This is a genomic window from Pseudomonas lurida (assembly GCF_002563895.1).
Classification (GTDB): Bacteria; Pseudomonadota; Gammaproteobacteria; order Pseudomonadales; family Pseudomonadaceae; genus Aquipseudomonas; species Aquipseudomonas lurida.
The window spans coordinates 5,825,127-5,881,293 of sequence record NZ_PDJB01000001.1; the positions used below are offsets into that span (position 1 = coordinate 5,825,127).

General features: G+C 61.5%; 54 protein-coding genes and 1 riboswitch (2 of these 55 only partly in view). Of the genes, 23 read left to right on the forward strand and 31 right to left on the reverse strand.

What is annotated here, in order from left to right; translation table 11 throughout:
• A protein-coding gene (gene epd / locus ATH90_RS26610; protein WP_069078459.1) for an erythrose-4-phosphate dehydrogenase crosses the window boundary here: on the reverse strand, positions 1–683 show its 5' portion. It extends 373 nt beyond the left edge of the window; the window shows 683 of its 1,056 coding nt (coding positions 1–683); its start codon is at positions 681–683; the stop codon falls past the left edge of the window.
• A 138-nt stretch (positions 684–821) separates the two neighbouring features.
• Entirely contained in the window at positions 822–2,819 is a 1,998-nt protein-coding gene (tkt, locus tag ATH90_RS26615; protein ID WP_025857659.1) for a transketolase, read from the reverse strand.
• 272 nt (positions 2,820–3,091) lie between these two features.
• On the opposite strand from tkt, the gene ATH90_RS26620 reads away from it, so the two are divergent.
• From ATH90_RS26620 to ATH90_RS26640, 5 genes are all read left to right on the forward strand, one after another.
• Positions 3,092–4,087 carry an ArsR/SmtB family transcription factor gene (locus tag ATH90_RS26620; RefSeq protein WP_098467498.1) on the forward strand — a complete coding sequence of 332 codons (996 nt, stop codon included), beginning with the start codon at positions 3,092–3,094 and terminating at the stop codon, positions 4,085–4,087.
• Between the two features lie 19 nt (positions 4,088–4,106).
• Positions 4,107–5,297, forward strand: coding sequence for a methionine adenosyltransferase (gene metK, locus ATH90_RS26625; RefSeq protein WP_034109862.1), 1,191 nt, complete (start codon positions 4,107–4,109; stop codon positions 5,295–5,297).
• A gap of 222 nt (positions 5,298–5,519) precedes the next feature.
• Complete coding sequence (locus ATH90_RS26630; RefSeq protein WP_069078462.1) at positions 5,520–5,870, forward strand: hypothetical protein; 351 nt, start codon at positions 5,520–5,522, stop codon at positions 5,868–5,870.
• A 95-nt stretch (positions 5,871–5,965) separates the two neighbouring features.
• On the forward strand, positions 5,966–7,630 hold the full coding sequence (ligB, locus tag ATH90_RS26635) for an NAD-dependent DNA ligase LigB (protein WP_098467499.1): 1,665 nt from the start codon (positions 5,966–5,968) through the stop codon (positions 7,628–7,630).
• Positions 7,631–7,672: 42 nt separating this feature from the next.
• Positions 7,673–8,068, forward strand: coding sequence for a DUF1090 domain-containing protein (locus ATH90_RS26640; protein WP_034109867.1), 396 nt, complete (start codon positions 7,673–7,675; stop codon positions 8,066–8,068).
• A gap of 6 nt (positions 8,069–8,074) precedes the next feature.
• Here ATH90_RS26640 and ATH90_RS26645 read toward each other — a convergent pair whose 3' ends face one another.
• Positions 8,075–8,524 (reverse strand): c-type cytochrome, encoded by a 450-nt coding sequence (locus tag ATH90_RS26645; protein WP_034109869.1) that lies wholly within the window; start codon positions 8,522–8,524, stop codon positions 8,075–8,077.
• 129 nt (positions 8,525–8,653) lie between these two features.
• Between ATH90_RS26645 and mltA the strand changes: the two genes are divergently transcribed.
• Positions 8,654–9,838 carry a murein transglycosylase A gene (mltA, locus tag ATH90_RS26650; protein ID WP_034109871.1) on the forward strand — a complete coding sequence of 395 codons (1,185 nt, stop codon included), beginning with the start codon at positions 8,654–8,656 and terminating at the stop codon, positions 9,836–9,838.
• 127 nt (positions 9,839–9,965) lie between these two features.
• On the opposite strand, the gene ATH90_RS26655 is transcribed toward mltA, so the two are convergent.
• Positions 9,966–10,352: an MAPEG family protein gene (locus ATH90_RS26655; protein WP_010207167.1), complete on the reverse strand. Its 387-nt coding sequence runs from the start codon at positions 10,350–10,352 to the stop codon at positions 9,966–9,968.
• Between the two features lie 204 nt (positions 10,353–10,556).
• On the opposite strand from ATH90_RS26655, the gene ATH90_RS26660 reads away from it, so the two are divergent.
• Complete coding sequence (locus tag ATH90_RS26660) at positions 10,557–11,816, forward strand: cation:proton antiporter (RefSeq protein ID WP_034109873.1); 1,260 nt, start codon at positions 10,557–10,559, stop codon at positions 11,814–11,816.
• On the opposite strand, the gene ATH90_RS26665 is transcribed toward ATH90_RS26660, so the two are convergent.
• The 3 genes from ATH90_RS26665 to ATH90_RS26675 form a co-directional block, all read right to left on the reverse strand.
• Entirely contained in the window at positions 11,810–12,697 is an 888-nt protein-coding gene (locus ATH90_RS26665) for a formate/nitrite transporter family protein (protein ID WP_069078775.1), read from the reverse strand. The two genes, ATH90_RS26660 and ATH90_RS26665, sit on opposite strands and share 7 nt — an antisense overlap.
• 71 nt (positions 12,698–12,768) lie before the next feature.
• Complete coding sequence (locus ATH90_RS26670; protein ID WP_098467500.1) at positions 12,769–14,700, reverse strand: patatin-like phospholipase family protein; 1,932 nt, start codon at positions 14,698–14,700, stop codon at positions 12,769–12,771.
• 99 nt (positions 14,701–14,799) lie between these two features.
• Positions 14,800–15,204, reverse strand: coding sequence for an acyl-CoA thioesterase (locus ATH90_RS26675; protein WP_010207175.1), 405 nt, complete (start codon positions 15,202–15,204; stop codon positions 14,800–14,802).
• A 191-nt stretch (positions 15,205–15,395) separates the two neighbouring features.
• Positions 15,396–15,502, forward strand: a riboswitch (S-adenosyl-L-homocysteine riboswitch).
• A 21-nt stretch (positions 15,503–15,523) separates the two neighbouring features.
• Between ATH90_RS26675 and ahcY the strand changes: the two genes are divergently transcribed.
• The 5 genes from ahcY to ATH90_RS26700 all read left to right on the forward strand — a co-directional run bounded on the left by ahcY (position 15,524) and on the right by ATH90_RS26700 (position 22,074).
• A complete protein-coding gene (ahcY, locus tag ATH90_RS26680; RefSeq protein WP_034109878.1) occupies positions 15,524–16,933 on the forward strand; it encodes an adenosylhomocysteinase in 1,410 nt (469 codons plus the stop codon).
• Positions 16,934–17,104: 171 nt separating this feature from the next.
• Positions 17,105–17,950, forward strand: coding sequence for a methylenetetrahydrofolate reductase [NAD(P)H] (gene metF / locus ATH90_RS26685; RefSeq protein WP_034109880.1), 846 nt, complete (start codon positions 17,105–17,107; stop codon positions 17,948–17,950).
• A gap of 78 nt (positions 17,951–18,028) precedes the next feature.
• Positions 18,029–19,111 carry a hypothetical protein gene (locus ATH90_RS26690; protein WP_034109881.1) on the forward strand — a complete coding sequence of 361 codons (1,083 nt, stop codon included), beginning with the start codon at positions 18,029–18,031 and terminating at the stop codon, positions 19,109–19,111.
• A 63-nt stretch (positions 19,112–19,174) separates the two neighbouring features.
• The gene (locus tag ATH90_RS26695) at positions 19,175–19,966 is read left to right on the forward strand and encodes a substrate-binding periplasmic protein (RefSeq protein WP_034109882.1); all 792 of its coding nucleotides are present in this window, start codon (positions 19,175–19,177) and stop codon (positions 19,964–19,966) included.
• A 221-nt stretch (positions 19,967–20,187) separates the two neighbouring features.
• Positions 20,188–22,074, forward strand: a complete 1,887-nt coding sequence (locus ATH90_RS26700; RefSeq protein WP_034109883.1) for an RNA helicase RhlE2 — start codon at positions 20,188–20,190, stop codon at positions 22,072–22,074.
• A gap of 224 nt (positions 22,075–22,298) precedes the next feature.
• Here the strand turns inward: ATH90_RS26700 and ATH90_RS26705 are convergent, their stop codons facing one another.
• Both ATH90_RS26705 and ATH90_RS26710 read right to left on the reverse strand, forming a co-directional pair.
• Positions 22,299–22,877, reverse strand: coding sequence for a YceI family protein (locus tag ATH90_RS26705; RefSeq protein WP_034109884.1), 579 nt, complete (start codon positions 22,875–22,877; stop codon positions 22,299–22,301).
• A 32-nt stretch (positions 22,878–22,909) separates the two neighbouring features.
• Complete coding sequence (locus ATH90_RS26710) at positions 22,910–23,461, reverse strand: cytochrome b (protein ID WP_034109885.1); 552 nt, start codon at positions 23,459–23,461, stop codon at positions 22,910–22,912.
• Positions 23,462–23,734: 273 nt separating this feature from the next.
• Between ATH90_RS26710 and ATH90_RS26715 the strand changes: the two genes are divergently transcribed.
• Together ATH90_RS26715 and ATH90_RS26720 are read left to right on the forward strand one after the other, a co-directional pair.
• Positions 23,735–25,141 (forward strand): adenosylmethionine--8-amino-7-oxononanoate transaminase, encoded by a 1,407-nt coding sequence (locus ATH90_RS26715; protein WP_034109886.1) that lies wholly within the window; start codon positions 23,735–23,737, stop codon positions 25,139–25,141.
• A gap of 56 nt (positions 25,142–25,197) precedes the next feature.
• On the forward strand, positions 25,198–25,917 hold the full coding sequence (locus ATH90_RS26720) for a 16S rRNA (uracil(1498)-N(3))-methyltransferase (protein WP_098467501.1): 720 nt from the start codon (positions 25,198–25,200) through the stop codon (positions 25,915–25,917).
• Between the two features lie 295 nt (positions 25,918–26,212).
• Here ATH90_RS26720 and ATH90_RS26725 read toward each other — a convergent pair whose 3' ends face one another.
• From ATH90_RS26725 to ATH90_RS26735, 3 genes are read right to left on the reverse strand one after another with little or no spacing between them, the layout of a single operon-like run.
• Positions 26,213–27,115: a transporter substrate-binding domain-containing protein gene (locus ATH90_RS26725; RefSeq protein WP_034109889.1), complete on the reverse strand. Its 903-nt coding sequence runs from the start codon at positions 27,113–27,115 to the stop codon at positions 26,213–26,215.
• Positions 27,116–27,139: 24 nt separating this feature from the next.
• Complete coding sequence (locus ATH90_RS26730) at positions 27,140–27,490, reverse strand: RidA family protein (RefSeq protein WP_098467502.1); 351 nt, start codon at positions 27,488–27,490, stop codon at positions 27,140–27,142.
• A gap of 9 nt (positions 27,491–27,499) precedes the next feature.
• Positions 27,500–28,741, reverse strand: coding sequence for a D-amino acid dehydrogenase (locus ATH90_RS26735; RefSeq protein WP_098467503.1), 1,242 nt, complete (start codon positions 28,739–28,741; stop codon positions 27,500–27,502).
• Positions 28,742–28,848: 107 nt separating this feature from the next.
• Here ATH90_RS26735 and ATH90_RS26740 point away from each other — a divergent pair, with 107 nt between their 5' ends.
• Complete coding sequence (locus tag ATH90_RS26740; RefSeq protein WP_098467504.1) at positions 28,849–29,751, forward strand: LysR family transcriptional regulator; 903 nt, start codon at positions 28,849–28,851, stop codon at positions 29,749–29,751.
• 52 nt (positions 29,752–29,803) lie between these two features.
• On the opposite strand, the gene trhA is transcribed toward ATH90_RS26740, so the two are convergent.
• Positions 29,804–30,421, reverse strand: coding sequence for a PAQR family membrane homeostasis protein TrhA (trhA, locus tag ATH90_RS26745; RefSeq protein ID WP_034109897.1), 618 nt, complete (start codon positions 30,419–30,421; stop codon positions 29,804–29,806).
• Between the two features lie 154 nt (positions 30,422–30,575).
• On the opposite strand from trhA, the gene ATH90_RS26750 reads away from it, so the two are divergent.
• The 3 genes from ATH90_RS26750 to ATH90_RS26760 are packed head-to-tail and all read left to right on the forward strand — an operon-like array spanning position 30,576 to position 32,636.
• Positions 30,576–31,142, forward strand: a complete 567-nt coding sequence (locus tag ATH90_RS26750) for a chromate transporter (RefSeq protein ID WP_034109899.1) — start codon at positions 30,576–30,578, stop codon at positions 31,140–31,142.
• Positions 31,142–31,684, forward strand: coding sequence for a chromate transporter (locus tag ATH90_RS26755; protein WP_069078470.1), 543 nt, complete (start codon positions 31,142–31,144; stop codon positions 31,682–31,684). The genes ATH90_RS26750 and ATH90_RS26755 overlap by 1 nt, the downstream gene beginning before the upstream one ends.
• 37 nt (positions 31,685–31,721) lie before the next feature.
• A complete protein-coding gene (locus ATH90_RS26760) occupies positions 31,722–32,636 on the forward strand; it encodes a LysR family transcriptional regulator (RefSeq protein ID WP_098467505.1) in 915 nt (304 codons plus the stop codon).
• Positions 32,637–33,300: 664 nt separating this feature from the next.
• Here ATH90_RS26760 and ATH90_RS29305 read toward each other — a convergent pair.
• The 12 genes from ATH90_RS29305 to ATH90_RS29795 all read right to left on the reverse strand — a co-directional run bounded on the left by ATH90_RS29305 (position 33,301) and on the right by ATH90_RS29795 (position 42,920).
• Positions 33,301–33,678 carry a hypothetical protein gene (locus ATH90_RS29305; protein WP_141537522.1) on the reverse strand — a complete coding sequence of 126 codons (378 nt, stop codon included), beginning with the start codon at positions 33,676–33,678 and terminating at the stop codon, positions 33,301–33,303.
• Positions 33,679–34,143: 465 nt separating this feature from the next.
• The gene (madM, locus tag ATH90_RS26765) at positions 34,144–34,908 is read right to left on the reverse strand and encodes a malonate transporter subunit MadM (RefSeq protein WP_034109906.1); all 765 of its coding nucleotides are present in this window, start codon (positions 34,906–34,908) and stop codon (positions 34,144–34,146) included.
• A gap of 1 nt (position 34,909) precedes the next feature.
• Positions 34,910–35,314: a malonate transporter subunit MadL gene (madL, locus tag ATH90_RS26770; RefSeq protein ID WP_034109908.1), complete on the reverse strand. Its 405-nt coding sequence runs from the start codon at positions 35,312–35,314 to the stop codon at positions 34,910–34,912.
• Positions 35,315–35,381: 67 nt separating this feature from the next.
• Positions 35,382–36,281, reverse strand: a complete 900-nt coding sequence (gene mdcH / locus ATH90_RS26775) for a malonate decarboxylase subunit epsilon (protein ID WP_098467506.1) — start codon at positions 36,279–36,281, stop codon at positions 35,382–35,384.
• Positions 36,278–36,874, reverse strand: a complete 597-nt coding sequence (locus ATH90_RS26780; protein ID WP_098467507.1) for a malonate decarboxylase holo-ACP synthase — start codon at positions 36,872–36,874, stop codon at positions 36,278–36,280. Before ATH90_RS26780 ends, mdcH begins: the two co-directional genes overlap by 4 nt.
• A complete protein-coding gene (gene mdcE / locus ATH90_RS26785; protein WP_034109915.1) occupies positions 36,868–37,638 on the reverse strand; it encodes a biotin-independent malonate decarboxylase subunit gamma in 771 nt (256 codons plus the stop codon). The genes ATH90_RS26780 and mdcE overlap by 7 nt, the downstream gene beginning before the upstream one ends.
• Entirely contained in the window at positions 37,635–38,477 is an 843-nt protein-coding gene (locus tag ATH90_RS26790; RefSeq protein WP_098467508.1) for a biotin-independent malonate decarboxylase subunit beta, read from the reverse strand. Before ATH90_RS26790 ends, mdcE begins: the two co-directional genes overlap by 4 nt.
• Positions 38,470–38,769 carry a malonate decarboxylase subunit delta gene (locus ATH90_RS26795; RefSeq protein WP_069078472.1) on the reverse strand — a complete coding sequence of 100 codons (300 nt, stop codon included), beginning with the start codon at positions 38,767–38,769 and terminating at the stop codon, positions 38,470–38,472. Before ATH90_RS26795 ends, ATH90_RS26790 begins: the two co-directional genes overlap by 8 nt.
• A complete protein-coding gene (locus ATH90_RS26800) occupies positions 38,769–39,602 on the reverse strand; it encodes a triphosphoribosyl-dephospho-CoA synthase (protein WP_069078473.1) in 834 nt (277 codons plus the stop codon). The genes ATH90_RS26795 and ATH90_RS26800 overlap by 1 nt, the downstream gene beginning before the upstream one ends.
• Complete coding sequence (gene mdcA / locus ATH90_RS26805; RefSeq protein WP_098467509.1) at positions 39,603–41,273, reverse strand: malonate decarboxylase subunit alpha; 1,671 nt, start codon at positions 41,271–41,273, stop codon at positions 39,603–39,605.
• Between the two features lie 298 nt (positions 41,274–41,571).
• On the reverse strand, positions 41,572–41,811 hold the full coding sequence (locus ATH90_RS26810) for a DUF6124 family protein (protein WP_025857698.1): 240 nt from the start codon (positions 41,809–41,811) through the stop codon (positions 41,572–41,574).
• Between the two features lie 329 nt (positions 41,812–42,140).
• Positions 42,141–42,920 (reverse strand): polymorphic toxin type 44 domain-containing protein, encoded by a 780-nt coding sequence (locus ATH90_RS29795; protein WP_342352880.1) that lies wholly within the window; start codon positions 42,918–42,920, stop codon positions 42,141–42,143.
• A 295-nt stretch (positions 42,921–43,215) separates the two neighbouring features.
• On the opposite strand from ATH90_RS29795, the gene ATH90_RS26825 reads away from it, so the two are divergent.
• Positions 43,216–43,494, forward strand: a complete 279-nt coding sequence (locus ATH90_RS26825; protein ID WP_034109928.1) for a type II toxin-antitoxin system RelE/ParE family toxin — start codon at positions 43,216–43,218, stop codon at positions 43,492–43,494.
• Positions 43,495–43,508: 14 nt separating this feature from the next.
• Positions 43,509–43,796: a HigA family addiction module antitoxin gene (locus ATH90_RS26830; protein WP_098467510.1), complete on the forward strand. Its 288-nt coding sequence runs from the start codon at positions 43,509–43,511 to the stop codon at positions 43,794–43,796.
• A 120-nt stretch (positions 43,797–43,916) separates the two neighbouring features.
• Here the strand turns inward: ATH90_RS26830 and ATH90_RS26835 are convergent, their stop codons facing one another.
• The 6 genes from ATH90_RS26835 to pilG all read right to left on the reverse strand — a co-directional run bounded on the left by ATH90_RS26835 (position 43,917) and on the right by pilG (position 53,766).
• The gene (locus tag ATH90_RS26835) at positions 43,917–44,372 is read right to left on the reverse strand and encodes a chemotaxis protein CheW (RefSeq protein WP_010207210.1); all 456 of its coding nucleotides are present in this window, start codon (positions 44,370–44,372) and stop codon (positions 43,917–43,919) included.
• Complete coding sequence (locus ATH90_RS26840; RefSeq protein ID WP_098467511.1) at positions 44,365–50,184, reverse strand: Hpt domain-containing protein; 5,820 nt, start codon at positions 50,182–50,184, stop codon at positions 44,365–44,367. The genes ATH90_RS26835 and ATH90_RS26840 overlap by 8 nt, the downstream gene beginning before the upstream one ends.
• Before the next feature lie 177 nt (positions 50,185–50,361).
• Complete coding sequence (locus ATH90_RS26845; protein WP_098467512.1) at positions 50,362–52,413, reverse strand: methyl-accepting chemotaxis protein; 2,052 nt, start codon at positions 52,411–52,413, stop codon at positions 50,362–50,364.
• Positions 52,410–52,934, reverse strand: coding sequence for a chemotaxis protein CheW (locus tag ATH90_RS26850; RefSeq protein WP_034109936.1), 525 nt, complete (start codon positions 52,932–52,934; stop codon positions 52,410–52,412). The genes ATH90_RS26845 and ATH90_RS26850 overlap by 4 nt, the downstream gene beginning before the upstream one ends.
• Positions 52,935–52,946: 12 nt before the next feature.
• Positions 52,947–53,312, reverse strand: coding sequence for a twitching motility response regulator PilH (gene pilH / locus ATH90_RS26855; RefSeq protein ID WP_014720320.1), 366 nt, complete (start codon positions 53,310–53,312; stop codon positions 52,947–52,949).
• 46 nt (positions 53,313–53,358) lie between these two features.
• Positions 53,359–53,766, reverse strand: a complete 408-nt coding sequence (gene pilG / locus ATH90_RS26860) for a twitching motility response regulator PilG (RefSeq protein ID WP_034109939.1) — start codon at positions 53,764–53,766, stop codon at positions 53,359–53,361.
• A gap of 239 nt (positions 53,767–54,005) precedes the next feature.
• Between pilG and gshB the strand changes: the two genes are divergently transcribed.
• The 3 genes from gshB to ATH90_RS26875 form a co-directional block, all read left to right on the forward strand.
• Positions 54,006–54,977: a glutathione synthase gene (gshB, locus tag ATH90_RS26865; protein ID WP_034109940.1), complete on the forward strand. Its 972-nt coding sequence runs from the start codon at positions 54,006–54,008 to the stop codon at positions 54,975–54,977.
• Positions 54,978–55,084: 107 nt separating this feature from the next.
• A complete protein-coding gene (locus tag ATH90_RS26870; protein ID WP_069078776.1) occupies positions 55,085–55,990 on the forward strand; it encodes an energy transducer TonB in 906 nt (301 codons plus the stop codon).
• 112 nt (positions 55,991–56,102) lie between these two features.
• Positions 56,103–56,167, forward strand: the 5' portion of a protein-coding gene (locus ATH90_RS26875; RefSeq protein ID WP_034110680.1) for a YqgE/AlgH family protein. Its footprint extends 505 nt past the window's final position; only the first 65 of its 570 coding nucleotides appear in the window; the start codon lies at positions 56,103–56,105; its stop codon lies off the right edge, out of view.

The window sequence follows — 56,167 nt, forward strand, 5'->3', positions numbered from 1 at the left end:
CGCTCGATACCGCGCGCCAGGCCGGTGGACACCGGAATCACTGACTGGAACGCCGAGCGCGTACGGCGCAGGTCTTCGTGGTGGTAGGCGTCGATCACCGGCTGGTCGTTCATCGCCGAGTGAATGGTGGTGATCGACACGTAGTCCAGGCCGATCGCCTGATCCAGCAGGCGCAACAACGGCACGCTGCAGTTGGTGGTGCAGGACGCGTTGGACACCAGCAGCTCATTGCCGGTCAGGCAATCCTGGTTGATACCGTAGACGATGGTGGCGTCCACGTCCGCCTCGCTGGCCATCGGCTGGGAAAACAGCACACGCGGTGCGCCGGCGTCGAGGAAACGCTGGCCATCGGCCCGGGTGTGGTAGACACCGGAACATTCCAGCACCAGGTCGACGCCCAGTGCGTTCCAGTCGATGCCTTCGGGGGTGGCACTGCGCAAGACCTGCACGCAGTTGCCATTGATATGCAGACAATCGCCTTCGACCCGTACTTCGCCGGGGAAGCGGCCGTGGGTGGAGTCGAAGCGTGTCAGGTATTCGATGCTGGCCATGTCGGCCAGATCGTTGATTGCAACAATTTCAAACCCCGCCGCCGCCCCTCGCTCGAACAGAGCACGCAAGACGCAACGACCAATGCGGCCGTAGCCGTTGAGTGCAACTTTGTAGGGACGCGGTTGGGGCATGGGGTTCTCGATCAAGGTAAGTTCGGTGTTGAATGCAGTATCGCCATCGCGGGCAAGCCCGCTCCTACATTAGACCCAGAGCCAAATGTGGGAGCGGGCTTGCCCGCGGTGGCGCCAGTACAGACAACGCAGACTGACTTAGTCTTCCAGCAGCTCTTCAGCCTGGCCCAGGATGTTTTCCAGGGTGAAGCCGAACTCTTCGAACAACGCTGGCGCTGGCGCCGACTCACCGTAGGTGGTCATGCCGATCACGCGGCCTTCCAGGCCCACGTACTTGTACCAGTAGTCGGCGTGAGCCGCTTCGATAGCGATACGCGCGCTGACCTGCAACGGCAGCACCGATTGCTTGTAGCCGGCGTCCTGGGCTTCGAACACGCTGGTGCACGGCATGGACACAACACGTACGTTGCGGCCTTGCGCGGTCAGCTTGTCGTACGCCTGCACGGTCAGGCCCACTTCGGAACCGGTGGAGATCAGGATCAGCTCCGGCTCGCCGATGCAGTCCTTGAGCACGTAGCCGCCACGGCTGATGTCGGCGATCTGCGCGTCGGTACGCACTTGGTGCTGCAGGTTCTGACGCGAGAAGATCAGCGCCGAAGGGCCGTCCTTGCGCTCGATGGCGTGCTTCCAGGCCACGGCGGATTCCACCGCGTCGGCTGGGCGCCAGCAATCCAGGTTCGGCGTGGTGCGCAGGCTGGTCAGTTGCTCGACCGGTTGGTGCGTCGGGCCGTCTTCGCCCAGGCCGATGGAGTCGTGGGTGTACACGTGGATGACGCGCTTCTTCATCAACGCAGCCATGCGTACGGCGTTGCGGGCGTATTCCATGAACATCAGGAAGGTCGCGCCGTAAGGCACCAGGCCGCCGTGCAGGGACACGCCGTTCATGATGGCGCTCATGCCGAACTCACGCACGCCGTAGTACATGTAGTTGCCGCTGGCGTCTTCAGCCGACACACCTTTGCAGCCTTTCCACAGGGTCAGGTTGGAACCGGCTAGGTCAGCCGAACCACCGAGGATCTCAGGCAGCAGCGGCCCGAAGGCGTTCAGGGTGTTCTGGCTCGCTTTACGGCTGGCAATGGTCTCGCCCTTGGCCGCGACTTCGGCGATGTAGGCCGAGGCCTTTTCCGAGAAGTCGGCAGGCAGGTCGCCAGCCAGGCGGCGTACCAGCTCATTGGCCAGTTCAGGGAATTCGGCGGAGTAGGCAGCAAAACGCTGGTCCCACTCGGCTTCGGTCGCCAGGCCTTTTTCCTTGGCATCCCATTCGGCGTAGATGTCGGCAGGGATTTCGAACGGGCCGTGGGTCCACTTCAGGGCTTCACGGGTCAGGGCGATTTCCGCGTCACCCAGTGGGGCGCCGTGGCAGTCTTCCTTGCCCTGTTTGTTCGGCGAACCGAAACCGATGGTGGTCTTGCAGCAGATCAGGGTCGGCTGCGCGCTCTTGCGGGCGGTATCGATGGCGGTCTTGATCTCTTCCGGATCGTGGCCGTCGACGTTGCGGATCACCTGCCAGTTGTAGGCTTCGAAACGCTTCGGGGTGTCATCGGTGAACCAGCCTTCGACTTCGCCGTCGATGGAAATACCGTTGTCATCGTAGAAGGCGATCAGCTTGCCCAGGCCCAGGGTACCGGCCAGGGAAGCGACTTCGTGGGAAATGCCTTCCATCATGCAGCCATCACCCAGGAACACGTAGGTGTGGTGATCGACGATGTCGTGGCCAGGGCGGTTGAACTGCGCGCCCAGGACTTTTTCAGCCAGCGCGAAGCCAACGGCATTGGCCAGGCCTTGGCCCAGGGGACCGGTGGTGGTCTCGACGCCTGGGGTGTAGCCAAATTCCGGGTGGCCCGGGGTGCGGCTGTGCAGCTGGCGGAAGCTCTTGAGGTCATCGATGGTGACGTCGTAGCCGGTCAGGTGCAGCAGCGAGTAGATCAGCATCGAGCCGTGCCCGTTGGACAGCACGAAGCGGTCACGGTCGGCGAACGACGGGTTGCTCGGGTTGTGTTTCAGGTAGTCACGCCAAAGTACCTCGGCGATATCCGCCATGCCCATCGGGGCACCGGGATGGCCGCTGTTGGCTTTTTGCACGGCATCCATGCTGAGGGCACGAATGGCGTTGGCACGCTCACGACGGCTGGGCATCGCTGTTCTCCTGAGGATTTTGAATAGTGATTGATTAAAAGAAACGCAAAAAAGGACCGGCATTTTCCCTCAGCCACCGCCTGCGGGCAATGACAGATAGTCACTTGTGGGCGTTTTTCCTGTGCTTTGCCCGGCAATCGCCTGCAGAAACCTTTAACCGGTTCGTCTAAAGGTCATGGCGGCGGCTTATAACCGCCACTTATCGATCAATATCAAAACTTTTTGATATTGGCCTTGCGGGTATTTCCACCCATCACTAGACTGCTGGCCTTATGAACCTACCCGTGCCCTCACTGCGCCCCGACGACGGCGATGAACTGGCAGCCTTGTGCAAGGCCGCTGGCGACTCGTTGCGTCTGAACGTATTGCGCGCACTGGCCAACGATTCGTTTGGCGTACTCGAACTGGCGCAGATCTTCGCCATCGGCCAGTCCGGCATGAGCCACCACTTGAAGGTCCTGGCCCAGGCCGACCTGGTAGCGACCCGCCGTGAAGGCAATGCGATTTTCTACCGCCGTGCCCTGCCCCACACCGAATTGCTTGGCGGCAAGCTGCACGCAGCCCTGCTCGAAGAAGTGGATAACCTGAGCCTTCCGGGCGACGTACAGTCGCGCATCGGCCAGGTGCATGGACAGCGCGCCGCCGCGAGCCAGGACTTTTTCGCACGGGTTGCAGAGAAGTTTCGCGCCCAACAGGACTTGATCGCAGGCTTGCCTCAGTACCGCGACAGTGTGCTGGCGCTGCTGGACAAGTTGAGCTTCAGTCATGAGGCCACGGCACTGGAAGTCGGCCCGGGCGATGGCGGTTTCCTGCCGGACCTGGCGCGACGGTTCCAGCAGGTCACGGCGCTGGACAACAGCCCGGCGATGCTCGAACTGGCGCGCCAGCTCTGCGAGCGTGAAGCATTGGGCAACGTTCGCCTGCAGTTGGCGGACGCGCTGAACCACAACAGCCTGCAGGCCGACTGCGTGGTGTTGAATATGGTGCTGCACCATTTCGCCGCCCCCGCCGACGCCCTCAAGCAAATGGCCGGGCTGCTGCACCCCGGCGGTAGCCTGCTGGTCACGGATTTATGCAGCCACAACCAGAATTGGGCCAGGGAGGCCTGCGGTGATCTCTGGTTGGGTTTTGAACAGGACGATCTGGCCCGTTGGGCCACCGCTGCGGGACTCGTTCCCGGGGAAAGCCTCTATGTAGGTTTACGTAATGGTTTCCAGATCCAGGTCCGCCATTTTCAGCGGCCGACTGGCGACACTCACCATCGGTAAATATCAGGAAAACATCGAGATGAGCGAATACTCCCTTTTCACCTCCGAGTCCGTGTCTGAAGGGCATCCGGACAAAATCGCCGACCAGATTTCTGATGCGGTGCTGGACGCCATCATTGCTGAAGACAAGTTCGCCCGTGTGGCGTGCGAGACTCTGGTGAAAACCGGTGTAGCGATCATCGCTGGCGAAGTGACCACCACCGCCTGGGTCGACCTGGAGCAGATCGTCCGTGACGTGATCACCGACATCGGCTACACCAGCTCCGACGTCGGCTTTGACGGCGCGACCTGTGGCGTGATGAACATCATCGGCAAGCAGTCTCCCGACATCAACCAGGGTGTCGACCGTGCCAAGCCTGAAGATCAAGGCGCCGGCGACCAGGGCCTGATGTTCGGCTACGCCAGCAACGAAACCGACGTGCTGATGCCGGCACCGATCACGTTCTCGCACCAACTGGTGCAGCGTCAGGCCGAAGCCCGCAAGAACGGCCTGCTGCCGTGGCTGCGCCCCGACGCCAAGTCCCAGGTGACCTGCCGCTACGAAGGCGGCAAAGTCGTTGGTATCGACGCTGTCGTGCTGTCGACCCAGCACAACCCGGACGTGTCCTACGCCGACCTGCGCGAAGGCGTGATGGAGCTGATCGTCAAGCACGTGCTGCCTGCCGAACTGCTGAGCAAGGACACCCAGTTCCACATCAACCCGACTGGCCAGTTCATCATCGGCGGCCCGGTGGGCGACTGTGGCCTGACCGGTCGCAAGATCATCGTCGACAGCTACGGCGGCATGGCCCGCCACGGCGGTGGCGCGTTCTCGGGCAAGGACCCATCCAAGGTGGACCGCTCGGCCGCGTACGCCGGTCGCTACGTGGCCAAGAACATCGTCGCCGCCGGCCTGGCGGAGCGTTGCGAGATCCAAGTGTCCTACGCCATCGGTGTCGCCCAGCCTACGTCGATCTCGCTGAATACCTTCGGCACCGGCAAGATCAGCGATGACAAGATCGTGAAGCTGGTGCGTGAGATCTTCGACCTGCGTCCTTACGCGATCACCACCATGCTCGACCTGCTGCACCCGATGTATCAGGAAACCGCGGCCTACGGTCACTTCGGTCGCACCCCTGCGCAGAAGACGGTCGGCGACGACACCTTCACCACCTTCACCTGGGAAAAAACCGACCGCGCCAACGACCTGCGCACTGCCGCCGGCCTGTAATCGCTGTTGGTGCTCAAAAGCCCCGCCGGGTTCGCCCGGCGGGGCTTTTTATTGCCGCGCGAATCACGCGACGACCTTCACATTTTTTGGATCCAAACCTTGCAGGCCCAATGATGGCCCTCTAGAATCCGCGCCCTCTCGGGCCCTTCACCTTATTTGGATATTGCCCTGCGCCAGCCCGGGATTCACACGCGTGCAGGCAATCGAACATTGAGGTTTTTCATGCGCATTTCCACGCTCGCCCCTGCCGCCCTTCTGCTCAGCCTGTTCGCCCTGCCGGCAAACGCCGCCGACCTGAGCGCACTGAGTGGCGCCCTGAGCGCCCAATTGGGTGGCGGCAACGCCGGCGACTGCCAGAAGCAAGCCAACGACCTGCAAGCCAAGATCGATGCTGCCGAGGCCCAGAAGGACACCATGAAGGTGAAGGCTTTCAAAGCGGCGCAGGACCAGATCAACAAAGGTTGCAACAAACTTTCTGAAGCTCAGGCCAAAGCCGACGCCAAGCAACAAACCCAAGAAGCCAAGGCCGATAAGCCTGATGCAGTGAAAGCCCTGGGCGGTCTGTTCAAGTAAGTAGAAATACCCGGTAAAAAGCCCCGCACTGTCGGGGCTTTTTTGTGGCCGTCTGGATCATTTAGGCTGGGCGTCCTTTCCGAGCAAGGATGCTCATGATGCGTTTACTGTATGCCCTGTTACTCATCGCCTTGCCCTATGGGGTATGGGCCGAAGGTTGCCCGGATGAAGCCCGCTCACAGGTCGGCATCCTGGCCGAACAGATCAACCAGTGGGATGACGGTTACCACCGGCTCGGCCAATCGCCTGTCAGCGATGAACTCTACGACCAGGCACGCCAGCGCTTGACCCATTGGCGCCAGTGTTTCCCCGAATCTACCGTGGCGTCCGACACCCCCTTGGCGAGTTCACGCGGGACCCTGCCTCACCCCGTGGCCCATACCGGCCTGGAAAAACTCCTGGATGAACAGGCCGTTGGCACCTGGCTGGGCACACGCCAGGATGTCTGGATTCAACCCAAGGTGGATGGTGTCGCGGTGAGCCTGGTGTATCGCCACGGGCGCCTGAGCCAGGTCATCAGCCGAGGCGATGGGGCCGTGGGCCACGACTGGTCTGCCTCTGCGCGCAAGATTCCCGGCATCGTCCAGCAACTGCCCGCCCCCCTCGACCTCGTGCTGCAAGGCGAACTCTATTGGCGTCTGGACGACCACGTGCAATCCGTAAGCGGGGGGGTCAATGCGCGCAGCAAGGTGGCCGGGCTGATGAACCGCAAGCAATTGAACGACACCGATGCCGCTGGCATTGGCCTGTTCGTCTGGGCCTGGCCGGAAGGGCCGGCCGGGTTTAGCGAGCGCCTGGCCACATTGGCACGCTGGGGCTTCAGTGATAGCCGTCGCTACAGCCAGCCCATCCAGAACATCACCGAAGCCACGCACTGGCGCGCCTATTGGTACAACCACCCACTGCCATTCGCCAGCGATGGCGTGGTGTTGCACCAGGCGCAGCGCGCCCCCGCCGGGCGTTGGCAGGTCAGTGCACCCTACTGGGCGGTGGCGTGGAAGTACCCGCTCGGCAAGGCCTTGGCGCTGGTACGCGACGTGCAATTCAACATCGGCCGCACCGGGCGCATCACGCCCATGCTCGAGCTGGAACCGGTGCGCCTGGATGACCGCCAGATCAGCCGGGTGAGTGCCGGTTCATTGAAGCGTTGGCAATCGCTGGATATCCGCCCTGGCGACCAGGTATCCATCAGCCTGGCGGGCCAAGTGATTCCCCGGTTGGACGAGGTCATCCTGCGCAGCACCACCCGGGCGGACCTGCCAGTGCCCAACCCTGGAAAATTCCACGCATTGAGCTGCTGGCAACTTGACCCAGGCTGTGAGGAGCAGTTGCTGGCACGTCTTACCTGGCTGAGCGGCAACCAGGGCCTTGCCTTGCCACACATAGGCCGCGAGACCTGGAACGTATTGATCCAGGCCGGTCTAATCGCAGGCTTTCTCGATTGGTTAACCCTGGATGCGGCAGAGCTTGCTAACATTGATGGCTTCGGTGATCGCAGCCGTGCGCGAGTGCTAGAGAGCTTTCACAGCGCGCGACAACGGCCCTTTGCACAATGGCTCAAGGCCTTGGGTGTACCGCCTGCGGCACGTAACAACCTGGAAGGCGACTGGCAGACGCTGGTCGCCAGAGACACCCAGGCCTGGCTGGCCATCGATGGCATCGGCCCGGGCCGCGCAGCGCAACTGAGCGCTTTTTTTCGCGACCCGCACGTACAGGCCATGGCTGAAACATTACGCGTGGCGGGGATAGACGGGTTTTGAACCTGCTGCCCGCGCCATCAGACTGCGACTTTGGAGCCCCACATGAAATTCCTAGCCCCCCTTGCCTTGCTGACCATCGCAAGCTTCATGACCACACCGCTGCTGGCCGCTGAAGACGCGCCTCAGCTCACCGGCTGCGCGGCCAAGCGCCAAGCCATCAGCACCCAGATCGAACAGGCCAAGGCGCATGGCAACAGTGCGCAACAAGCCGGCCTGGAAAAAGCCCTGGGCGAAGTCACTGCCAATTGCACCGACGCGGCCCTGAAGAAGGAGCGTGAAAACAAGGTGCTCGACGCCAAGCATGAAGTCAGCCGCCGCCAGGCCGACCTCGACAAAGCCATGAAAAAAGGCGACGCGGACAAGATCAACAAGCGTAAGGACAAGCTCGCCGAGTCCCGCAAGGAACTGCAGGACGCCGTGGAAGAACTCGACCAGTAAAACCGGTCAGTGGTCCCGGAACTGTTTATGGCAGGCGCTGCAGGCATCTTCGACTTTTTGCACCGCCGGCCCCAGGTTGCTGGCCTTGTAGGGCTGCACCTGGCTGGCGATCACCAATTCACCGGTGGCCGCTTCAAGGTTGCGGGCCAGTTGCTGGAATTGCGCCTGTTTCTGCCAGACATCGTCCTTGGCGCTGGTGTGATCTTCTTCACGCACGCTCGGGAAATGCTTCCACGGTTCATGGGACAACGCATCCAGCTTGACGGCCCCTTCGGCGAATTTTGCGCCGTCGAACGGAATGCGCCCGCGCAGCATGCCGCCCAGGTCCTCACCGGTCTTGAGCATCTGCTTGAAGATTGCCTTGCGCTGGCCCAACGGCGAATTAGGATCAACGCCGCCACAGGCAGACAGCGTCAGGCAGGCCAGCAGTACAACGGTCAGTCGTTTAAAAGTCATGGTGGCTTCGAGGTCACGGGAAACGGCGGCCAGTATCCTCGCCCTGCTCGCAAAGACCAATAGCCCTATTATTAATAAGGGTTGCCCACCCGCGTTGCGACGCGGGCAATCGCTTCAGGAAGTATGTGTATGAATTTCAACTTGAAACCCTGGAGCCGCCGCCTGGCGTGGGCTCTGCCGATGATCGCGCTGTTGGCCGGCTGCGACGCGGGCAAGGAAACAGCCAAAGATGAAACATCCAAACCTCATGCCGTCGCCACCTATGTGAGTGCACCTTGGGAAGCCTTGCCGGCGGTGTCCGACAGCGACCTGCTGGCCGGTTTTGAGTCCTGGCGCAGCGCCTGCCAGCGCCTCAAGGCAGACCCGGTCTGGGGCCCGACCTGTGCGGCCGCCGCCACGGTGCCGAGCAATGCACTCGCAGTGCGTGGGTTTCTCAAGGAACGCCTGGATGTGTTCGGCCTGCGCTCGGCCGACAACACCCCGAACGGCTTGATCACTGGCTACTACGAACCGGTCTACCCCGGCAGCCTGACCAAGACCGCCACCGCCAATGTGCCGGTGTACGGTGTGCCGGACGACCTGATCATCGTCAACCTGGAAAGCATCTACCCCGAACTCAAGGGCAAGCGCCTGCGCGGTCGCCTGGAAGGTCGCGTGCTCAAGCCCTACGACGATGCCAGCGCCATCAACGGCCAGGGCTCCACGGCCAAACCGATTGCCTGGTTGACTAACCCGATGGACCTGCAATTCCTGCAGATCCAGGGCTCGGGCCGCATTCAACTGGCCGGTGGACGCCAACTGCGCGTGGGTTATGGCGACCAGAACGGTTACCCCTACCGCCCGATCGGGCGCTGGCTGGTAGAGCAAGGCGAATTGAAGAAAGAAGACGTGACCATGGGCGCCATCAGCGCCTGGGCCAAGGCGCATCCGCAGCGTATTCCGGAACTGCTGGCGAGCAACCCCAGCTATGTGTTCTTCAGCGCCCGGCCTGACAGCAACGAAGGCCCACGCGGCTCCTTGAACGTACCGTTGACCGCAGGCTACAGCGTAGCGGTGGACCGCAAGGTGATTCCCCTGGGCAGCCTGTTATGGCTCTCGACCACCAAGCCGGATGGTTCGCCGATCGCCCGGCCGGTGGCCGCACAGGACACCGGCGGTGCAATCACCGGTGAAGTGCGTGCGGACCTGTTCTGGGGCACCGGCGATGCAGCGGGTGAATTGGCTGGCAACATGAAGCAGCAGGGGCAGATCTGGATGCTGTGGCCCAAGGGCGCAGCATTGCCGCAGGTGCCGGATGCACCGGCCGGGACTTAATACACGCTGAGGATCCATAGGTGGGAGCGGGCTTGCTCGCGAACGCGGTGTATCAGTCACAGATGTGCTGACGGATACACCCCATTCGCGAGCAAGCCCGCTCCCACAAGGGGATTTGCCTTAAACGTCAGATCGAGACGAAGAAGAAGCTCGCAATCAGCGCCATCCCCACAAACCACACCAGCGAACGCAACATCGCCCAATCTGCCAGGTAGCAGATGATGTACAGCAGGCGGCTGGTAATAAAGAGCACGGCCAGCACATTGATGGTCACCAATTCGGCCGTACCGGCCAGGTGCGCGATAATCACGGCTGCCGCAAATGCTGGCGTGACCTCAAAGCTATTGAGCTGCGCACTGTGAGCGCGCTTGGCAAACCCTTCGAGGGTGTCCAGGAACGCACGAGGGTCGTGGTTCTGCCGCGGCCCGAACTTGCCACCGCTGAACTTGGCCACCCCCGTGCACAGGTAGGGCAGGAAAATTGCGATCAACACACACCAGAAGGCCACCGTCATCACTGATTCCTTTTTTAGTTTGCTTTTTAGTTTGAAACGGAAATTAGAGTTTTAGCACTAAACATGAAAAGCCGCACCCATCGCTATGAGCCGCCAGACCCACAAAGGTTCTATCGGTGATTTGGCCTGAGCCCTGCAACATCGCGCCGCTGTTGCGGTCCATCCCCCGTTAATGCTCCCCCACCCAACTTCCAAGGACCCCGGATGCTTGAACTTGTCGCCGCCTTCATTTGCCTTACCACTCTGCTCACCTATGTGAACTTCCGTTTTATCGGCCTGCCACCCACCATCGGAGTGATGGTCACGGCCTTGGTGTTTTCGCTGATCCTGCAAGGCTTGAGCGTTCTCGGCTACCCGGGCCTGGAAGAACGCATCCAGCAACTGATCGGCCAGATCGACTTCGGCGACTTGCTGATGAACTGGATGCTCTCGTTCCTGCTGTTCGCCGGTGCTTTGCACGTGAACCTGAACGATCTGCGCAGCTACCGCTGGCCCATCGGCTTGCTGGCGACCTTCGGCGTATTGATCGCGACCCTCGTGATCGGCAGCTTGGCGTATTACATCTTTGCCCTGTTTGGCTGGCAGGTGAGCTTCCTGTACTGCCTGCTGTTCGGCGCGTTGATTTCCCCCACCGACCCGATTGCGGTACTGGGCGTGCTGCGTACCGCCAACGCCTCCAAGCCACTCAAGACCACGATTGTCGGCGAGTCGCTGTTCAACGACGGTACGGCAGTGGTGGTGTTCACCGTTCTGCTGGGTATCGCACAGTTGGGCGATACGCCCACCGTGGGCGCGACTGCCATGCTGTTTGCCCATGAGGCGATTGGTGGCGTGGTGTTCGGAGGCCTGATCGGCTACCTGGTCTACCTGATGATCAAGAGCATCGAGCAGCACCAGATCGAAGTGATGCTGACGCTCGCCCTGGTCATCGGCGGTTCGGCAATGGCCACCGAACTGCACGTCTCCGCACCGATTGCGATGGTGGTCGCCGGCCTGATCATCGGCAACCTGGGACGCAAGTTGGCGATGAACGACATGACCCGTCGCTACCTGGACGGTTTCTGGGAACTGCTCGACGACATGCTCAACGCGCTGCTGTTTGCGCTGATCGGCATGGAACTGCTGCTGTTGCCGTTCAACTGGCTACACGCGTTCGCCGCCAGCCTGCTGGCCGTAGCGATCCTGCTGTCGCGCCTGCTGACCGTAGCACCCGCCATCCTGTTGCTGCGGCGCTGGCGCAGCGTGCCACGCGGCACCATCCGCATCCTCACCTGGGGTGGCTTGCGCGGCGGGGTTTCCGTGGCACTGGCATTGGCCCTGCCGCTGGGACCGGAGCGCGACCTGTTGCTGAGCATCACCTACATCGTGGTGCTGTCGTCGATCCTGTTGCAGGGTCTGAGCATTGGCAAGCTGGTCAAGCGCGTGACCCGGGACGAGCCCCAGGCCGCGCCTGAGGCTCACTGATCCTTGTTGATCTGCTGCGGATGCCTAGGGTCCGCAGCTTTCTTGCCCGGCAAGCTGCTTTCGCTACGAATCTGCGCATGGCTGATCAGCGCAAAGATAAAGCTGCCGCCAATGATGTTGCCCGCCAGGGTCGGCCCGGCGAACACCAACCAAAAGTCCTTCCACGGCAACTCGCCCGCAAATACCAGGTACGACACCTCGGCCGAACCGACGACGATATGGGTGAAATCGCCCAAGGCCATCAAGTAGGTGATCAGGATGATGATCCACATCTTGGCGCTTTCCATGGAGGGAATCATCCACACCATGGTGGCGATCATCCAGCCAGAGACAATGCCCTTGGCAAACATCTGGCCGGCATCGTTCTCCATAATCTTGCGGCCGATTTCGAGGAAGGCCAGGTCGGTCTTGGTATCGAAGATCGGCAGGTGCAACATGACATACGCCACCAGCAGGGTGCCGCACAGGTTGCCTACCAGCACCACCGTCCATAGCCGCAACAGTCGCCCGGCGTTGCCGAGCGTCGGCTTGCTCATCACTGGCAGCACGGCCGTCAGGGTGTTTTCGGTGAACAATTGCTGTCGGGCAAGGATCACCGCAAGGAAGCCTGCGCAGTAACCGAAGCTGGCGATCACTTTGAAGGCTTCGCCATCCGGCAGGCGGGAGTTGAGCAACCCCATCGCCATGAGCGAAAGGCCCATGGTCAGCCCGGCCGCCAGTGCCGACCACCATAAGGCGGCGACGCTGCGTTCCAGTTCCTGATCGCCCTGGGTGCGAATGATTTCGTGCAGCACTGCCGCGCGAGGCGGCTGGTTCTTGTCGACGTCCTGCTGCTCTTCCTGCGAGAGATTGGGAGTTTTGCCTGCTTCGTCGGTGGCCATGATCATCCAGAGTCCAAGGGGTGCCTGTAGCTACGACACGCTGCCACAGTGGCTGTTCAGTGGCCATGCAACTAAACCTGCAGCCGCCAGGCCCGGGCCATGTCCACAGTGGTGGAACGGTGTGGCTTGTCCCAGGGTTTGTTACGCGCCTGGTAGTGCTCGGCGAGGGTGTCGAGTACCCGGTTGAACTCGCTGGGTGTCCTCGCCCACGCCAGGTCTTGCGCTGCCCGGTGCAACAATTCGACGTTGGACTCGGGCTGGCCTGGCCTGAACAGCGAGGGGTAGATCACCTCCCGGGTGAAGTTTTCCGCCTTCATCGCAATATCACGCACGTGCATCTCGGCGACAGCGCTGCCGATGACGCTGGACATCGGCAAGGCATCGCGTGCGACCTGCCTGGCGGCCACTTGCAGCAATTGCTGGAAGTTGCGCTGGCTTTCGACATTGAGGCGCCGCCCCAGCCAATCGATGTGCTCAGGCCGACGGGCCAGGGCATCCAGGTTACGCAACGCCGATGAAATTTTCGGCGTGAACACCAGCGTGTCCTGCGACGTATTCGCCTCGATAATTGCGCGATCAAGGGTGTGCAACGCCTGTCTCGCGCTCTCTCGAAACATCAGCACATCCGCGGCGGCCGGGTCTTTTTGCAGCGTCGGTTGCACGCTGGCGAGCATTTCATCGTCCATGGCCAGCACCGCCTCATCCAGGGAGTGGAACGCGTGATGCTCAAGTGCCAGGGTGCGGCGTTCCAGATGCGCCTCTACCGCCTGGCGTGCTTTTGCCTGCAAGTGTTGCTTCTGCTCATCCTGCATCGTGAAGTTGACCGTGCCGGTGAGCAGGCCTCGAAAGTCACCTTTCTCGGTCTTGAGGGGCAACGTCACCGTCTGTTCGGCAAACGCTTCAAGCCTCTTATCTTGAAAGGCCCCCGCGGCCGAATGCGCAACGCCCGTGATGCGATTGGCCACACTACTGAAAAAACTACCGCTGCGAGCCGACGGATCAGTGGCGTTCGACTCGAACGTGACAATCAACGATTCGGACTTGTTCAGGGGGCTATCGGCAAATGCCCTCTGCACCACGCCTGGCACTGGGGTATTGAGCAACAAGCCACCGTCCTTGAAAACGGTGGTTTCAGTTGATGCCTGGAAGCCATGACCCTGCTCCACAGGGCTCTTGAACACCACCGGCAATGAACCCGAAATATGCGCCGCCCGGGCGATGTCCATATCCGGGGTCAAACTGGCGTTGAACACCACCAATTGCGGGCGACCATCAAACAGGCCGGTCCCGGTGATACTGAGTTGCTTGATCGCAGGAATATGCCGTTGCAACACCTCAAGATCGCCGAACGTCGGTGCGCCACCGGCGCTCAGCCTGTCAGCAATGTTCATGACTTCGGCCGGACGGGTTTCTCGTGGGGTTTGCGCGATGTGCGCAAGAATCGACTGACGTGACTCGTTGCGGATCATTTCTTCAAGGGGGAAGGCTTCGGTCTGCAGGCGCGGCAGCAACGTCATCAACAACTGGGAAATGTTGCCGACGGGGCTGGGCAAGTAGCTGATGAGTTTGCCAAGTGTCGTACTGGCATCCTGCAGCCAAGCCGTCACGGCGTCTTTGCTGTTCAGCAGGCTTGGCAAGTCTATGTTGTCCGACAACGTGTCGAACGCCGCCGCCCCCATGCCACTGGCAAGCAGCGCCGCCGAAATGGCTCCGGCGGATGAACCGCAAGCCTGTTGGATACCCTCCAGCTTTCGGGCGTCCTCCAGGGCCTGCACCACCCCCGAAAAGGCAATGCCCTTGGCCCCGCCGCCACTCAGCACCAGGCTCGTGACGGGTGGCGCCGATAAAATCACCTCCACCCGTCCCTGATGATCGCGCAGAAGCGTCACATTGCGCTTGCCCACCCCCTCTACCAGAGGCGTCTTCTCGCTGTGATGGGTGGCAGAGTGAGCCTTGTCACTCAATGGGGGTTGAATCTGGGCGATCGAGTTGAACACTTTCATACGCGGGCTCTCCAGAGGGTGTAACCCCTGAGTGAGGAGAGAGCCGGGCAACGATCCATGCGGAATGATTTGGTAAAGCAAATCACACCGCAGGCTTACTTACTCAGGAAGACTGTCATCCTTGAATTGGTCCTTAACGTACCTGATCTCCGTGCGGCCATGAGGCGCCGGCAGGCCATCCTCGCCGAGGTTGACGAAGACCATTTTTTCGACAGTGAGGATGCTCTTGCGGGTGATCTTGTTGCGCACTTCACAGGTCAGGGTGATAGAGGTGCGGCCGAACTCGGTGGCGGTGATGCCCAGTTCGATGATATCGCCCTGGCGCGAGGCGCTGACAAAGTTGATTTCGGAGATGTACTTGGTCACTACACGCTGGTTGCCCAATTGCACAATGGCGTAGATGGCCGCTTCTTCGTCGATCCAGCGCAGCAGGCTGCCGCCGAACAGGGTGCCGTTGGGGTTGAGGTCTTCGGGTTTTACCCATTTGCGGGTGTGGAAGTTCATGGGGCGGGGCTCCGAGGTGTTTGAGCAGTAGATTTGGCCCCTCCAGCTTCAAGTTTCAAGCGACAAGGTGCAAGTTAAAAGCCGAACCGCGCTCACTTGCCGCTTTCGGCTTGCCACTTGCCGCTCAAAGAAAGCTATAATCGCCACCGCTTCAAAACGGTCATCTTCAGTTGATACCGTTCTCCCGCCACCTGTCCGAGGGGCGCTGCAGCAGGTTCAACCTGTCAGGCTCGGATGGGGCGTTGTCCGGCCTGGTCCATCTGGCCTGATACTAAACGCACAACGGCGCCCATTCGCACACTACGAATGGAGGCTCTTCATGAGCGCTGTAATTACGCCTGCAGATTTCAACGACTACAAAGTCGCCGACATATCCCTCGCCGCCTGGGGCCGTCGCGAAACCTTTATCGCCGAATCCGAAATGCCTGCCCTGATGGGTCTGCGCCGCAAGTACGCCGCAGAGCAACCGCTCAAGGGCGCGAAGATTCTCGGCTGCATCCACATGACCATCCAGACTGCCGTGCTGATCGAAACCCTGGTTGCCCTGGGTGCCGAAGTACGTTGGTCGTCCTGCAACATTTTCTCGACTCAAGACCAGGCCGCTGCGGCCATCGCTGCTGCCGGCATCGCGGTATTCGCCTGGAAAGGCGAGACCGAGGAAGAGTACGAGTGGTGCCTGGAGCAAACCATCCTGAAAGATGGCAAGCCATGGGACGCCAACATGATCCTTGACGACGGCGGCGACCTGACCGAGCTGCTGCACAAGAAATACCCGCAGATCCTCGACCGCGTCCACGGCGTGACCGAAGAAACCACCACGGGCGTGCATCGCCTGCTGGACATGCTGGCCAAGGGCGAGCTGAAAATCCCGGCCATCAACGTCAACGACTCGGTGACCAAGAGCAAGAACGACAACAAGTACGGCTGCCGTCACAGCCTGAACGATGCGATCAAGCGCGGCACCGACCACCTGCTGTCGGGCAAGCAAGCCCTGGTGATCGGCTACGGTGACGTGGGCAAGGGTTCGTCCCAGTCCCTGCGCCAGGAAGGCATGATCGTCAAGGTTTCCGAAGTCGACCCGATCTGCGCCATGCAAGCTTGCATGGATGGTTTCGAAGTGGTTTCGCCGTTCATCGACGGCCAGAACGACGGCACCGAAGCGAGCATCGACAAAGCCCTGCTGGGCAAGATCGACCTGATCGTGACCACCACCGGTAACGTGAATGTTTGCGACGCGAACATGCTCAAAGCCCTGAAGAAGCGCGCCGTGGTGTGCAACATCGGTCACTTCGACAACGAAATCGACACCGCTTTCATGCGCAAGAACTGGGCATGGGAAGAAGTGAAGCCACAGGTACACAAGGTTCACCGTACCGGTGCTGGTGATTTCGACCCGCAGAACGATGACTACCTGATCCTGCTGGCTGAAGGCCGCCTGGTTAACCTGGGCAACGCCACCGGCCACCCAAGCCGCATCATGGACGGCTCGTTCGCCAACCAGGTACTGGCCCAGATCTTCCTGTTCGGCCAGAAGTACGCCGACCTGTCGCCAGCCCAGAAAGCCGAGCGCCTGACCGTGGAAGTACTGCCGAAGAAACTCGACGAAGAAGTGGCCCTGGAAATGGTCCGCGGTTTCGGCGGCGTAGTGACTCAACTGACCAAGACCCAGGCCGACTACATCGGCGTGACCGTCGAAGGCCCGTTCAAGCCGCACGCTTACCGTTACTGATCGGCCTGGCAGCCCACCCCCAGGGGTGGGCTATTGCACCGAGTCGCCTGCTTCGCTGGCAAGCCAGCGCCTATAAGTACCATGTAGGAGTTGGCCTGCCAGCGAACGCGGTGCAACAGGCATACGAACAACCCGGCCCCATCCGGTTTTCGAGTTTCCAAGGGTATTACCATGTCCCAAGACCGTCGCTACAGCTTCGAGTTCTTCCCGACCAAGACCGATGCTGGGCATGAAAAACTGATGGCGACTGCCAAGCAGTTGGCCAGCTACAACCCCGACTTCTTTTCCTGCACCTACGGCGCGGGCGGTTCGACCCGTGACCGCACGATCAACACCGTGTTGCAGCTGGAAAGCGAAGTCAAAGTTCCCGCCGCCCCGCACTTGTCGTGCGTGGGCGACAGCAAGGCCGACCTGCGCAGCCTGCTGACCCAATACAAGGCCGCCGGCATCAAGCGCATTGTCGCCCTGCGCGGTGACCTGCCCTCCGGCATGGGCATGGCCAGCGGTGAGCTGCGCTACGCCAATGACCTGGTGAGTTTCATCCGCGAAGAGAGCGGCGACCACTTCCATATCGAAGTGGCGGCTTATCCGGAGATGCACCCCCAGGCCCGCAATTTCGAAGACGATCTGCAGAATTTCGTGCGCAAGGCCAACGCCGGTGCCGACAGCGCGATCACCCAGTACTTCTTCAACGCCGACAGCTACTTTTACTTCGTCGAGCGTGTACAGGCCATGGGCGTGCACATCCCGATCGTGCCGGGCATCATGCCGATCACCAACTACAGCAAGCTGGCGCGCTTCTCCGACGCCTGCGGTGCAGAGATCCCACGTTGGGTGCGCAAACAACTGGAAGCCTATGGCGACGACGTCAAAAGCATCCAGGCATTTGGCGAACAGGTCATCAGCACAATGTGTGAAGATTTGTTGCAGGGTGGCGCGCCAGGGTTGCACTTCTATACCCTGAACCAGGCTGAACCCAGCCTTGCCATTTGGAACAACCTCAAGCTGCCACGCTGACGCTTGTCCGGCTGTGCCAAGGCCCTCGTCTCGACGAGGGCCTTCGTCGTTTTACATGCCTACGGAACCCAGCAGTCCATGAATACAGTGCCCACGACTTCCCGCCCACAACTGGTCTACCTGGTCTTCGGCTCCGAGACCTACCACCAAGAGGCGGTGTTCAGTATCGCCAGTGCGCTGGCCTTCCTGCAGGACACCCCGGACGCCGCCGTGGACATCCAGGTATTCAGCGACAACCCCGAACCCTATCGCCTTTTGCCAGTGCGCGTGCGCCCGCTGGACGACGCCACCCGCCAGCGCTGGAGTGAGCCCCACGGCTATCACTTCCGCACCAAGCATGTGGTATTGCGCCAAGTGCTGGAAGAGTCGCCGGTGGCCATGCTGATCGACACCGACACCTTCTTCCATCATTCACCGATGGACCTGTTCGAGCGCGTGCAGCCTGGCACCCTGTTGTGCAACGCGTTCTACACCCGCTACGGCGACAACCACGAAAGCATTCTCTACACCGCCCTGCGCCAACGCCTGCTGGACATGGGTGTGGCCGACGATGACATGATGACGCTCAACTCCGGGGTCATGGGCCTGACGCAACAGGACGCGCACATCCTCGACCGCTCCATCGCCTTGATGGACGAACTGTTCCCCTATGCCCAGGGCGCCTATACCCTCGAAGAATTCTGCCTGTCGATCGCTGCCTATCGCACGGTCAACGTGCGCGAATGCCCGGACCTGATCCACCATTACTGGAGTCGCAAGCAACTGTTCCGCGCCAAGGTCAAGGCCTGGATCGCCAAGCATGCGGCCGCCCCTACCAGCGCATTGGCCTTGGCCGACACCCGCCAGGTGTCCTCGCACCTGCCGCGCCCTCCCCGCCTGCAGCGCCTGCTGTACAAACTGATCACCCTGCTGCTGCCCAAGCACCAGCAGCAGTTCATCCGCGAAATCCTCTACGGCTGCTACGAGCATGAGAACGAGTTCGACCAGGCGTGTGGCCCGGTTTGGTGGGACAAGGCCCGACAGAACCAGGAAGAACGCCAGAAACATCCGATCGATGCCCATCAGTTGGAACACTGGTTTGCCAACCCCGTGGTGCGCCTGATTCTCGGCGAGCGACGCGCCGCGATCTACGAACACTTGATGACCTCACCGGCCAAATAGCCCCATCCGAGGAGGCGCGTGCCAGAGCTTCTCTTTAAGGCAGGAGCGTCGTAACCTCAGGGCATGCCCGTCATTCTCAAGTTGTTCACTGCTGCCCTCTTTACTTGCCTGAGCCTGGCTGCTTATGGCGAGAAACTGCGCATTGTGACGGAGCCATGGGCGCCCTATGTGTACGACGACAACGGCACCATGCGCGGGCTGGACTATGAAACCACGGTGATCGTATTCCAGCGCCTGGGCGTCGAGGTGCAATGGCAATTCCTGCCGTGGAAGCGCTGCCTGGCCATGCTCGACCAAGGCAATGCCGACGGAGCATTGGACATTTTCCACAGCCACGAGCGCGACGGTTTGCTTCTGTACCCCAGCGAACCGCTGTCGGAAGTGGAGTTCGTACTCTTCTACGCCAATGAGCGCCCCCACCCCGTCGAAGGCCTCGAAGAACTGCGCGGCCTTACGGTCGGCACGTCGCCAGGCTACCTGTACGGCGGCGAGTTCAGCGATTCAACCCTGTTCAACCGCGAACCGGCGCCCAGCCATGAGGCCAACTTCGGTAAATTGATGCTGGGGCGAATCGACCTGCTGGTCACCGACCGCCGGGTAGGCCAGCATGTGATCAAGGCATTGGGCCTGGAAGGCAAGGTCAGCCAGGCACCCGCGGTGGTCAGCCGCCAGTCGCAGTTCCTCGCGGTGCGCCGTGGCGCGGGCATGGACCTGCTGGTACAACGTTTTGCCGCCGAGCTCAAACGCTTCAAGCAAGAACCGGCGTATAGCGCCTTGAGCGCCAAATATGGTGGGATCCAAGCCAATACGGCGCCGGGACGCACCGTTGAGCAGCAGGAAAGCAGCGCACAGTGATTGCTCTGTTATACTCCGGCCTTTCCGCCAGGCTTACGCCCGGCCGCTGAGGTCTTGAAAAAGGCACCCAACCCCGCTACAGCGCAGCTTTCAGCCCGCGCGAGCCGGTGGAGTGCCCGCCAGACGCAGCAGGACCGGACGGGGTTGCGCTCCCCTAAGCGCCATTCACGCCCGGCAAGATTATCCCTTTGGGCCAAGCCCTAACTAAAACAGGATTACTCATGTCCTTTGCTTCCCTCGGTCTCTCCGAGGCTTTAGTCCGCGCCATCGAGGCAGCGGGCTATACCGAGCCTACTCCGGTGCAACAGCGGGCCATTCCCGCCGTGTTGCAAGGTCGCGACCTGATGGTTGCGGCTCAGACAGGTACTGGTAAAACCGGCGGCTTCGCCCTCCCGATTCTGGAGCGGTTGTTCCCCAACGGTCACCCGGACAAATCCCAGCGTCACGGCCCGCGCCAACCGCGCGTACTGGTCCTGACCCCAACCCGCGAACTCGCGGCTCAAGTGCATGACAGCTTCAAGCTGTATGCCCGCGACCTGAAGTTCGTCAGTGCCTGCATCTTCGGCGGCGTCGGCATGAACCCACAGGTTCAGGCCATGTCCCGTGGCGTAGACGTGCTGGTGGCGTGCCCTGGTCGCTTGCTCGACCTGTGCGGCCAAGGCAGCGTCGACCTGTCCCACGTGGAAATCCTCGTGCTGGACGAAGCCGACCGCATGCTCGACATGGGCTTTGTCCATGACGTGAAAAAGGTCCTCGCCCGCCTGCCGGCCAAACGTCAGAACCTGCTGTTCTCGGCGACGTTCTCCCAGGACATCACCGCCCTGGCCGGCAAGCTGCTGCACAACCCGGAACGCATCGAAGTCACGCCGCCGAACACCACGGTCGAACGTATCGAGCAACGCGTCTTCCGCCTGGCCGCCAGCCACAAGCGTGCGCTGCTGGCCCACCTGATCACCGCCGGCGCGTGGGAACAAGTACTGGTGTTCACCCGCACCAAGCACGGCGCCAACCGCCTGGCCGAGTACCTGGACAAGCACGGCCTCACCGCCGTCGCCATCCACGGCAACAAGAGCCAGAACGCGCGCACCAAGGCCCTGGCCGACTTCAAGGCCGGCTCCGTGCGCATTTTGGTCGCCACCGATATCGCCGCCCGCGGCCTGGATATCGACCAACTGCCACACGTGGTCAACTTCGAGCTGCCAAACGTCGATGAAGACTACGTGCACCGTATCGGCCGTACCGGCCGTGCCGGTCGTTCGGGTGAAGCCATCTCCCTGGTTGCACCGGACGAAGAAAAACTGCTGAAAAGCATCGAACGCATGACCAAGCAGAAAATCGCCGACGGCGACCTGATGGGCTTCGATGCCAGCGCCGTGGAGGCCGAGAAGCCAGAAGCGCGCGAGCGTCCGGATGTGCGCAACCCGCGTAACCCACGCGGGCCGAAGGGCGACGGCCCGAACGGCGGCGGTGGCGGCGGTGGTCGTCGCGACAAGGGCAAGGACAAGGGCGGCAAGGAAAAAGCGCCTACCAACGGCCGTGGCGAACGCCCGGCCCGCGAGCAGAAACCCCGTGAAGGCACCCCGGCCCGCGAACAGCGCCAGCCGAGCCAGCCGCCACGCGCTGCCGCTGACCGCGCCCCGGACGAGTTCCTCGACGACGATGTGGATAACTTCGGCAACCGCGTTGACTACGTGCCCCAGGCCAAGCCGGCCCAGGGCCGTGGTCGCCGTCCAGGTGCCCCGGCACAAGGTGCGGGCGCAGGCGCGCCACGTGGCGGCCAGCCTCAGGGCGGTCGTCAGAATGGTCCGCGCAACAGCAGCGGCGGCACCACCGGTACGCCGCCTGCCAAGCGCAACGGCCCGCGTAACGGTGCCCCCCGTGACGGCCAGGCTCGTCGCGATGACTCGCGCAGCAATAACCGCCGCCCCGCCCGTGACGATCAGCCTCGCTTGTCCGAACCGGCCGTGCAGAACCCGCGCGGCGGCCCGGCGCCGAAGATCATCCACAAGGAGTCGAAAGCTGATCGCTTCCCGACACCAGAGCAGTTGGATCAACTGCCAGGCCGTCCTCGTGGTGAAAAACCGGCATTGCTGACCCGCAATCGCTGAGTTTCAACGCCCATGAAAATGCCCCGCCTCGAAAGAGGCGGGGCATTTTTTTTGACTCGACCCCGATCAACTATGGGAGCTGGCGTGCCTGCGGCTGCATCGACTCGGTGTGCCTGGTGCTCCAAAGTGCCCGCATCACAGGCACCCCGACGCCCACACTGGTTGCATTCCAGGCATAAAAAAACCGGATCTCAGGATCCGGTTTTTTCGTGTAAAAACAGAAATTACTTCTGCTTGACGCCTTCCAGCGAGATGTCCAGGTCTACAGTCTGCGAGGACGGGCCTGGGCCTTTGATGCCGAAGTCGTTCAGGTTGACGGTAGTGGTAGCGTTGAAGCCAGCACGTTCGCCGCCCCATGGATCCTTGCCTTCACCGTTGAAGGTCGCCTTGAAGGTCACAGGCTTGGTCACGCCGTGGAAGGTCAGGTCGCCAGTCACGTCTGCGGTTTTTTCACCGGTAGGCTTGACCGCAGTGGACACGAACTTCGCGTCGGCAAACTTGGCAACGTCCAGGAAGTCTTTGCTGGCGATGTGCTTGTCACGCTCTGCGTGGTTGGACCACAGGCTGGCGGTCTTCACGTCGACCGCGATTTTGCTGGCCTCAGGCTTGGCGGCATCCCAGCTGAACGTGCCATCCCAATCCTTGAAGGTACCGTGGATGAAGCTGTAGCCCAGGTGGCTGATTTTCCAGTCGATGAAGGCGTGCTGGCCTTCCTTGTCGATCTTGTAGTCAGCAGCCATCACCTGACCTGCAGACAGCAGGGCAGTACCGATTGCCAGAGCGGCGAGGGTCTTTTTCAACATGCTTTCTATTCCTTGTGAGTCGAGGTTGAACATCAGGCTTTGCGCCCCAGCATACGAACCAGGGTCGCATCACGGTCAATAAAATGGTGTTTCAAGGCGGCCACGCCATGCAAACCGGCGAAGACCACCAACACCCAGGCGAGGTACAGGTGCACCAGGCCGGCGTTATCTGCCTGGTCCGGTAGTCCGGATACCACGGCAGGAATCTCGAACAGGCCAAATACCGGGATACCGACACCGTCTGCGGTGGAAATCAGGTAGCCGGCGATCATCACGGCAAACAAACCGAGATACAGGAACGCATGGCCAAATGCGGCACCGATGCGGGTCATGCGACTGTAACTGGCCAACGGCGGTGGCGGCGGGCTGATCAGGCGCCAGACAATACGCACCAGCATGATGGCAAACAGCGTGATGCCAATGCTCTTGTGCAGGTCCGGGGCGTCTTTGCGCCAGGCGCTGTAGTAGTCGAGGCCGACCATCCACAAGCCCAGGGCGAACAAGCCAAACACCACCAGGGCTACACCCCAGTGCAAAACAATGCTGACCCAACCATAGCGGGCCGATGAATTACGTAGCTGCATGTCCCAAATCCCGTAAGAGCTGCGCCCAAGACTAGCGATTTACCTATCGAATTAAAGCGGAAAATTTCGCTTTGAAATATCGAGAAATACGATCAAGAGCGTATGTACAGTAAGTTAACGACGGATTAAGGACTATTCCTAAGAAACGTGACAGACCGTCCTGTGTTTACCGCGAATTCATCCGTAATGGGTTGTGACACAGTCGCCCATTGCATAGGCTTGCGCGATTGTTTTACCTGCGCCCGCCGCAGGACCGCTTCGAGGAGATAACCGATGGGCTTGAATAACCAGTGGATGCAACGCGACCTGGCCGTGCTGTGGCATCCCTGCACCCAGATGAAAGATCACCAGCAATTGCCGCTGATCCCGATCAAGCGCGGCGAAGGCGTCTGGCTGGAAGATTTCGAAGGCAAGCGTTACCTCGATGCCGTCAGCTCCTGGTGGGTCAACGTGTTTGGCCATGCCAACCCGCGCATCAACCAGCGCATCAAGGACCAGGTCGACCAACTGGAACACGTGATCCTCGCCGGCTTCAGCCACCAGCCGGTGATCGAGCTGTCCGAACGCCTGGTGCAAATGACGCCCGAAGGCCTGACCCGCTGCTTCTACGCGGACAACGGCTCGTCGTGCATCGAAGTCGCGCTGAAGATGAGCTTTCACTATTGGCTCAACCGCGGCCTGCCGAATAAAAAACGCTTCGTCACCCTGACCAACAGCTACCACGGCGAAACCATCGCCGCGATGTCAGTGGGCGACGTGCCGCTGTTTACCGAGACCTACAAGGCGCTGCTGCTGGACACCATCAAGGTGCCGAGCCCGGACTGCTACCTGCGTCCGGAGGGCATGAGCTGGGAAGAACATTCGCGCACCCTGTTCCTGGCCATGGAACAGACCCTGGCGGACAACCACGACACCGTGGCCGCCGTGATCGTGGAACCGCTGATCCAGGGCGCCGGTGGCATGCGCATGTACCACCCCGTGTACCTCAAGCTGCTGCGCGAGGCCTGCGACCGTTACGGCGTGCACTTGATCCACGACGAAATCGCCGTAGGCTTCGGCCGCACCGGCAGCATGTTCGCCTGTGAACAGGCCGGCATCCGTCCAGACTTCCTGTGCCTGTCCAAGGCCCTCACCGGCGGCTATCTGCCATTGGCGGCCGTGGTCACCACCGAAGACGTGTACAGCGCGTTCTATGACGACTACCCGACGCTGCGCGCGTTCCTGCACTCCCACAGCTACACCGGCAACCCGCTGGCGTGTGCGGCAGCGCTGGCGACCCTGGATATCTTCGAAGAAGACAACGTCATCGAGAACAACAAGGCCCTGGCCCGGCGCATGGCCACGGCCACTGCGCATCTGGTGGACCACCCTCACGTCTCGGAAGTACGCCAGACCGGCATGGTGCTGGCCATCGAGATGGTCCAGGACAAAGCCACCAAGACCGCCTACCCGTGGCAGGAACGCCGTGGCCTGAAGGTATTCGAGCATGCACTGGAACGTGGCGCGCTGTTGCGACCACTGGGCAGCGTGGTGTATTTCCTGCCGCCCTACGTGATCACGCCGGAACAGATCGACTTCCTCGCCGAAGTGGCCAGCGAAGGCATTGATATCGCCACCAACAGCACCGTCAGTGTTGCAGTGCCGAAGGACTTCCACCCTGGCTTCCGTGACCCTGGCTGATCCCCCACATCCTTTGTAGAAGCCGGCTCCTACACAACATTGTCCAGAGAACAGAAATGAGACTGTCCCGCTTTTTCACCGACACCCCGCTGAGCCTCGGCGACCATGAATTGCCCGAAGCCCAGGCGCATTACATCAGCCGTGTGCTGCGCATGGGCGAAGGCGATGCCGTGCAATTGTTCGATGGCTCCGGCCAGGAATTCCTGGGCAGATTGCTGGACGTCGGCAAGAAACGCGTTACGGTGCAACTCACGGAAAGCTTTGCGGGCCAGACCGAATCGCCGCTGCACATTCACCTCGGCCAAGGCCTGTCCCGTGGCGAGCGCATGGATTGGGCGATTCAAAAGGCCACCGAGCTGGGCGTCAATGCAATCACGCCGATCTTCAGCGAGCGTTGCGAAGTGCGCCTCAAGGACGAACGCGCCGACAAACGCCTGCTGCACTGGCGCCAGGTGGCGATCAGCGCGTGCGAGCAATGCGGGCGTTCAACGGTGCCGGTGATTCATCCACCGCTGCTATTGGCGGACTGGTTGAAGCAGACCGAGGCAGACCTGAAGCTGGTGCTGCATCCTGTGGCCGAGCCGATGGTCAGCCACGCCAAGCCGTCGAGCCTGGCGTTTCTGATCGGACCTGAAGGTGGGCTGACCGACCCTGAAGTCGAAACCGCCCAGGCCGCCGGCTACCACGCTGCCCGCCTCGGTCCGCGCGTGTTGCGTACCGAGACCGCGCCGGTGGTGGCACTGGCCGTCGCCCAACAATTGTGGGGCGATTTCTAACCCAGCCTTGCCAACCCAATCCACGGTGGGGGCTGCCAAGCGTTGGCGAGGCTGCAAAAGCGGAGTGTCAGGCGCTTAAAATGCAGGCAGTCGCGCAGCCTCGCTGGGGCTCGACAGCTCCCACAGTTGATCTCTGCTGCTGGAATTGCGCTCGCCGGTACTGCCGCTATCCAACCAGCAAAACAGTTCCTTCGTGGGAGCTAACTTGCCTGCGATGGCGTCGGCCCATTCAACATCACTGTTACCTGGCGCACCGCTATCGCCGGCAAGCCGGCGCCTATAGGTAGGCGGGTCATTACTCCACGGGATCACTCACCGGCTTGGCAATGATCGCCTTCAACTCGCTGGTCATCGGGAACTCCAGGTTCAAGCCCTTCGGCGGAATCGGCTGTTCAAACCAGCGCTGGTAAATCCCATTGATTTCGCCACTGCGGTACAGGTCACCGAGTGTCTCATTGACCACCGCGAGAAACTGCGGGTCGTCCTTGCGCACCATGCAGCTGTAGATCTCCCGCGACTGCTCCTCGCCCACCACCCCCCACTTATGCGGGTCCTTGGCCTTGGCGCGCTCGCCGTAGAGCAACGCATCGTCCATGTAGAACGCCGCCGCGCGACCGGTCTCGAGCATCTTGAACGCCTCACCGTGATCCTTGGCGCTGATCACGAACATATTGGCCTTGTGCTCGGCGTTGTAGCTCTTCAGGAACCGCTCGTTGGTGGTGCCGGCGGTGGTCACCACGTTCTTGCCCGCAAGGTCGGCGAACCCTTTGATGCCGCTGTCCTTGGCCGTCAACAACTGGCCCTTCACGTAGATAAACCCGTAGGAGAACGCTACCTGCTTCTGTCGCTCCGCGGTGACCCCGGTAGAGCCGCACTCCAGGTCGACGGTGCCGTTCTGTACCAGCGGGATGCGGGTCTGCGAAGTCACCAGGTTGTACTTCACAGTAAGGTTGGCCAGCCCGGTTTTCTGCTGGACACGCTCGACAATCTTGCTCGCCAGGTCCACCGAATAACCCATGGGCTTGCCGCTGTTGTCACCCACATACGAAAACGGCACCGATGCATCGCGATAGCCCAGGGTGATGGACTTGGCGGTGGTGATCTTTTCCAGCGTAGCGCCCAGCGAGGCGTCATTCGCCTGGACCTGTGCGCCAAACAAAAGCCCCAGGGTACAGCCGGTCAACAGGATTCTTTTCATTGTTATGCTCCGTTGGTCTTTGAGTTATTTACGTACCGCTATCACGCTGATTTCCACCAGCACACTCGGCCGCGCCAGCTCGGCTTGCAGGGTGGTGCGCGCTGGCGCCATGCCCGGCGACAGCCACGCGGACCACACCGCGTTCATCGGTGCAAACCCGCTGCCGATGTCCTTCAGGTAAATGGTGGCGTTGAGCAGGTGATCCTTGTCACTGCCGGCCTGGGCCAGCAACGCATCGACCCTAGCCAGCACTTCGCGGGTCTGGCTCGCCACGTCCTGGCCGTCACCCGGCACCTGGCCCGAGAGAAACACCAGGTCCTTGAAGGTCACGGCACCCGAGAGACGTTCGTTGCTGCTGATACGGTTGATCGTCATGGGGCATCCTCAGGCGGCGCGGGGCGACAGGCCCTGCATATCAATGGAAGGAACGTGTTGGCCGATCAGTTCGGCCAACACTTGGCCGCTGCCACACGCCAGGGTAAACCCAAGGGCACCGTGGCCCAGGTTCAGCCACAGGTTGCGATAGGCGCTGGCACCAATCAGCGGCACGCCGGTTGGCGTGGCGGGGCGCATGCCGGCCCATTCCACCGCATGGGCGTAGTCGCCGGCTGCAGGAAATGTCTCGATAGCCTGGCGTTTCATCAGCCCCAGGCGCTTGGGTTCAAGGTTGGCATCAAAGCCGACAATATCCACCATCGCCGCTACCCGCAGTTGTTCACCGATGCGCGCATAGACGATCTTGCGGTCATAGTCAGTGATGCTGATCTCGGGCGCCCGATGCTGCTCGCCAATGGGCACACTCAGGCTGTAGCCCTTCAGCGGATACAGTGGCAGTGACAACCCCGGCAAGGCCAGCTCGGCACTGCGATGCCCGGCCGCCAACACCAGTTGGTCCACCGGCATCACCTCAGCGCCGATCTCGATGGCCTGCACTGCACCGTTCGCGTGGCGGATCCCGGTCACTTTGCGCCCCAGCCAAAACGTGCAGCGCCCGGAAGCTTCGAGCCGGGCGGCCAAGCGCTGGCAAAAGCCATGGCAATCTGCAACTTCCTCATTCGGCGTGTAGATCCCCCCGACAAACCCACCCCCCGCCAGCGACGGCTCCAGGCGTGCGCAGTCGGCTGCCGACAGGACCTGTTGCTGCAGGATATTGGTGACCTTGCTGCGCGCATGCTCGAAGGTGCCGGCAGTGCGAAAGGTGACCAGCTTGCCGTTGCGCCGCCAGTCGAAGCCGTCCAGGTGATCGTCGTGACGCCATTGTTGCAAGGTGTCCTGGCTCAGGGAAGCCAGGCGCAGCAGGTGAGCGGTATTGCTCTGGTTCACCGAGCCACGGCAGGCGCCGAGGAAAGCCGCCATCCAGCGCCATTGCTGCGGGTCGAGACGCGGGCGCAGCTTCAATGGGGAATCGCCGCGCAACAGCCAGCCAATCGCTTGCAACGGCACGCCGGCATCCGCCAATGGCGCCACATAGCGGTAGGACAATTGCCCGCCATTGGCGAAACTGGTTTCGCTGCCCAGGCTGTCGCGCGCGTCGATCACCGTGACCTCATGGCCTGCGCGTACCAACGCGTAGGCACTGGCCAAGCCGATAACCCCACCGCCAATGATGCAAACCTGCCTGGCCATCCCAGCCTCCAGCCGTTGATTAAGAGAACTCAAGCCTAGGGGCAGGTGACAGGCCACCGACAATGAATAAAGATGGGCCACCTATAAACAAAGGTTATGGACTTGCCATGCGCTTGCGTCATATCGAGATCTTCCAGGCCATCCGCCAGACCGGCTCCGTCAGCGCCGCCGCGCAGTTGCTGCATGTGTCGCAACCGGCAGTCACCAAGGTGTTGCAGCACGCCGAATTGCAGCTGGGCTTCCCCCTGTTTCTACGCGTGCGCGGCAAGTTGCAGCCCACGCCGGAAGCCCTGGCGCTGGAAAGCGAAGTCGAGAAAGTCACCGAAAGCCTGCAAGGCGTACGACGCCTGGCCAAGAGCCTGCGCCGCGCCCCGGGCCAGAGTGTGCGCATCGGCGCGATCCCGGCGCTGGCCCTGTCGCTGTTGCCACCGGCGGTGCTGGAGTGGAAGCGCGACTACCCGGACATGGCCTGCGAACTGTCCAGCGATCACAGCCGCGAACTGGTGCAGAAGCTGCTGATGCGTGAGATCGACCTGGCGCTGACCCTCAACTTCTCCGGTCACCCGGGGTTGACCACCCAGGTGTTGGCCAACGGTGTGTTGGTGGCGTTGGCGTCCAAAGGCTATTGGTCGGACGCCGAATCGAGCAAACCCTTGCCCTTGGTGGACCTGGCGGGAGCGCCGCTGATCGGCCTTTCCAGCGCCGATCCGCTGGCGGCGAAACTCGACAGCTACCTGGAAAACGTCGACCCGCCACCCAGGGTGACGATCTCGGTACAAACCTATTCACTGGCCCGTGCAATGGTGGAGTCCGGTGCGGGCCTTACAGTGATCGACCCCTTCACCGCCCTCGGTGCGTCGACCGCCACCACCTGCATCCGCCCCCTCACCCCGCCGCTGCCGATCACCCTGTACGCCTTGACCCGCGCCGATGAGCCGCCACCGCATATGCTGGCCAACTTGCTGGAGATCTTCGGCAACCGCGCCCGCGAACTGCTGGAGCGCTTGTAGGAATACGCGCCCAAAACCACTGGAGATCCACACGTTCCAAACGCATTGTCCGTTACAGGACGTAGTGCATGATCGCCACAAAGTGCAGCAGGCTGCCGCCAATCACGAACAAGTGCCAGATCCCATGGGAATGGCGCAGGCGGTCCTCCAGGGCAAAAAAGATGATGCCGACGGTGTACAGCACCCCGCCTGCGGCCAACCAGACAAACCCTGCCGTGCCCAGCGCGGCGATCAGCGGCTTGACCGCCACCAGCACGATCCAGCCCATCACCGCGTAGATCACGATCGACAGGATTCGCGCCTCGGAGCGCGGCTTGATCTCCTGCAGGATGCCGATCACCGCCAGCCCCCAGACGATGCCGAACAAGGTCCAGCCCCACGGCCCTCTCAAGGTCACCAGGCAAAACGGCGTGTAGCTGCCCGCGATCAACAGGTAGATCGAAAAGTGATCAACCTTTTGCATGATCTCTTTTCTGCGCCCCTGCACGCTGTGGTACACGGTGGACGCGCTGTACAGCACCATCAGCGTAAAGCCATAAATCGCCACGCTGACAATCTTCCAGGGGCTGCCGTCCAGGCTCGCCACCACCAACATCCACACTGCGCCAATACAGGCCGCAACCGCCCCGAGCAAATGGCTCCAGGCATTGAATCGTTCCCCGTGATACATGTGTCACTCACCTCGAATAACCGTTATCACCTTGAGCATTCTGACGCCACTCGCTCACTATCAGGTAACAACCTTTCTTCATTTGCCCAACGACCACTGCCCATTGGATGATTCACGCTATCCCTGCACCAGCCTCAATCCACCGGTATCGACCATGCCCGAGCCTGAACCCGACACGCCGCAACCCAGTCTCTGGCAGTTGTTTTACAACTTTGCCATGGTCGGCCTGTTCGGCTTTGGCGGCGTGATGCCCTGGGCGCGGCAAATGATGGTCGACCGCAGGCGTTGGGTCAGCGAACAGGCGTTCAACGAACTGCTGACCACCGGCCAGTTCTTCCCCGGGCCCAACATTGCCAACGTCGGCATCATCTACGGCCGACGCCTGCATGGCTTGCCAGGTGCGATTGTGACCGTTTGCGGGCTGTACCTGTTCCCCTCGCTGATCACCGTGCTCGCCGGTTTTGCCTATACCACGTGGTGGCGCCATGAGGTGGTGCAGCAGATTTTCGGCGCGGTCATGCCGATTGCCACCGGCCTGATTCTCGGCACCACCCTGCGCCTGCTCAAGGCCATGCCCAGGACTGTCGCCAACTACGTCGCGTTCCTGATGACTTTCGTATTGATGGCGATCCTGGTGCTGCCGCTGTGGATGGTGCTGTTGATCTGCATCCCCAGCTCACTGGCGCTGGGTTTCATCGACACCCGCCAGGCGGCCCGCTGATGCAAGCCACCCTCCTGCACCTGATGCTCCAGTGCGCGCTGTGGTCGCTGATGTCGATTGGCGGCAACATGGTTGCCGTCGGCGATATCCACCGCTACTCCGTCAACGACATGCACTGGCTGACCGACGCACAATTCGTCGCGTTCTTCGCCCTGTCCCAGGCCCTGCCCGGTCCCAACGGCATGCTGCTGGTGTTCATCGGCCAGCAAGCCGCCGGGCTGCCCGGCGCGCTGGTCGCACTGCTGGCCAAGCTGGTGCCGTGCTCGGTGCTCACTTACGTCGGCGCGGGCTGGCTGGAGCGCCATACCGAGACGCCGTGGGTGCAGCGCGTCAAACGTAGCCTGCTGCCGATTTCCATCGGCCTGATCCTCGCCGCCAGCTACATCCTGATGAACAGCCTGCAAAGCAATGTCACCAGCCTGGTGCTGACCCTGGGCAGCGCCGCCGTGGTGTATTACACACGAGTGAATGCGATCTGGCTGATCGTCCTCGGCGTGCTGCTGGGACTGTGCAGTGCATGGCTGGGAGTGAACGGGTTTTAGGGGCACAATCGACGGCATTCGAACAAGAGCCACCGCCATGCTGATCGACGAAGAGTTCACCCTCAAGAAACTGGAAGTCTTCCTGGCGTTCATGCGCACCGGCAACTTGGCCCGCGCCGCCGCCGAGCTGCAAACCAGCAACGTCAGCGTGCATCGCGCCATCCACTCGTTGGAAAACGCCCTGCGCTGCCCGCTGTTCAAACACGAAGGGCGCAACCTCACCCCTTTGGAAAGCGCCTACGTATTGGAAGAGCGCGCCCAGAAGCTGATTGCCGATGTGGTCGACAGCGTACGCCTCACCCGCGAAGCGGCCGGGTTCTCCGCCGAACGCTTCAAGCTGGGCTCGCTGTATTCGCTGACCGTGAAGACCGTGCCGCAACTGATCATGGGCCTGAAGATCCGCCGCAGCGAGCTCAATATCGACCTGATCATGGGCTCCAACTTCGACTTGATCTACAAGCTCAAGAACATGGAAGTGGACGCCATCCTCATCTCCCTCGATGAGCACGCCAACGACCCCGACTGCGAACAGATCGCGCTGTTCTCCGACGATATCTTCCTCGCCACCCCGGCCGATTCCCCCTTCGACCGCGAGCGTGAGATCGACCTTGCCGACGTGCGCGACGCGACCTTCATCACCCTCACCCAAGGCTTCGCCACGCACCAGGACGGCAATCGCGTATTCAAGCAGGCGGGGTTCGAGCCGAAGGTGGCGATGCAGGTCAATGACATCTTCACGCTGCTGAGCATGGTCAGTTCAGGCGTAGGTTATGCGTTGCTGCCGGGGCGGATTGCGGCGGTGTATGAGAACCGCGTGAAGCTGATACCGCTGCAACCCAGGTACCGGTTGCAGCAGCATATTGGCGTGGTGTTCCTGAAGGCCAAGGAGCGTGACCCGAACTTGCTGGCGTTGCTGGCGGAGTGCCGGATGTATGCCAATCGCCAGGGTTAGAGCATTTTCGATAACGCTACTTTTCACATGTCGGAAGCCTACTTTGATCTGCACACGCAGCTTATAAATCGCGACTTTTTTGCTGGACTCCACTCGCTTTGTGTCAGATTGCTTGCCAGCAAACACAGCTCTCGCTCACCTCTGGCGGATTACCGCCTGAGTTTGCTTTTAGCAATTGATCCCGTGACTCGTTGAGGTTTACGGCCCTTGGCAGAGTGTCGTACGCAGTACAAATCGATGGTGCGGGGATAGGCCTGACTTGGCATGAAGCGCCCGAATACAGTCAGCGTGAGACGACGGCCATGCAGTAAAGATCTAACACAACTCATCAGCATCGTCAGACGACGAGAATGGATCGAGGGCGGCGTTTGAGCGAGCGTTCTGTATAAAATCGGATGATCTGCACACCATAAATCAAGGGAACAGTTCTGTTTTTAGACCAATTGAGGTTTTTGAACTTCAAGTAAAAAAGCATCAACTATCTGCAGACCCTTTAGCCCCCCTAATGCTTTAAAGTTGCCGACCAATGAAAACACCTGGTGCTCTGGAGTTTTCATTGGCAGCACACAATATTGACAACATAACACCAAAAACCATTTAAACATGCAGCCAATAATTTTTATTTGTTCTTGCGAACTCCCGAAACCAAAAAATCTCCATCTAACTATGAGTAAACAAGCCCTACTCTTGTATCATCTGACTTTGTGAATGAGATGGTGTCAAACTCCCCCGTGCGCTTATTAGTAATTGTTCCATACAAATAATTATAGCTAAAGTCATCACTTCGAAGATCACACCTTTCTTCACCAAAGTCGAATGTTATCGCTGAAGCAGTGTTGCCCTCATCACCTGTTGTTCTCAACCTGATGTACCCAGAAGTACCACTAAGATTCGAACCCAAAAACTTGTTTTTCCCCCACCTACCTGTAAACGATCCCCTATCATAATCTGCAAAAGTTATAAAAACCGTGTAATAGGCCTTCCCCTTATCTGTGACATTACTAAACCAGTTTGCTTGAAGTGCCGGATTTTCCTTGCTCATGATGTGTGCCTCAGTAGGTGTCAACTTGGAAACTCAAAAAAGAAAAATAGCTTGAATTTCTTTTTTTGTTCCATGTAAAAACTACATCGTAACTACCGTTCGGCAACCTGTTAGAACTCACAGTTTTTTATATATTTTCTCGATATACGTTATAGAAAAAGAATCTCAAAAGCGTATTGATCGCTCCCACTCTGCGTCACGCTTTCAAGAGCGGACGCAGAACGTCTAGGGCTTCATTCCCACGTAGAGCGTTCATCGTTCGACACAAGTCTCGATGAGCCTGGGAAATGGGGCTCAAACCGCAGCCGCAGGCTGAACATAGATCCCTGTCGAAGTAGGTTCAAACGCCCTATTTCTGCGGCTGTACTGGCCCTTCGTGAACAAGCTCGCTCCCACCGCCTTCGGCCAGAATCAAAGCGAACTTTTGTATAACGTTGAGCGCAGAGCCTGGGAACGATCATTGGGTTAACCGACCAACCCGCGCACGATGAAATAGAGCAACGAAGGCCCGAGCAAGCAACCCAACCCGGTGTGGAACGTCGCCGTCAGCGCGCCATACGGCACCAACCGCCGATCTGTCGCAGCCAAGCCAGCGGTCACGCCGCTCACCGTGCCGGCCAACCCGCCAAACACCATCGCCGAACGCGGGTTATCCAAGCCCATCCAACGCGCCGCCACAGGCGTACCCACCATCACCAGAATCGCCTTGATCAACCCGGTGGCAATCGACAGCGCCATCACGTCCGAGGTCGCGCCAATCGCCGCGCCGGTCACCGGGCCGACGATGTAGGTCACGGCTCCCGCGCCAATGGTGGTCATGCTGATCGCATCGCGATAACCAAAAGCCCAGGCCATGCTGGCACCGACGATAAACGGCAGGATCGTGCCCAGCAGCAACGCGATCACACCGATCATCCCGGCCTTGCGCGCTTCGGTGGCTTGCACTTCGAACGCCGTGGCAACGATGGCAAAGTCGCGCAGCATCGCGCCGCCCATCAGGCCGATGCCGGAGAACAACGCCAGGTCCGCCAGGCCCTTCTGGCCGCCCGTGATCGTGCCGCCGACCCAGGCCAGGACCAGGCCGATGACGATGGCAATCGCCGAGCCATGGATGCGCCCGAAGGTCAGGCGCTTGGACAGCACCACGGAAATCCACATGACCACGCCAACGAAGGCAAATGCGGTGACCAGGCCGTTATGTTCCAATCCTTTTTCAATGAGATCCCACATATCAGCGACCTCCCGCTGGCGCGATCAGCGGCTCTTCATCGGGCAGTGGTTCACCCTTGTGAGTGCGGCTGATCAGGGCGATGGTGCAACCACACACCACCACCGAACCAATCGCCGCGAGCACCGCTACCGGGCCGCCATGCAGGGCCGTGACCACGTTCTGTTGCGCGGCCATCGCCACCACCACGGGGATGTACATGGCGCCCCAGAAGCCGACGCCCATTTCGCAATCCTTGGTCATGCCACCGCGTTTTTGCATCCACAGACGGGCGCAGATCAGCAGGATCATCGCGATCCCCACCCCGCCCACGTTGGATTTGACGCCGAGCAACACACCGAGCATGTCGCCCATGATCACGCCCGCGAGCGTGCAGATCGCCAGCAATGCCACACCGTAGATAATCATTGTTGTTGTCCTCAAAGTGCTCGATCGAAATTGTTGTTTTTGTGCTTCGAAAGCCTTGGGTGATGCTTTATCGGTGGCGGCGTTCCTCCTCTTGCAGCAGGGCCTGCAGGGTGTCCAGGCGTGCGCCTTCGCAGGCGATCACGGTGCCTTGATCGAACACCCGGCGTGACAGTCCGGTGAGCACGGCGCCCGGTGGCAGTTCGATCTGCAGGCGCACCCCGCGCTCGTAGGCGCTCTGCACGGTGCCGCGCCAGTCGACGACACGGCACATGTTGAAGGCCAGGTCGTCGCGCAATTGCTCGGGGTTGTGGATCGGCCGCGCACGGGTGCTGCTCAGGTAGGTGATGCGCGGCGCCTTGAGCGGCACGAAGGCTTGCGCCAGGGCCTGCGCCGGTTGCGCCAGCAGGGCGCAATGGGACGGCACGCTGACGGCCAGGCGCTTGGCGACGCCGTTGCCTTTCACACCGTTGGCGACACGTTTCATGGCCTCGTCGCTGCCGGCAATGACGGTCTGGTTGTCGGCGTTGATATTGGCCAGGTAGACCGGGGTGTCAGGGCTGTGGATTTGCGCCAGTAACCGTTCGACGGTGGATAACTCCGGGCCGATGATCGCGGTCATGCCGTAGCCCTGTGGATAAGCGTTTTGCATCAGCTCGCCGCGTAGGCTGACGAGCCTGAGGGCGTCCTCAAAGCTCAACGCGCCCGCGATCACCGCCGCCGGGTAGGCGCCGATGGACAGGCCCGCGACGTAATCCGGGGCGTGTTGCAGCAGGCGAGCGTGGGCCACACCGGCGATCAACAGGCACAGTTGTACCGCGCGGGTATTCGCCAGGGCCTCAGCCGAGTCCAATGCACGAACATCTTCACCCAGCGCTGCGCTGGCCTGGTCCAAGACGTCGGCTGGCAATGCCTGGAGCATGCCCGGCCGTTGGGCGCCCTGCCCCGGGAACACCAGGAGGCTGCTCATGCCACGGCCTGCCAGGGGTCAATCACGAGGTGTGCGCCGCGGGCGGTCTTGAGCAGCACGCGGCGTGATCCACTCGCCCATTCGCGCAAGGCCACAGCGCCAAACGGGGTTTGCAACTGCAGGTCTACGGCGCACGGTGCGGTGTTCACTAGCGCCAGCAAGTCCTCGGCCTCACCACGCTCCAGGCGCTCGGGCGTGCGCAGGATCAGATCCAGATCGCTCTGGGCATGCAGTGCTTGAATCCCACTCGCCAACTCGAAGCCCGCACTGCCTGTGACGCCCCAGGTCTGCGGCGCCAACATCGGCCGCAGCAGGTTGAGTGCCCGTAACGCCGGTAAATCGCGCGGCGAGACAACGTCGCGCAAGTCTTCCGGGATGACACGTCGCTGGACCGCCGATACGGGCATCTGCGCCGCCAACCGCTGTTCCCGCAAGCGCCCGCGCACGCCGACCGCCACATAGCCCGGCTCGGTGATAGCGCGACGCACCACCACCGGATGGCCGGCGCCAATCGCCTCCACCGCCCAGGCCGGAGCCTCGGCGGGCAGATGCGCCGGGGTCATGCCCCAGAGCAAGTCGTGGGCGTTCACCATTGCTCCCGCAGCAACTGGCGCACGTGGCTGGAGGCTGCTCGATTGGTCGCGCCCAGGCGGCCATTCAAATCGGTGCTGCCGATATCCTTGATCGCGTGCACCAGGCAATCGCCGACCCGTACCACGTCCTCTGCCGTGGGCTGTTCAATCTGGCTGACCGACAAGGTCTCCCAAAGCAGGCCGAGGCTGGCATAACTGTCGATGTCATAGGCCATGGGTGGCACGCTGGCGGCCAGGGCTTCCAGCTCTTCGACACTGCGCAGGGTCACCCGCGCGGCCGAGGCCTTGCCCATCGCATGCACCATCACGCCGGGGTCGCGCAGGGCGATCAGGCGGTTGGCCTGGTAACCGTGGGCGAGGAACGCACCGGACATGGCCTTGCCGACCAGCAACGCGATCACCGGGTGCCCGGCCAGTCGGGCGCGGGCATAGCTGTCGGCGGCGGCGGCCAGTGCCTGGTGGATACCGAGGGCCTCTTCGCGACGGCCGTAGGCTTGGCTCGGCACATCGACGATGGCGATGATAGGGCGTTTGTCACCTCGGGCGATGGCTTCATCGACGGCCTTCGCCAGGCCCCAGCCTTCAAGCAAGCCGACTTCGCCAGTGCGCGCACGCGGGAACCGATTGTGCGCGTCGGTGACCACGGCGATGAAACGCACGGCCTGCTCGCCCAACAGGCCGTCAGCCACTTTCAGGGAGTTCGGCAAACCCTCGACGAGCGTCGCGCCGGCGCTCAACGCGTTGAACCACTGCAAACCTCTCATGGTTGTTCTCCTTGAAACAGCTTGCGCACCGTCGCCGGGTCGATCTGCGCCGTGGCATCCAGTTCGGCCAGGCGCGCCAGGTAGTACTCGGCCCGACGGCTGCGTTGTTGGGCAGGCAAGCCTTGTTGCAACAATGCGCTGACGGTCTGTTGTATCTCGTCCACGTCGTCCGCCACATAACGGTCGGCCAAGCCGCTGTTGAAGCGTTGCTCACCGCCCGTGAGGCTCCAGATAAAAGGCCGGTCGCGGGAGTCGTATTCTTCCAGGCCGGCCTCCTGTTCGATCACCTGCGGGCCATTCAGGCCCAGGCGTGCTTCGCGAGTGACCACCAGGTAACTGCACAGCCCGGCCGCAATGGACATGCCGCCAAAGCAACCGACACTGCCGGCCACCACGCCGATCACCGGCTGGTACTGGCGCAGGTCGACGATCGCCGCGTGGATATCAGCGATGGCCGCCAGACCGAGGTTGGCTTCCTGCAGGCGCACGCCACCGGTTTCCAGCAGCAATACCGCACCCGTGGGAATGCCTTTGCGATTGTCTTCGGCGGCCAGTTCCAGTGCGCCAGCGATCTTGGCGCCGCCCACTTCACCGAGGCTACCGCCCTGGAAATTGCCTTCGATGGCGGCAATGACCACCGGTTTTCCACCGATGCTGCCCTTGGCGATCACCACGCCGTCATCGGCCTGCGGCACCACGCCTTGGCGGCTGAGCCACGGCGACATGACGCGCTGGAACGGGTCGATCAATTCGCGGTAGGTGCCTGCCTCCAATAAGGCCTTGGCGCGCTGCCGAGCGCCCAGTTCAACGAAGCTGTGTTTGGCGAGCAAGTCAGTCATGGCCGATCTCCTCGAAACCCTGCTCCAGGCGCAAGCGCACCACGCCAGGGGTGGCGCCGAAGTCATGGATCTCAATCTTCAATGCCGGTGGGGTGTGCTCCTGGAAGATCCGCTCGAACAGATGCTGCCAACGTTGCTCGGCGCCATTCACCGAGGTCTGCACCTGGATGGTCAGGGTACCCGGCGTGCCGGGTTCCAGCAGTATTTCCAAGTCGCCAGAGCCCACGCAACCCACCAACGCACGGCCTTTTGGTGGCTGCCCGGCGGGGAATTCAAAGGATAAGGTTTGCATCAAAACGCTCCATCGAGGCGGTCGATAAACAGGCAGGCGGCCAACAGGTCGGCGGCGCCACCGGGGGAGGCATTCAGGGCCAGCAGTTGGAGGTCCAGTTCGTGCAGTTGGCGGCGACCGGCCAAGGTTGCGCTGCCGCCAGCGTCCAGTACCGCTTGGGCGCCTGTTTGCATGGCGTGAAGGCCTTCGGGACCAGCGCGGTAGAGCACGCAGGTGTCGCCAAGGTCCGTCATGATCGCGAGCAAGGCATCCAGGCGCGCGTTCTGTTCGCCGGCATTTTGCTGGCGGCTTCTGTGCAGTTGCGGCAGGCCGCGTTGCACCACGGACGGGAAGCCCAGTTGCGCCTCTTCACGGGCGCCGCGTGCGCCGTAGCGTTGGGCGACTTGAGCGCCGTGGCTCATGGGGTGGGGGGCATAGCGGTCGTTGAGCAGGGCCAGTTTGGCCGCCGTCAGCGTGACAGCACGTGGCGCCAGGACGGCAGCGGCGGTGAGCAAACCAAGGGCCCAGATCGCGCCGCGATGGGTATTCACGCCGTGGGTAGTGGTGAGCATCGCTTGTTCACCCTCGCGGCCAATACGCCCGAGGGCTTCGCGCAGGGGCAAGCCGACTTCGCCGAATTCAATCGCCGCCTCGGCCATCTCCTTGAACATCGGCCACAGCGACAGCGCCGAGGCATGCATCAGGCCCAGGTGCAAATCGCTGTGGGCGCCGTTGCCACGCCGGTCCACCAAGGCAGGTTTGGGCGACAGGTCCGCTTCATCGATCAGCGCATCGACGGCGTTATCGGCCAGGCGATCCGCAAGGCTGAGTTCGTGCAGTTTAAGAGCGCGCATTTACCAACTCCTGAACTTGGCGGGCGGGTTGTACAAGCCACCGGACCACTCCACCAGGTCGGCGACGCTCTTGGCGGCCAACAGCTCGCGGGTGGCGTCAGTGCGGCGGATGCCCAAGTCTTCGGGCAAGGCGATCAAGCCTTCGCGGCGCATGCGCGCGGTGTCCTTGGGGTTGTGGCGCATGCCAATGGCCGTGACGCCCGCGACAGCCGCGATCATCGCCTGGCGCTCTTCGAGGGAGCGCGCCTTGTACAGGTAGGCGATACCTTCTTCGGTGAGCAGGTGGGTAACGTCATCGCCGTAGATCATGATCGGCGCCAGGGGCATGCCGCTTTTGCGCGCGACTTCCACGGCGTCGAGGGTGTCGACGAATGTGGGTTTGCCGCCTTCCTGGAAGGTTTCGACCATTTGCACCACCAGTTTCTTACCGCGTTCGAGCAAGGCTTGCGGGGCATCGTCGTGGCGCATATCCAACCATGCAGGCGTGCCATGCCGGCGACCGCGCGGGTCATGCCCCATGTTCGGGGCGCCACCAAAACCGGCGAGGCGGCCACGGGTCACCGTGGAGGAATGCCCGTCGCCGTCGACTTGCAGGGTCGCGCCGATAAACAGGTCCACCGCGTACTGGCCGGCGAGTTGGCAGAACATCCGGTTGGAGCGCATCGAGCCGTCGCGGCCGGTGAAGAACACATCCGGCCGTGCGGCGATGTAGTGCTCCATGCCCAGTTCGGTGCCAAAGCAATGCACGCTTTCGACCCAGCCGCTTTCAATCGCGGGGATCAGCGTGGGGTGCGGGTTGAGGGTCCAGTTGCGGCAGATCTTGCCCTTGAGGCCCAGCGATTCGCCGTAGGTGGGCAGGATCAGCTCGATGGCGGCGGTGTTGAAGCCGATGCCGTGGTTGAGCGACTGCACATTGTGTTTTTCGTAGATGCCACGGATCGCCATCATCGCCATCAGCACGTGCACCGGCTTGATGTGGCGCGGGTCGCGGGTGAACAGCGGCTCGATGTAGAACGGCTTGTCGGCCACCACCACGAAATCCACCCAACTGGCGGGGATGTCGACGCGGGGCAAATCGGTGACGTCGTCCACCAACTGGTTGACCTGCACGATCACGATGCCATCGCTGAACGCGGCAGGCTCGATCAGCGCCGGAGTGTCTTCTGTACTGGCGCCGGTGTAGATATTGCCCGCACGGTCGGCCATGAACCCGGCGGAGAGCACCACGCTGGGGATCAGGTCCACCACCAGCCGGGCATAGAGTTCGATATAGGTGTGGATCGCGCCGATTTCCAGCAGGCCATCTTCGAGCAACTGGCTGATGCGCAGGGATTGGGTGCCGGCGAACGAGAAGTCCAGCTTGCGTGCGATGCCTTTTTCAAACAGGTCCAGGTGCTCGGAACGGCCGACACTGGGCATGATCATGTGCAAATCGTGAAGCTTGGCCGGGTCGGCCTTGGCCAGGGAGCGCGAGAGGAAATCCGCCTGCTTCTGGTTATTGCCCTCCAGCACCACGCGGTCGCCAGGGAGGATCAGCGCCTCCAGTGCCTCGACAATCCTGTCGCTGGGCAACACCGCTCCGTCTGCGTATTTTTTGACCAGCTCGAGGCGCCGCTGCTTCTCGTCGCGCCGCCGCGTCCAGCGCGAGTCGGGGGTGATGGTGGTTGTCATGGTCGCTCCACGGGTTTGCTGTCGTGGGGCTTACCTTAGGAGTGAATGAGAGGGCCATCAATCAAGCTGGGCGGCGGATCGTTACGGCTGGAGTAACGAAGCCCCTGTGAATGCTGAACGTAAGCCTGATGCACATCAAAATGTGGGAGCTGGCTTGCCTGCGATAGCGGTGTGTCATCTGGCGATAAGTCGACTGCTACTGCGCCATCGCAGGCAAGCCAGCTCCCACATTTGATCGATGGTGTTTGTTAAATAGCGGTCCCAATCAGGGAACGATCAGTCCCTGTTTGGGACCGTTTCAAGAGGCTGGCGATGGGCTGACTTGCTCCAATGCTCTATCGACCAACAACTGACCCAACTCTGCCATTTGCTGAATCCCGAGCATGATCGCACGCTGGGAGGTGTCCAGGTCGAAGGCGAGATTGCAGGTGAGTGCGTTAAGGGAAGACAGGGTTTCGCTGGCGTTGACCAGCAGGGTTTCGGTGTTTTCGTGCGGGTTTACGGTGAAGAGGGGCGGATTGGGGGTAGGTTTGACCATGATGAAGCTCCTAAACAGTGAGTAAGGAGCGCCACCGTTCGCTTGCACGCGAATGAGGGTGGCGACCGTGCGCAGGTGTGCAAGACCGGGCCTGTTTAGGACACCCAGCAGGTCCGAAGACCTCCTGCGCGCAGCCGCCATAAAGCAGCGAGCACAAAAAACGCCCGTTGGATGGCTGGGCGTTTGTACGCCTAAACAGTTTCGTCGGACTTGCACGTCCGTGTCACCGTTTTTTGCGATGACAGAACGAAGACTAGGCGCGCTGACGGCACGCGACAAGTTCATGCACAGCCCAAAATCTTGCAGGAAAAATCCGAGAGCCTGCCGACCTATAACCTCATGTCTAGTCTCACAGCCCCTAAACCTTCGAGCGGGTAACTACGGTACTCATAAACCTCACCTCGAACAGTGAGGCGGATAAGGCCCCCCTGCCGGGTAACTTGAACATCCGGCTCTTTGGTTTTCAGAAAAGGGTGTGCCGACACCAATGTCGTGAGTATTTCCCGATCATTCCCCAGATCCTTGTGGACGTAGTACAGGTAGGAAAAGCCCACCGTAGCGCCACCCTGATTGTTTCGCGCACCGTAAATGGAGCTCCCGTTATTCAGGGAATACTTGAGCACAACCTCATCCAATTCCGGTGGACCTGGGCTCATCAACCAACCAACACCCAAGTACCCGAGACACACCACCAGCAGCCCATTGAACAAGCCCTGGACCGGCCACTTAATACCCTTGAGCTCTGGCATATTCGATGCCCTCCTTGATCCAATGCTGGTCACTGTGATCATCACCATACGGCGCATCGCCCACCAGTCTCCGAACTCCGCCCGAGAAGTCCCTGCTGCCTTTTGCGCCGCACCAGCCGCTCTCAACAGCACACTCTCCGGAATACCCAGCACAATGCCGGTAACGCCGTAGTTGAAGTTACCGAACGCCTCGTACTCACGGCTTTTCTGTTTGTAATCCCAAGGGCCACGCCCCCGAACCTGTGAGTAAAACCACGAATAGGCGAAGGCCGAATCAGGCTTCAAATGCATCCTGCGGTTGTTGGCCAAGGCGATATTGTCTTGCAGCGAAACGCCCGAAGGTATGGGAGGGGCGGCCATTTGCGAATCCTTGCTGATGGGGTTGAGCGATGAAAACTAGCACTCAAAAATCAGTAAAAATACGAAGGTAAGACTTACAGAAATTTCAGACACGCTATCAGTCCGAGCCCTACCTACGATTGTCGTCCCGACAAGCAACAAGGAATGTTCTGACAGCGTTTTCAGGTTGTTGCTCGGAACCTGTGTCTCTAGCCTTTCCGCTCCGAATCGTTCCGCGGACAGACATCATGAAGCCGACCGTTAAAACCGATGCAAGGCCATTACAGAGCGTGATGTATCACATCACAATCGCGCCATGATCGTCAGCCGGAAACACAAAGGTCTCAGGGTCTTCTATGAGACAGGCTCGACCAGTGGAATCAACGCAAATCATGCAAAGCGCTTACGCCGCGTTCTGTTCATTCTGGACAAAGCCGAACGTCCAGATGCACTGAACTTGCCTGGTTGGCGTTTCCATCGGTTGAATGGCGACCTGATCGACTATTGGCCTGTCAGCATTAGTGGTAACTGGCGCATCATTTTTCGGATGTTCGACGACCAAGTCGAACTGGTTGATTATCTTGATTACCACTGAGTAGAGGTATCGATATGGGCATGCACAACCCCCCTCACCCAGGTGAAATCCTGCTTGAAGATGTAATCCCTGCCCTGGACATCACCATCACCGAAATGGCCCGGCGCCTGGGTTTCGCCCGTGAGACATTTTCGAGGATTTTGCATGGGCGTGCGCCTGTCAGTCCTGACTTGGCGGTGCGGCTTGAGCGGGCAGGTGTGAGCACTGGGCAGTTATGGCTGTCGATGCAAAGCGCCTACGACTTGTGGCAGGCCGAGCATCGGGAGCAGCCGGTGACTGAGCGGTTTGCGCGGATTGATTGAGCCTGTTCCTGTAGGAGCGAGCTTGCTCGCGAAGAACCGTCAGGCACCGCTGGTTAAAAGTAGCGCTGCGTTATCGTTGGCGCTTTTCGCGAGCAAGCTCGCTCCTACAGTGGGTCACTGTCAGGCCAGGCCGGACTCTACCAGCAGTGCCTCAAGCCCCATCAAATCCGGCACCTTCGCCACATGCTCGCCCACCTGCACCGCCGCCAGCTCCAGCGGGCACAGCGGCACGTCCACATAGCTCAACTCACTGTCGAGCTTGTACGACCGTGGAATGCCCTGGATCACCAGCGCAATAAACTTCAACGTCGGCCGCCCACCCAATGCATTCAACACCACGATCCGCGAGCGTTCGCCGGTCACACTCGCTTCGCCGCACACCGCTTCGAAGCTGATCAGCGGTATTTGTCGATCGCGCCAGGTCACTTGCCGCAGATACCACGGCGGCGCATCGCTGGCCGGTTCGCCGCGCTGGAAGTCGATCAGCTCGGCGATGGCGACGTTGGGCAGCACCAGGTGGCGGTCGGCCAAGGGCAGGAGCAGGCCGGTGAGTTGACTGGTGCGGTGGTCAAGCATGGGACTTGCTCCAGTAGGCGATGCTTTCCAGCAGCACCGACTCTTGGTACGGCTTGCCGAGGTAGTCGTTGACGCCGATGGCCATGGCGCGGTCGCGGTGTTTCTGGCCGGTGCGCGAGGTGATCATGATGATCGGCAGGCGCATCAGCCGCGGGTCGTTGCGCACTTGGGTGGCGACTTCGAAGCCGTCCATGCGCGGCATTTCGATGTCGAGCAGCATCAGGTCCGGGGTGTGCTCTTCAAGCACGGCGAGCGCATCGATGCCGTCTTTAGCGGTGAGCACGTTCATGCCGTTGCGCTCCAACAGGCGGCTGGTGACTTTGCGCACGGTGACCGAATCGTCCACCACCAGCACCAGCAACGGGCGCTTTTTGAGCGGGTCGTTGAGGACCAGCGGCGCGTCAACGAACTGGGCCGGCAAGGCCGGCTGGCGCGCACGGATATGCGCCAGCAAGTCGATGATCAGCACCACGCGGCCGTCGCCCAGGATGGTCGCGCCCGACAAGCCTTGCACGCCTGCAAACTGCGGCCCCAGGCCCTTGACCACGATTTCTCGGGTACCGGCCATCGCGTCCACATGGACGGCCACGCGCCGCTCGTTGCACTGCACCAACAGCACTGGCACCGGCTGGTACTGGCCCAGCAGTTTCGGGCGGCTGACGGTGTGCAGCAGGTCACCCAGGTAGAACAGTTCGTAACGCTGGCCAGCGTATTCATAACACGGCGGGTCTTGCTGGTAATGCCCCGCTAGCTCGTGGGGCAGCACCCGCACCAGGCCTTCGATGGTATTGAGCGGGATCGCGTATTGGTCGTCCGCGCACTGCACCATCAGCGCCCGGTTGACCGACACGGTAAACGGCAAACGAATACGGAAATGCACCCCCTCACCCGGCGTCGAGTCAATGACCATCGAGCCACCGAGCTGACGCACTTCCTCGTGCACCACGTCCATGCCCACGCCGCGCCCGGAAATCTGCGTGATTTTCTCCGCCGTGGAGAACCCCGGCTGCAGGATGAACTGCAACACGTCGCGGTCGCTGATCTCTTGATTCGGGTCGAGCAGGCCGCGCTTGATCGCCTTGCGCCGCACAGCCTCCAGGGGGACGCCAGCACCGTCGTCACGCATGTCGAAGACGATATCGCCGCCCTCGTGGGTCAGGTCCAGGGTGATACGGCCTTTCTCGGGCTTGCCGGCCAGCAGCCGCGCATCACGCGACTCCAGGCCATGGTCGACGGCATTGCGCAGCATGTGCTCCAGCGGCGCGGCCATGCGCTCCAGCACGTTGCGGTCCATCTCACCCTCGGCATTGCCAACGATGAACTCCACGTCCTTGCCCAACTCACCGGCCACCTGGCGCACGATGCGCTTGAGGCGCGGCAGCATGCGCTCGAACGGCACCATGCGCGTGCGCATCAGGCCTTCCTGCAACTCGGTGTTGATGCGCGCCTGTTGCTGCAACAGGCCGTGCGCGTCCTCGTTGCGGCGCTCAAGGGTGTCCTTGAGGTCGAGCAAGTCAGAGGCGGACTCGGACAACGCACGGGACAATTGCTGCAACTGCGAGTGGCGGTCCATTTCCAGCGGATCGAATTCTTCGTAGCCCAGGCGCTCGGCCTCGGCTTGCTGGCGGCTGAGGATGCGGCCCTGGGTTTCGGTGTCGAGACGCCGCAGTTGGTCGCGCATGCGTTCGATCGTGGTTTCCACTTCGGTGAGGGCAATGCGGGCGTCGTTGACTTGCTGCTCGATGCGGCCGCGAAAGATCGAGGTCTCACCGGCCAGGTTGACCAGGTCGTCGAGCAGCTCGGCAGAGATCTTCACCATGTCGGCAGCCGGGTCGACGACAGCGTCCGTCTTGCCCGCTGGCAACGCCACTGGCGTCACTGGCTCGGCGCTTGGGTGCACCAGGCTTTTGATGCGCTCGATGAGCTTGTCCACCGAGCCGACCGGCAAGCCGTCCGTTACCGCGTCGATCATCTGCGCCAGGCGGTCGTGGCAGCCCTGCAGCAACGCGAACAGTTCCGGCGACGGCGCGAGCAAGCCGGCAGACAGACCTTCGTAGAGAAATTCCAGTTCATGGGCCAGGTCGCCAATGGGCGCGATCTCGACCATGCGCGCACCGCCCTTGAGGGTATGCAGGTCGCGCAGCAGGGTTTCCACCTCCTGCCGATTGCCAGGCTCGGCCTGCCAGCGCGACAACGCGGCACTGGAGCTGTCGAGAATGTCGGCCGCTTCTTCGAGGAAGATATCCAGCAGCTCGGGATCGGCGCCGGACGCTGGCGGCGCTTCGGTCGGGGTAGCAGGCGCGTTGCCCTGGCGCAACGCCCGCACCTTGGCAATCAGCTCGGCGCTGTCGCTCAAGGGTTGGTGATGCTGCAGCTCTTCAAGTTGCAAGGCGAGCAGCTCGTGGCTGGCCATCAGCACGTGGGACAGCTCGGTGGAATAGCTGAAGCGACGGTCCACCAGCCCCTCGTACACGCATTCCAGCTCATGGGCCAGGTCGCCAATGGGGCCGATTTCGGCCATGCGTGCTCCGCCCTTGAGGGTGTGCAAGTCACGCTGCAACGACGACAACGGCGCCGCGTTGTCGGGCTCCAGCAACCAGCGCTTGAGCGACTGCCCGGCGCTGTCGAGGATGTCTACCGCCTCTTCGAGGAAGATCTCGACGATCTCGTCGTCCATCGCGGTGTCGTGATCCAACTGCTGTGTGGCGGCGCCCAGTTCGGAAATGCTCAGGACCCGGCTGCCGTCACTTTTGATCAGGCCGGTGGCGGACGGGTCGAGGGCTTCATCCAGCAGCTCGCGCAGGGCCTCGACCCGTGCCGGCGCCAGGCTGATTTCCTGGCCGGCCGCCAGCTGGTCGAGCATGCTGATGAGCGCCTCATGGGCCTGCTCGGCCTCGTGGAAAAACCGCTCGCTCACGGCCAGGCTACTCTCTTCCACCGCGCCATAGAGGTCGAGCAGGGCTTCGCAGAGTTCGTCGATGGCGTGCAGGTCGGCGACGTGCGCGCCCTCCCCCAGTGTGGTCAGTTCGTCCAGCAGTGCAGTGAGTTCCTGGCGTTCGCCGGGGTGCTGTTGCCAGCGCCGCAGCAGGCTTTCGGCGTCGAGCAGAATGTCCATGCCCTGGGCCAGGAAGTTGGCAATCAGTTGCGGGTCGCGCTTGATACGCAGGCCGGTATGCGGTGCGTCGAGCAACGCTTCAAGCTGGTGGTCCAGCAGGCGTTGAGTGCGGCTGATCAGGGCCTCTGCGCCCCTGATCGGCGCCAGGGGGTCGTTGTCCAGATCACGCAGCCCGCGCTGGAACAGGCCCTCGGCTTCGAGCAGCAACTCCACTTCGTCCAGGTCCAGCGGCAGGCGGTGAGCCTTGTATTCGCGGGTGAGGTGGTCCAGCGGGCGCGCCAGCTCGGCGATGGGCAAAACGCCGGCCATGTAGGCGCTGCCCTTGAGCGTGTGCAGGGCACGTTGCAGTTCATCGCTGACTTGCAGCGGCACATGCTCGGCGGCCTGTTGCAGGAAGTGGTTGAGGCTGTCCAGGTGGCTCTGGGCTTCGTTGCGGAAGATCTCCAGCAGCATTGGGTCATAGGGTTCGGCGGCTGGCACTGGGGTACCGCTGGCCAAGGCATGGGCACGGGCGGCCAGGGCGTCGACTTCATCGCGCTGACGTTGGTCGCCAATGGCAAAGTCCGCGATCAACTCCGGCAGCAAGGCGACCGCCTCGTCCAGCACCTGCTGCACCTCGGGGCCCAGGGCCACGCTGCGTTCCAGTACACGATTGAGCAGGTTTTCCACAGCCCAGGCCAGCTCGGCCAGCACCAGGGCACGCACCATGCGGCCGCTGCCCTTGAGGGTGTGGAAGGCACGGCGCATTTCACCCTGGGCGGTCTTGTCAGCGCTGTTGGGCAAGTAACGGTGCAGCACGTCGAGGACTTCGTCGGTTTCCTCAAGGAAGACTTCGCGCAGTTCATCGTCGATGGGCTCTTCGCCGGCCGGTGGCGGCAGCAGGCTGCCGGGGCGTTGCAGGGCAGGCGGGTTCAGGCGCGAGGTGGGGCTGGCCAGCGCGTCGAACTGGGACTGGCTCGGCGTGACCTCTGCCGAAAGCGCCCCCTCCGGCGCAACCAAGGCTTGGCGCCAGGGCTTCTCGGCGGGCAGGTAACCCAGGGCAGCCAAGCCTTGGCTCGCCAGTTCCAGCACACGCTCACCGGTGGCATCGGGGTCTTGGAGCATGCGCTCGAGGTAGTACTCGACGCTGCTGACCACATCGGCGAAATGCGCCAGTTGCATCTCTGAAGGCGGCGCATCGTTGCCGATCAACTGTTCGTCGACGTAATCCGTGCAGCCACGCATCAGGCTTGCCGCGCGGGGCAACGGGATCATCGCCAGGGCGCCGCGCACCTGGCTCAGCAGTTCCGGCAGGGACTCCAGGCGCTGGCGGTCCCAATCGGCTTCGATGCAGTCGATCACCAGTTCCTTGGCTTGCTTGAGGCACTGGCAGGACTCGCGGATCACCAGTTGGTGGATCTGGGTCAGGTCAGTGGTGGGCAGGCGGCTTTCTTCGCGGCTTTCCGGTTCGACGGTGCCGACCATGCCGGCCAGCGTGGCTTCGACGTAGAGCAAGGCACCGGCGACGTCCATCAGCACTGCATCGTTCGGCTCGCGTTGGCCCTGGGTCAAACTCAGCACCACGGCAAGCTGGTCGATGATGACCTTACGCGGCTGGCCGAACCCCAGCACCGCCAGGGTATCGGCGATTTGCCGCAGCGGAGCCAGCAATGCATCCAGGTCATTGGTGTGCTGCCGGTCGCTGCGCACGAACAAGTCGAGGCGTTCCTTGACCCGCACCAGCTCTTCACACAAGGCCCCCAGCACCGAGCCCATGGCATTGCGGTCCGGCCCGGCCAGGCGTGCGCGTTCGGCATCGACCACCGCGCTGTCGGGCAAGGCTTCATCCAGGCCGTAGCGTTCCTTGAGGCTTTGCATGCGTGGCGTCGGCCGGGTGACCTTGGCCACATAGAACAGCAGGCTCTTGAGCAATTCGTCGGGCGCCGACTGGTTGATCCCGCCGATACCTTGCGCCAACAGGCGCTTGAGCTGTTTGTCACTGGCCTTGAGCAGGCTGCGCAGCGCCGGGCTGTTGGCGATCACGCCGGTGAGCATGCCTTCGACCAGCGCCGAGGTGACTTGCCACAACGGCAACAATGGCGCGCCCTGGCACAAGGCTTCGAGGCGCGCGAACACTCGGGCCATGTCTTCCAGGTTGCTGGGCCCATGGTCCTCACGCAGCAGCCCGGCCAGGGCTTGTTGCAGCAGTTGGTGCCATTGGCGCAGTTGTTCCTTCAGGTCGGGCACCGCGCGTTGGGCCAGGGCTTCATCGGGCAGCGGCGCTATCGTCAGCAGTTGCGGGCTGAACAGGCTGGTCTCCGACAGCAGGCTTTCACCGCGGGCGCTGCGCAGGTCATTGAGCAGCGGCAACACCACCAGGGGCAGGTCACGGCGGGCGCTGTGCACACGGTCCAGGTACAGCGGCAATTGGTTGAGGGCCTGTTGCAGCAGGCGGATGCTTTCGTCGCGCTGGCTCACGCCTGCGGCTTGCAGGGCCAGGGCCAGTTCTTCGATTTCCTCGGCCAGCAGGGCCGCGCCGTAGAACTCGACCATCTGCAGCGCACCATGCACTTGGTGGATGCACCCCAGGCACTCACTGATGGCGTCGCTGTCGTGGGCTTCGACATACGCGTCGAGCGCCGAACGGGCCTGCTTCAGGGTTTCGGCAATGTCGCCCTTGACCCATTCGAGGGCCACGTAGTCGTGCCGATCAACCATAACTGCTCCGCTTAGAATTCATGGGTTGCTGGTGTTGCCAAGAACAATGGCGCTCAACCGTGGGAATTGGCTTGCTTGCGATAGCGACCTACCAGCTGATACGCCCGCAACTGAACTACCGCCATCGCAGGCAAGCCAGCTCCCACATTGGGACTGTGGTGTTCTTTAGATAGCATTTCAATCATCGACTTGTTTGGGGGGTGGCAGGGTAAACCCCGACACCGACCGGCGCAGCTGGCTGGCCATTTTCGCCAGGTTGCCGATGCTTTCGGCGGTCGCGGTGGAGCCCGACGAGGTCTGGGTGGTGATCTGCTGGATCACGTTCATGGTCAGGGAAATCTGCCCCGCCGAATTCGTCTGCTGCTGTGCCGCGTTGGAGATGCTCTGGATCAGCGCCGCCAGGGTTTTCGATACGCCTTCGATTTCCTCCAGCGCTACCCCGGCGTCCTGGGCCAGCCGCGCGCCGCGCACCACTTCGGTGGTGGTCTGCTCCATGGAAATCACCGCCTCATTGGTGTCAGCCTGGATCGCTCGCACCAGGGTTTCGATCTGCCGCGTCGCCGCCGACGAGCGCTCGGCCAGCCGCTGTACTTCATCGGCTACCACGGCAAAACCACGCCCGGCATCCCCGGCCATGCTCGCCTGGATCGCGGCGTTGAGGGCGAGGATATTGGTCTGGTCGGCAATGTCGTCGATCAGGCTGACGATGTCGCCAATCTCCTGGGAAGACTCGCCCAATCGCTTGATGCGCTTGGCGGTGTCCTGGATCTGCTCGCGGATGTTGTCCATGCCGTGGATGGTGTTGTGCACCACTTCGTTGCCCTTGTTGGCGATCTCCACCGAGCGCTCCGCCACGGCCGAGGACTCTGCGGCGTTGGCCGACACCTGGTCGATGGACTGGGCCATCTGGTTGATCGCAGTGGACGCTTCGGCGATCTGCTGGGCTTGGTGTTCCGACGCCTGGGCCAGGTGCATGGCGGTGGCCTGGGTGTCCTGCACCGCCCCGGCGACCTGCCCGGCCGTGAGGTTGATGGTGGCGACCAGGTCGCGCAGTTGGTCGACGGAATAGTTGATGGAGTCGGCGATGGTGCCGGTGAAGTCTTCGGTCACCGAGGCCGTCACCGTCAGGTCACCGTCGGCCAGGTCTTCGATTTCATCCAGCAGGCGCATGATCGCATTCTGGTTGCGTTCGTTCTTCTCGGCGGTTTCGTGCAATTGGCGGTTGGTCTCGCGCACCATCACCAGGCCGATCAGGATGATCGAGGTCAGCGCCAACAAGCCCAGCACATAGCCGCCAATGGTGTCGAAGCTGCGCCCGCTGGCCAGGTTTTCGAACCCGGTGGCCAGGTGCGACGCCTCATCGAGCAAGGTTTGCGACAGGTTGAAGATATTGCTCGCCGATGCCCGCACCTGGAACAGTTGCGGCGAGGTTTCAAGGATTTCATCCACGGAGCCGGAGACAAACTCGAACAGCTCGGCGATTTCTGCCAGCCGCGCACGGGCGTCGCGGTCTTCGACCTGGGTGATGCGCAAGCCGGGGTTGCCCTGGAGCATACCGTTGAGCACCTGGCCAAAACGGTTGGCATCGCGGCCGAAGGCGTCGGCGGCCTGCACGGCGGTTTCGTCGCCGGCCAGTACGGTGTTCACCGCGCCGAGGATGCGTTCGGCCAGCAGTGACTGGCGCTGGGCCAACGCCACCTGACTGGCCGGGGCACCCCGTTGCAGGAGGATGTCGACGACCTTTTCCGACTCCACCTGCAGTTGCGGCACGGTTTCGGCCAGTGTCGCGGCAACCTGGTGCAGCGACAGCACCGTCTGTTCGCTGGCGAGGATTGCGTCGGTATTTTTCAGCAGCGCTTCCCAGTCGGTCTGCACTGCGCGCATTTCGGCACGTACCGCACTCGGCGCGGCAGGCAGGCCGGTTTCCTGGTCACCTTTTTTCAGGAAACCCCAGCGCTGGGCAAAGTCGTTGCGCGCATCGCCCAACAGCTTGAACGCAGCCGCCTTGCCAGCGGCGGCCTCGGTGGCGTTCTTGGCGATGCGCTGGGACAGCACGCGCAGCTCACCGGCGTGGCCGATGTATTGTTTGTCATAGGTGGACTGGGTGTTGAGGTACGCAAAGTTGGCGAACAACAACATGATGAACACGATCAACGCAATGAACAGCACGATGATCTGCGAGCGGCTGCGCGAGCCGGCCTGAGGTTTTGGCGTGGTAGCGGTGGTCATGCGGCAACATCCATGAAGCCTGGGGCCTGGGCCAGGGCGAAGGGGCTGAAGACCTGCCATTGCTGGTCGCCATCGAACTGGCCCTGGATGAACGGTGCACCGGGAGCGGGGCTCGCCAGCAGTGCGTCTTGTTCAAAATGCTGCATCCCCACCACCTCGTCGACCAGCAGCCCGAAAAACAAGTCGTTGAATTCCACCACCAATACGCGCCGCTGTTTGCGCGCCTTCGACAGTTCAAGGCCGAGGAACCCACCCAGGTCCATCACCGGCAACAAGCGCCCACGCAAGTTGGCCACACCCTTGACCCAGGCCTTGACCCCTGGCATCAAGGTGCAGCGCGGTTCATGCAGGACTTCGGCGACTTCGCCCATGGGCGCCACGTACCAGTGCTGGCCCAGGCGAAAGCCGATCCCGCTCCAGCGTTGCAGGCGGGTTTCCTGGGATGGCAGGTCGGCAGCCAGCAGGCGGCAACGCCGGTCGATGTCCAGCAGCAGCTCGAAGGCGGTTTGCGACTCGGTCATGATGGCGAACCGTCAGCCAGCCAGCACCTTGTTGAGGGTGGCGATCAGGGTTTCTTCATCCACCGGCTTGGTCAGGTAATCCTTGGCGCCCTGGCGCGCCCCCCAGATCTTGTCGGTTTCCTGGTCCTTGGTGGTGATGATGATGATCGGGATGCCGTTGGTTTCCGGCTCCTTGGACAACTGGCGGGTGGCCTGGAAGCCATTGAGGCCCGGCATCACGATGTCCATCAGCACGGCATCGGGTTTTTCCTGGCGGGCCAGGGCCACGCCGTCTGCGCCGTTTTCGGCCTTGAGAACCTGATGGCCATGCTTTTCCAGCATGCCGGTCAGTTTGTACATTTCGGTCGGCGAATCGTCGACGATCAGAACACGTGCCATGGTTTTCCCCACTACATAGGTGGACGCCGGCCCTTGTGAGGCGGTGTCAGTGTGCTTGTTCTACTGCGGCGAAAGCAGGCACGTAGGCCTTGATCGCACCCAGCAGTTCTTCCTTGCTGAAAGGCTTGGTCAAAAACTGATCGACACCCACGATGCGCCCCTTGGCCTTGTCGAACAGGCCGTCCTTGGAGGACAACATGATCACCGGGATCGACTTGAACGCCGGGTTGTTCTTCACCAGCGCGCAGGTCTGATAGCCATCCAGGCGCGGCATCATGATGTCGACAAAAATAATGTGCGGGTGATGATCAACAATCCGGGCCAGGGCATCGAAACCGTCGATGGCCGTGATGACATCGCACCCCACATTCTTCAACAAGGTTTCAGCGGTGCGGCGGATCGTCTTCGAATCGTCGATCACCATCACTCTCAAGGCGTTGGAATGCTGTTCCATATCTGCTCTGCCATCGCCACAGCGAATCGGTTTTCGGTGTGTACTGCCTGATGTTGCACAGGATGAGCGCCGCAAGCCTTGGAATTCAAGGGCTGCTGCGCCGTGGCAGTCTTTTTAGCACAGTCTCCGGGCGCAATCTATCGAGCAACCGGCCAGGTGGTTTTTCCTTGACCCACAACAGCCACAGCGCCACTCTGACGCCACTTTTATGCGCCCTAATTTGCTAGAGGAAATCCCCCATGAGCGTTCGCGTCGGCATTGTCATGGACCCTATCGCCAGCATCTCCTATAAAAAGGACAGCTCGCTGGCCATGCTCCTGGCCGCCCAGGCCCGCGGCTGGACGTTGTTCTATATGGAGCAGCGCGATCTTTACCAGGGTGACGGCGAGGCCCGCGCACGCATGCGTCCGCTGCAGGTGTTTGCCAACCCTGAGAAGTGGTTCGAGCTGTCGGACGAAATCGACAGCCCGCTGAGCGACCTGGATGTGATCCTGATGCGCAAGGACCCGCCGTTCGACATGGAGTTCGTCTACTCCACTTACCTGCTGGAGCAGGCCGAGCGCGCGGGCGTACTGATCGTCAACAAGCCGCAGAGCCTTCGCGATTGCAATGAAAAGCTGTTTGCCACCCTCTTCCCGCAGTGCACACCGCCGACCGTGGTCAGCCGCCGCGCCGACGTGCTGCGTGAGTTCGCCGCCAAGCACGGTGATGTGATCCTCAAGCCGCTGGACGGCATGGGCGGCACGTCGATCTTCCGTCACCGCGCCGGCGACCCGAACCTGTCGGTGATCCTGGAGACCCTGACCGCCCTGGGCACCCAGCAGATCATGGGGCAGGCCTACCTGCCGGCCATCAAGGACGGCGACAAGCGCATCTTGATGATCGACGGCGAGCCGGTGGATTACTGCCTGGCACGCATCCCGGCGGCCGGCGAAACCCGCGGCAACCTGGCGGCCGGTGGCCGTGGTGAAGCGCGCCCCCTGTCGGACAAGGATCGCTGGATCGCCGCCCAGGTGGGCCCGACCCTGCGTGAAAAAGGCTTGCTGTTTGTCGGCCTGGACGTGATCGGTGAACACCTGACCGAAATCAACGTCACCAGCCCGACCTGCATTCGCGAGATCGACAATGCTTTCGGCACCAATATCGGCGAAATGCTGATGGCCGTGATTGCCGAAAAACTGCAAGTTGCACGCTCCAAGCCGCAAGTTTAAGGCGAGCCGCTTTCAGGCTTGCAGCTTGTAACTTGTCGCTTGAAGCTAAAAACCAACATTGCGCTATCATGCCGAACCCTGAAACGCGCGATGTTGGTTTTTTTGTCATGACACTCCCGTCCGATCTGCCCCCCGAACTCTCCCACAGCGGCGTGCGCCCGGCTGATCGGCTCGGATTTACCCTGTTCCTGGCAGCACTGATTCACCTGGCCCTGATCCTCGGCGTGGGATTCACCCTGGTTGAACCCAAGCAGATCAGCAAAACCCTGGAAATCACCCTCGCCACCTTCAAAAGCGAAAAGAAACCCGAGAAGGCTGACTTCCTCGCCCAGGACAATCAGCAAGGCAGCGGCACCCTCGACAAGAAGGCCGTACCCAAGACCACCGAAGTGGCGCCGTTCCAGGACAACAAAGTCAACAAAGTCACCCCGCCGCCGGCCCCCAAGCCCGAGGTCAAGCAGGCCGCGCCCAAGGCTGCGGTGACCACCGTCGCGCCCAAGCCGCAAAAAGCCCCGACCCAGCGCGAAAAAACCAAGACCGAACCTAGGCCTGAGCCCGTGAAGCCGGCGCCGACCTTCGACAGTTCGACGCTGACCGATGAAATTTCCAGCCTGGAAGCCGAGCTGGCCAACGAACAGCAGCTGTACGCCAAGCGCCCGCGCATCTACCGGCTGAACGCCGCGTCGACCATGCGTGACAAAGGCGCCTGGTATAAGGACGAATGGCGCAAGAAGGTCGAGCGTATCGGCAACCTCAACTACCCGGATGAGGCGCGACGCCAGCAGATTTATGGCAATTTGCGCTTACTGGTGTCGATCAACCGCGACGGTACGTTATATGAAGTACAGGTACTGGAGTCGTCCGGCCAGCCGCTGCTGGACCAGGCCGCGCAGCGCATCGTGCGCCTGGCTGCGCCCTTTGCCCCGTTCAGCGGCGACTTGAATGACGTCGACCGCCTGGAAATCATCCGCACCTGGAAGTTCGCCAAGGGCGACCGCCTGTCCAGCAACTGACACACCTCTCCTGCAGGAGCCAGCGCCCACAGGTGATGTGTTCGACATCAAAGGTGGGCTTGTCTGCATCACCAGCTTGTCAGTTCGCCCCTCCACCGCCACACTAGCGGACATGAAAAATGTCAGCCCGACCTACCTCAAGCATCAATTCCTGATCGCCATGCCCCATATGGCCGA

Excerpts from the sequence above, each read along its gene's own strand:
- tkt (WP_025857659.1), bottom strand. The coding sequence starts at position 2,819 with ATGCCCAGCCGTCGTGAGCGTGCCAACGCCATTCGTGCCCTCAGCATG.
- ATH90_RS26620 (WP_098467498.1), top strand. The coding sequence starts at position 3,092 with ATGAACCTACCCGTGCCCTCACTGCGCCCCGACGACGGCGATGAACTG.
- metK (WP_034109862.1), top strand. The coding sequence starts at position 4,107 with ATGAGCGAATACTCCCTTTTCACCTCCGAGTCCGTGTCTGAAGGGCAT.
- ATH90_RS26630 (WP_069078462.1), top strand. The coding sequence starts at position 5,520 with ATGCGCATTTCCACGCTCGCCCCTGCCGCCCTTCTGCTCAGCCTGTTC.
- ligB (WP_098467499.1), top strand. The coding sequence starts at position 5,966 with ATGATGCGTTTACTGTATGCCCTGTTACTCATCGCCTTGCCCTATGGG.
- ATH90_RS26640 (WP_034109867.1), top strand. The coding sequence starts at position 7,673 with ATGAAATTCCTAGCCCCCCTTGCCTTGCTGACCATCGCAAGCTTCATG.
- ATH90_RS26645 (WP_034109869.1), bottom strand. The coding sequence starts at position 8,524 with ATGACTTTTAAACGACTGACCGTTGTACTGCTGGCCTGCCTGACGCTG.
- mltA (WP_034109871.1), top strand. The coding sequence starts at position 8,654 with ATGAATTTCAACTTGAAACCCTGGAGCCGCCGCCTGGCGTGGGCTCTG.
- ATH90_RS26655 (WP_010207167.1), bottom strand. The coding sequence starts at position 10,352 with ATGACGGTGGCCTTCTGGTGTGTGTTGATCGCAATTTTCCTGCCCTAC.
- ATH90_RS26660 (WP_034109873.1), top strand. The coding sequence starts at position 10,557 with ATGCTTGAACTTGTCGCCGCCTTCATTTGCCTTACCACTCTGCTCACC.
- ATH90_RS26665 (WP_069078775.1), bottom strand. The coding sequence starts at position 12,697 with ATGGCCACCGACGAAGCAGGCAAAACTCCCAATCTCTCGCAGGAAGAG.
- ATH90_RS26670 (WP_098467500.1), bottom strand. The coding sequence starts at position 14,700 with ATGAAAGTGTTCAACTCGATCGCCCAGATTCAACCCCCATTGAGTGAC.
- ATH90_RS26675 (WP_010207175.1), bottom strand. The coding sequence starts at position 15,204 with ATGAACTTCCACACCCGCAAATGGGTAAAACCCGAAGACCTCAACCCC.
- ahcY (WP_034109878.1), top strand. The coding sequence starts at position 15,524 with ATGAGCGCTGTAATTACGCCTGCAGATTTCAACGACTACAAAGTCGCC.
- metF (WP_034109880.1), top strand. The coding sequence starts at position 17,105 with ATGTCCCAAGACCGTCGCTACAGCTTCGAGTTCTTCCCGACCAAGACC.
- ATH90_RS26690 (WP_034109881.1), top strand. The coding sequence starts at position 18,029 with ATGAATACAGTGCCCACGACTTCCCGCCCACAACTGGTCTACCTGGTC.
- ATH90_RS26695 (WP_034109882.1), top strand. The coding sequence starts at position 19,175 with ATGCCCGTCATTCTCAAGTTGTTCACTGCTGCCCTCTTTACTTGCCTG.
- ATH90_RS26700 (WP_034109883.1), top strand. The coding sequence starts at position 20,188 with ATGTCCTTTGCTTCCCTCGGTCTCTCCGAGGCTTTAGTCCGCGCCATC.
- ATH90_RS26705 (WP_034109884.1), bottom strand. The coding sequence starts at position 22,877 with ATGTTGAAAAAGACCCTCGCCGCTCTGGCAATCGGTACTGCCCTGCTG.
- ATH90_RS26710 (WP_034109885.1), bottom strand. The coding sequence starts at position 23,461 with ATGCAGCTACGTAATTCATCGGCCCGCTATGGTTGGGTCAGCATTGTT.
- ATH90_RS26715 (WP_034109886.1), top strand. The coding sequence starts at position 23,735 with ATGGGCTTGAATAACCAGTGGATGCAACGCGACCTGGCCGTGCTGTGG.
- ATH90_RS26720 (WP_098467501.1), top strand. The coding sequence starts at position 25,198 with ATGAGACTGTCCCGCTTTTTCACCGACACCCCGCTGAGCCTCGGCGAC.
- ATH90_RS26725 (WP_034109889.1), bottom strand. The coding sequence starts at position 27,115 with ATGAAAAGAATCCTGTTGACCGGCTGTACCCTGGGGCTTTTGTTTGGC.
- ATH90_RS26730 (WP_098467502.1), bottom strand. The coding sequence starts at position 27,490 with ATGACGATCAACCGTATCAGCAGCAACGAACGTCTCTCGGGTGCCGTG.
- ATH90_RS26735 (WP_098467503.1), bottom strand. The coding sequence starts at position 28,741 with ATGGCCAGGCAGGTTTGCATCATTGGCGGTGGGGTTATCGGCTTGGCC.
- ATH90_RS26740 (WP_098467504.1), top strand. The coding sequence starts at position 28,849 with ATGCGCTTGCGTCATATCGAGATCTTCCAGGCCATCCGCCAGACCGGC.
- trhA (WP_034109897.1), bottom strand. The coding sequence starts at position 30,421 with ATGTATCACGGGGAACGATTCAATGCCTGGAGCCATTTGCTCGGGGCG.
- ATH90_RS26750 (WP_034109899.1), top strand. The coding sequence starts at position 30,576 with ATGCCCGAGCCTGAACCCGACACGCCGCAACCCAGTCTCTGGCAGTTG.
- ATH90_RS26755 (WP_069078470.1), top strand. The coding sequence starts at position 31,142 with ATGCAAGCCACCCTCCTGCACCTGATGCTCCAGTGCGCGCTGTGGTCG.
- ATH90_RS26760 (WP_098467505.1), top strand. The coding sequence starts at position 31,722 with ATGCTGATCGACGAAGAGTTCACCCTCAAGAAACTGGAAGTCTTCCTG.
- ATH90_RS29305 (WP_141537522.1), bottom strand. The coding sequence starts at position 33,678 with ATGAGCAAGGAAAATCCGGCACTTCAAGCAAACTGGTTTAGTAATGTC.
- madM (WP_034109906.1), bottom strand. The coding sequence starts at position 34,908 with ATGTGGGATCTCATTGAAAAAGGATTGGAACATAACGGCCTGGTCACC.
- madL (WP_034109908.1), bottom strand. The coding sequence starts at position 35,314 with ATGATTATCTACGGTGTGGCATTGCTGGCGATCTGCACGCTCGCGGGC.
- mdcH (WP_098467506.1), bottom strand. The coding sequence starts at position 36,281 with ATGAGCAGCCTCCTGGTGTTCCCGGGGCAGGGCGCCCAACGGCCGGGC.
- ATH90_RS26780 (WP_098467507.1), bottom strand. The coding sequence starts at position 36,874 with ATGGTGAACGCCCACGACTTGCTCTGGGGCATGACCCCGGCGCATCTG.
- mdcE (WP_034109915.1), bottom strand. The coding sequence starts at position 37,638 with ATGAGAGGTTTGCAGTGGTTCAACGCGTTGAGCGCCGGCGCGACGCTC.
- ATH90_RS26790 (WP_098467508.1), bottom strand. The coding sequence starts at position 38,477 with ATGACTGACTTGCTCGCCAAACACAGCTTCGTTGAACTGGGCGCTCGG.
- ATH90_RS26795 (WP_069078472.1), bottom strand. The coding sequence starts at position 38,769 with ATGCAAACCTTATCCTTTGAATTCCCCGCCGGGCAGCCACCAAAAGGC.
- ATH90_RS26800 (WP_069078473.1), bottom strand. The coding sequence starts at position 39,602 with ATGCGCGCTCTTAAACTGCACGAACTCAGCCTTGCGGATCGCCTGGCC.
- mdcA (WP_098467509.1), bottom strand. The coding sequence starts at position 41,273 with ATGACAACCACCATCACCCCCGACTCGCGCTGGACGCGGCGGCGCGAC.
- ATH90_RS26810 (WP_025857698.1), bottom strand. The coding sequence starts at position 41,811 with ATGGTCAAACCTACCCCCAATCCGCCCCTCTTCACCGTAAACCCGCAC.
- ATH90_RS29795 (WP_342352880.1), bottom strand. The coding sequence starts at position 42,920 with ATGGCCGCCCCTCCCATACCTTCGGGCGTTTCGCTGCAAGACAATATC.
- ATH90_RS26825 (WP_034109928.1), top strand. The coding sequence starts at position 43,216 with ATGATCGTCAGCCGGAAACACAAAGGTCTCAGGGTCTTCTATGAGACA.
- ATH90_RS26830 (WP_098467510.1), top strand. The coding sequence starts at position 43,509 with ATGGGCATGCACAACCCCCCTCACCCAGGTGAAATCCTGCTTGAAGAT.
- ATH90_RS26835 (WP_010207210.1), bottom strand. The coding sequence starts at position 44,372 with ATGCTTGACCACCGCACCAGTCAACTCACCGGCCTGCTCCTGCCCTTG.
- ATH90_RS26840 (WP_098467511.1), bottom strand. The coding sequence starts at position 50,184 with ATGGTTGATCGGCACGACTACGTGGCCCTCGAATGGGTCAAGGGCGAC.
- ATH90_RS26845 (WP_098467512.1), bottom strand. The coding sequence starts at position 52,413 with ATGACCACCGCTACCACGCCAAAACCTCAGGCCGGCTCGCGCAGCCGC.
- ATH90_RS26850 (WP_034109936.1), bottom strand. The coding sequence starts at position 52,934 with ATGACCGAGTCGCAAACCGCCTTCGAGCTGCTGCTGGACATCGACCGG.
- pilH (WP_014720320.1), bottom strand. The coding sequence starts at position 53,312 with ATGGCACGTGTTCTGATCGTCGACGATTCGCCGACCGAAATGTACAAA.
- pilG (WP_034109939.1), bottom strand. The coding sequence starts at position 53,766 with ATGGAACAGCATTCCAACGCCTTGAGAGTGATGGTGATCGACGATTCG.
- gshB (WP_034109940.1), top strand. The coding sequence starts at position 54,006 with ATGAGCGTTCGCGTCGGCATTGTCATGGACCCTATCGCCAGCATCTCC.
- ATH90_RS26870 (WP_069078776.1), top strand. The coding sequence starts at position 55,085 with ATGACACTCCCGTCCGATCTGCCCCCCGAACTCTCCCACAGCGGCGTG.